General features: G+C 39.4%; 47 protein-coding genes (2 of these 47 cut by a window edge). 30 read left to right on the plus strand and 17 right to left on the minus strand.

The features are described from left to right. The 4 genes from BW986_RS22695 to BW986_RS22710 all read left to right on the plus strand — a co-directional run. Positions 1-2,297, plus strand: partial view of a non-ribosomal peptide synthetase gene (locus BW986_RS22695; RefSeq protein ID WP_076371033.1) — the final stretch only. It extends 2,422 nt beyond the left edge of the window; only the last 2,297 of its 4,719 coding nucleotides appear in the window; the start codon falls outside the window, past its left edge; it ends in the stop codon at positions 2,295-2,297. Between the two features lie 78 nt (positions 2,298-2,375). Further along, complete coding sequence (locus tag BW986_RS22700; RefSeq protein ID WP_179086140.1) at positions 2,376-10,061, plus strand: non-ribosomal peptide synthetase; 7,686 nt, start codon at positions 2,376-2,378, stop codon at positions 10,059-10,061. Then, positions 10,058-12,961: a non-ribosomal peptide synthetase gene (locus tag BW986_RS22705; RefSeq protein ID WP_076371037.1), complete on the plus strand. Its 2,904-nt coding sequence runs from the start codon at positions 10,058-10,060 to the stop codon at positions 12,959-12,961. Before BW986_RS22700 ends, BW986_RS22705 begins: the two co-directional genes overlap by 4 nt. Positions 12,962-12,980: 19 nt before the next feature. Then, positions 12,981-13,712 carry a thioesterase II family protein gene (locus tag BW986_RS22710; protein ID WP_076371039.1) on the plus strand — a complete coding sequence of 244 codons (732 nt, stop codon included), beginning with the start codon at positions 12,981-12,983 and terminating at the stop codon, positions 13,710-13,712. 388 nt (positions 13,713-14,100) lie between these two features. Here the strand turns inward: BW986_RS22710 and BW986_RS22715 are convergent, their stop codons facing one another. Then, positions 14,101-15,492, minus strand: coding sequence for a hypothetical protein (locus BW986_RS22715; protein WP_076371041.1), 1,392 nt, complete (start codon positions 15,490-15,492; stop codon positions 14,101-14,103). A gap of 56 nt (positions 15,493-15,548) precedes the next feature. On the opposite strand from BW986_RS22715, the gene BW986_RS30390 reads away from it, so the two are divergent. The 7 genes from BW986_RS30390 to BW986_RS22750 all read left to right on the plus strand — a co-directional run bounded on the left by BW986_RS30390 (position 15,549) and on the right by BW986_RS22750 (position 21,651). Then, positions 15,549-15,698, plus strand: coding sequence for a hypothetical protein (locus BW986_RS30390; RefSeq protein ID WP_179086141.1), 150 nt, complete (start codon positions 15,549-15,551; stop codon positions 15,696-15,698). 594 nt (positions 15,699-16,292) lie between these two features. After that, complete coding sequence (locus BW986_RS22725; protein WP_076371045.1) at positions 16,293-16,685, plus strand: DUF2283 domain-containing protein; 393 nt, start codon at positions 16,293-16,295, stop codon at positions 16,683-16,685. A 198-nt stretch (positions 16,686-16,883) separates the two neighbouring features. Further along, positions 16,884-17,945, plus strand: a complete 1,062-nt coding sequence (locus BW986_RS22730; RefSeq protein ID WP_076371047.1) for a C45 family autoproteolytic acyltransferase/hydrolase — start codon at positions 16,884-16,886, stop codon at positions 17,943-17,945. A 204-nt stretch (positions 17,946-18,149) separates the two neighbouring features. Next, the gene (locus BW986_RS22735; RefSeq protein ID WP_076371049.1) at positions 18,150-18,440 is read left to right on the plus strand and encodes a DUF3817 domain-containing protein; all 291 of its coding nucleotides are present in this window, start codon (positions 18,150-18,152) and stop codon (positions 18,438-18,440) included. Positions 18,441-18,618: 178 nt separating this feature from the next. Next, complete coding sequence (locus BW986_RS22740; protein ID WP_076371051.1) at positions 18,619-19,386, plus strand: ABC transporter ATP-binding protein; 768 nt, start codon at positions 18,619-18,621, stop codon at positions 19,384-19,386. Then, entirely contained in the window at positions 19,373-21,292 is a 1,920-nt protein-coding gene (locus BW986_RS22745) for an ABC transporter permease (protein WP_076371053.1), read from the plus strand. The genes BW986_RS22740 and BW986_RS22745 overlap by 14 nt, the downstream gene beginning before the upstream one ends. A 5-nt stretch (positions 21,293-21,297) precedes the next feature. Further along, positions 21,298-21,651, plus strand: a complete 354-nt coding sequence (locus BW986_RS22750; RefSeq protein WP_076371055.1) for a YxeA family protein — start codon at positions 21,298-21,300, stop codon at positions 21,649-21,651. A 62-nt stretch (positions 21,652-21,713) separates the two neighbouring features. Here the strand turns inward: BW986_RS22750 and BW986_RS22755 are convergent, their stop codons facing one another. Both BW986_RS22755 and BW986_RS22760 read right to left on the minus strand, forming a co-directional pair. Beyond that, a complete protein-coding gene (locus tag BW986_RS22755; protein WP_076371057.1) occupies positions 21,714-23,114 on the minus strand; it encodes a sensor histidine kinase in 1,401 nt (466 codons plus the stop codon). Continuing rightward, positions 23,111-23,821 (minus strand): response regulator transcription factor, encoded by a 711-nt coding sequence (locus tag BW986_RS22760; RefSeq protein ID WP_076371059.1) that lies wholly within the window; start codon positions 23,819-23,821, stop codon positions 23,111-23,113. The genes BW986_RS22755 and BW986_RS22760 overlap by 4 nt, the downstream gene beginning before the upstream one ends. Before the next feature lie 349 nt (positions 23,822-24,170). On the opposite strand from BW986_RS22760, the gene BW986_RS22765 reads away from it, so the two are divergent. Next, complete coding sequence (locus BW986_RS22765) at positions 24,171-25,346, plus strand: MFS transporter (RefSeq protein WP_076371061.1); 1,176 nt, start codon at positions 24,171-24,173, stop codon at positions 25,344-25,346. Between the two features lie 75 nt (positions 25,347-25,421). Here BW986_RS22765 and BW986_RS22770 read toward each other — a convergent pair whose 3' ends face one another. The 8 genes from BW986_RS22770 to BW986_RS30395 all read right to left on the minus strand — a co-directional run bounded on the left by BW986_RS22770 (position 25,422) and on the right by BW986_RS30395 (position 32,585). After that, positions 25,422-26,159 (minus strand): amino acid ABC transporter ATP-binding protein, encoded by a 738-nt coding sequence (locus BW986_RS22770; RefSeq protein ID WP_076371063.1) that lies wholly within the window; start codon positions 26,157-26,159, stop codon positions 25,422-25,424. 29 nt (positions 26,160-26,188) lie between these two features. Further along, complete coding sequence (locus tag BW986_RS22775) at positions 26,189-26,893, minus strand: amino acid ABC transporter permease (protein WP_076371065.1); 705 nt, start codon at positions 26,891-26,893, stop codon at positions 26,189-26,191. Continuing rightward, entirely contained in the window at positions 26,877-27,701 is an 825-nt protein-coding gene (locus tag BW986_RS22780) for an amino acid ABC transporter substrate-binding protein (RefSeq protein WP_076371067.1), read from the minus strand. Before BW986_RS22780 ends, BW986_RS22775 begins: the two co-directional genes overlap by 17 nt. Positions 27,702-28,014: 313 nt before the next feature. After that, the gene (locus BW986_RS22785; RefSeq protein ID WP_076371069.1) at positions 28,015-29,604 is read right to left on the minus strand and encodes a CehA/McbA family metallohydrolase domain-containing protein; all 1,590 of its coding nucleotides are present in this window, start codon (positions 29,602-29,604) and stop codon (positions 28,015-28,017) included. 223 nt (positions 29,605-29,827) lie between these two features. Beyond that, a complete protein-coding gene (locus BW986_RS22790) occupies positions 29,828-30,415 on the minus strand; it encodes a YjgB family protein (RefSeq protein ID WP_260320937.1) in 588 nt (195 codons plus the stop codon). A gap of 443 nt (positions 30,416-30,858) precedes the next feature. After that, positions 30,859-31,329 carry a DinB family protein gene (locus BW986_RS22800; protein ID WP_076371073.1) on the minus strand — a complete coding sequence of 157 codons (471 nt, stop codon included), beginning with the start codon at positions 31,327-31,329 and terminating at the stop codon, positions 30,859-30,861. 501 nt (positions 31,330-31,830) lie between these two features. Beyond that, entirely contained in the window at positions 31,831-32,244 is a 414-nt protein-coding gene (locus BW986_RS22805) for a GNAT family N-acetyltransferase (protein WP_179086142.1), read from the minus strand. A gap of 170 nt (positions 32,245-32,414) precedes the next feature. Beyond that, positions 32,415-32,585, minus strand: coding sequence for a hypothetical protein (locus BW986_RS30395; protein ID WP_179086143.1), 171 nt, complete (start codon positions 32,583-32,585; stop codon positions 32,415-32,417). A 217-nt stretch (positions 32,586-32,802) separates the two neighbouring features. On the opposite strand from BW986_RS30395, the gene BW986_RS22810 reads away from it, so the two are divergent. From BW986_RS22810 to BW986_RS22825, 4 genes are all read left to right on the plus strand, one after another. Beyond that, a complete protein-coding gene (locus BW986_RS22810) occupies positions 32,803-33,693 on the plus strand; it encodes a TIGR01777 family oxidoreductase (RefSeq protein WP_076371077.1) in 891 nt (296 codons plus the stop codon). 62 nt (positions 33,694-33,755) lie between these two features. Next, complete coding sequence (locus BW986_RS22815; protein WP_076371079.1) at positions 33,756-34,934, plus strand: LL-diaminopimelate aminotransferase; 1,179 nt, start codon at positions 33,756-33,758, stop codon at positions 34,932-34,934. Between the two features lie 410 nt (positions 34,935-35,344). Next, positions 35,345-35,617: a phage holin gene (locus tag BW986_RS22820; RefSeq protein WP_076371081.1), complete on the plus strand. Its 273-nt coding sequence runs from the start codon at positions 35,345-35,347 to the stop codon at positions 35,615-35,617. Between the two features lie 192 nt (positions 35,618-35,809). Next, a complete protein-coding gene (locus BW986_RS22825; protein WP_076371083.1) occupies positions 35,810-36,289 on the plus strand; it encodes a C40 family peptidase in 480 nt (159 codons plus the stop codon). A gap of 84 nt (positions 36,290-36,373) precedes the next feature. Here the strand turns inward: BW986_RS22825 and BW986_RS22830 are convergent, their stop codons facing one another. Together BW986_RS22830 and BW986_RS22835 are read right to left on the minus strand one after the other, a co-directional pair. Then, positions 36,374-36,910: a GDYXXLXY domain-containing protein gene (locus BW986_RS22830; protein ID WP_076371085.1), complete on the minus strand. Its 537-nt coding sequence runs from the start codon at positions 36,908-36,910 to the stop codon at positions 36,374-36,376. Beyond that, complete coding sequence (locus tag BW986_RS22835) at positions 36,903-37,961, minus strand: DUF2157 domain-containing protein (protein ID WP_076371087.1); 1,059 nt, start codon at positions 37,959-37,961, stop codon at positions 36,903-36,905. The genes BW986_RS22830 and BW986_RS22835 overlap by 8 nt, the downstream gene beginning before the upstream one ends. 231 nt (positions 37,962-38,192) lie before the next feature. On the opposite strand from BW986_RS22835, the gene BW986_RS22840 reads away from it, so the two are divergent. From BW986_RS22840 to BW986_RS22870, 6 genes are all read left to right on the plus strand, one after another. Then, complete coding sequence (locus tag BW986_RS22840) at positions 38,193-38,513, plus strand: PadR family transcriptional regulator (RefSeq protein WP_076371089.1); 321 nt, start codon at positions 38,193-38,195, stop codon at positions 38,511-38,513. After that, the gene (locus tag BW986_RS22845) at positions 38,510-39,064 is read left to right on the plus strand and encodes a DUF1700 domain-containing protein (RefSeq protein ID WP_076371091.1); all 555 of its coding nucleotides are present in this window, start codon (positions 38,510-38,512) and stop codon (positions 39,062-39,064) included. Before BW986_RS22840 ends, BW986_RS22845 begins: the two co-directional genes overlap by 4 nt. After that, positions 39,057-39,851 (plus strand): DUF4097 family beta strand repeat-containing protein, encoded by a 795-nt coding sequence (locus BW986_RS22850; protein WP_076371093.1) that lies wholly within the window; start codon positions 39,057-39,059, stop codon positions 39,849-39,851. Before BW986_RS22845 ends, BW986_RS22850 begins: the two co-directional genes overlap by 8 nt. A 578-nt stretch (positions 39,852-40,429) precedes the next feature. After that, on the plus strand, positions 40,430-41,392 hold the full coding sequence (locus tag BW986_RS22855) for a sensor domain-containing diguanylate cyclase (RefSeq protein ID WP_076371095.1): 963 nt from the start codon (positions 40,430-40,432) through the stop codon (positions 41,390-41,392). A gap of 311 nt (positions 41,393-41,703) precedes the next feature. Continuing rightward, positions 41,704-42,909 carry an MFS transporter gene (locus BW986_RS22865; RefSeq protein ID WP_076371099.1) on the plus strand — a complete coding sequence of 402 codons (1,206 nt, stop codon included), beginning with the start codon at positions 41,704-41,706 and terminating at the stop codon, positions 42,907-42,909. A gap of 163 nt (positions 42,910-43,072) precedes the next feature. Next, entirely contained in the window at positions 43,073-47,743 is a 4,671-nt protein-coding gene (locus BW986_RS22870; protein WP_076371101.1) for a hypothetical protein, read from the plus strand. A gap of 61 nt (positions 47,744-47,804) precedes the next feature. Here the strand turns inward: BW986_RS22870 and BW986_RS22875 are convergent, their stop codons facing one another. Then, positions 47,805-48,731: a glycine-rich domain-containing protein gene (locus BW986_RS22875; RefSeq protein WP_076371103.1), complete on the minus strand. Its 927-nt coding sequence runs from the start codon at positions 48,729-48,731 to the stop codon at positions 47,805-47,807. Between the two features lie 249 nt (positions 48,732-48,980). On the opposite strand from BW986_RS22875, the gene BW986_RS22880 reads away from it, so the two are divergent. From BW986_RS22880 to BW986_RS22900, 5 genes are all read left to right on the plus strand, one after another. Further along, on the plus strand, positions 48,981-49,211 hold the full coding sequence (locus BW986_RS22880; protein ID WP_076371105.1) for an excisionase family DNA-binding protein: 231 nt from the start codon (positions 48,981-48,983) through the stop codon (positions 49,209-49,211). Positions 49,212-49,431: 220 nt separating this feature from the next. Then, positions 49,432-50,451: an AI-2E family transporter gene (locus BW986_RS22885; protein WP_076371107.1), complete on the plus strand. Its 1,020-nt coding sequence runs from the start codon at positions 49,432-49,434 to the stop codon at positions 50,449-50,451. 341 nt (positions 50,452-50,792) lie between these two features. Beyond that, on the plus strand, positions 50,793-51,614 hold the full coding sequence (locus tag BW986_RS22890) for a basic amino acid ABC transporter substrate-binding protein (protein WP_076371109.1): 822 nt from the start codon (positions 50,793-50,795) through the stop codon (positions 51,612-51,614). 78 nt (positions 51,615-51,692) lie between these two features. Further along, positions 51,693-52,349, plus strand: a complete 657-nt coding sequence (locus tag BW986_RS22895; RefSeq protein WP_076371111.1) for an amino acid ABC transporter permease — start codon at positions 51,693-51,695, stop codon at positions 52,347-52,349. Further along, positions 52,346-53,068 (plus strand): amino acid ABC transporter ATP-binding protein, encoded by a 723-nt coding sequence (locus BW986_RS22900; protein WP_076371113.1) that lies wholly within the window; start codon positions 52,346-52,348, stop codon positions 53,066-53,068. Before BW986_RS22895 ends, BW986_RS22900 begins: the two co-directional genes overlap by 4 nt. Positions 53,069-53,130: 62 nt before the next feature. Here the strand turns inward: BW986_RS22900 and BW986_RS22905 are convergent, their stop codons facing one another. From BW986_RS22905 to BW986_RS22915, 3 genes are all read right to left on the minus strand, one after another. Next, entirely contained in the window at positions 53,131-53,502 is a 372-nt protein-coding gene (locus BW986_RS22905; protein ID WP_076371115.1) for a hypothetical protein, read from the minus strand. Positions 53,503-53,664: 162 nt separating this feature from the next. Further along, positions 53,665-54,546, minus strand: coding sequence for a cidABC operon transcriptional activator CidR (gene cidR / locus BW986_RS22910; RefSeq protein ID WP_076371117.1), 882 nt, complete (start codon positions 54,544-54,546; stop codon positions 53,665-53,667). Positions 54,547-54,713: 167 nt separating this feature from the next. Next, positions 54,714-55,139: a universal stress protein gene (locus BW986_RS22915; RefSeq protein WP_076371119.1), complete on the minus strand. Its 426-nt coding sequence runs from the start codon at positions 55,137-55,139 to the stop codon at positions 54,714-54,716. A 164-nt stretch (positions 55,140-55,303) separates the two neighbouring features. Here BW986_RS22915 and BW986_RS22920 point away from each other — a divergent pair, with 164 nt between their 5' ends. The 3 genes from BW986_RS22920 to BW986_RS22930 form a co-directional block, all read left to right on the plus strand. Continuing rightward, positions 55,304-55,699 (plus strand): MerR family transcriptional regulator, encoded by a 396-nt coding sequence (locus BW986_RS22920; RefSeq protein ID WP_063234808.1) that lies wholly within the window; start codon positions 55,304-55,306, stop codon positions 55,697-55,699. 74 nt (positions 55,700-55,773) lie between these two features. Then, the gene (locus tag BW986_RS22925; protein ID WP_076371121.1) at positions 55,774-56,541 is read left to right on the plus strand and encodes a 3-hydroxyacyl-CoA dehydrogenase; all 768 of its coding nucleotides are present in this window, start codon (positions 55,774-55,776) and stop codon (positions 56,539-56,541) included. A 79-nt stretch (positions 56,542-56,620) separates the two neighbouring features. Next, positions 56,621-57,671, plus strand: partial view of an acyl-CoA dehydrogenase family protein gene (locus tag BW986_RS22930; protein WP_076371123.1) — the 5' portion only. It continues 95 nt past the right edge of the window; the window shows 1,051 of its 1,146 coding nt (coding positions 1-1,051); the start codon lies at positions 56,621-56,623; the stop codon falls past the right edge of the window.

The following is a 57,671-nucleotide window of genomic DNA, read 5'->3' on the forward strand; positions in this document are numbered from 1 at the left end:
CAGCCGGATCTGAATGTCCAATAGCTTTGCTGGACCGCTATCGAAATATAAACTTTTATAATGCCTACGGTCCAACGGAATATTCAGTATGGACCACGGCTGAAATGTTTAAAGCGTTCGAAAACAATGAGACTGCTAATAATAAAGTATCGATAGGCAAACCTATCCTGAATACTGACGTCTATTTATTAAGTCCGGAGCAAAGGCTTGTCCCGATAGGTGCCGCAGGGGAAATATATATTGGTGGTGAAGGGTTAGCCGTTGGCTATGTGAATAATGATGATTTAACAAAAGAAAAGTTCATTGAACATCCTTTTAAAGCTGGAAAGCGTTTATATCGCAGCGGTGACCTTGCAAAATTCACGAGCGATGGTGAGTTGATTTTTCTGGGGCGTAAAGATAATCAAGTGAAAATAAGAGGTTTCCGAGTGGAAGTTGATGAGATTTCGGTCAATCTCAATGCGTATCCGCAAGTGAGTGACTCATACATTAAGGTTCAGGATCAGCCAAACTTAAATAAACAAATAATTGCTTATTTCACATCCAATCAACAAGTTGATCAGGACCACTTAAAAGCATTTTTAAAAGAGAGATTACCAAGTTACATGATTCCTTCATTCTTTATGCAAGTGGACAAATTTCCGTTAAATGCAAATGGGAAAATTGATTCAGGACTTCTTCCGGTCCCCCTAACTAGAAGCGATTCATTGGAAGAACCTGAGACGGTCAATGAGAAAGTGCTTCTTCAGATTTTTAAGACTGTCTTAGGTTTGGATGACATAAGTATCCGGGATAACTTTTTTGAACTTGGCGGCGATTCCATCCAAAGCATTCAAATATGTTCTCTAGCAAGGCAGGAAAATATAATCATCAGTCCAAAATCCATTTTTGAAAATCAAACGGTAGCAGAGCTGGCAGCGATCGCGAAAACCGAAAATAAGATCATGATTCAACCTATAGCCACTAGGGGGAATGTGGAACTGACCCCCATCCAAGAATGGTTCTTTGCAGAACACACGACTTCCATCAATCATTGGAACCAGTCCATTGTTTTTAGTAAAGATTCCTGTGCCCAAATGGAGAATATTGAAAAAATTCTATCTCATATCGTGGAACATCATGATGGATTGTTAACCCTATTTAAAAAACATGAAAATAAATATATCGGGAATATAGATTCAGAACATAAAACATGGGAGTTAGTCTATAAGGATTTACATCATTTAGATGAGGATACGAGAATAAGAATGAGAGATGAATGGGAAAGCAAGGCTCAACGTTCATTGGACATAAGTAATGGACCGATCATGAAAATGCTTGTTTTAAAAGAACAATCAAACAAGTATCGCTTCTTTTGGGTAATCCATCATTTATTGATTGATGCAGTTTCCTGGAGAATTTTACTTGAGGATTTCAATACTCTCCATGATCAAGCATTAACCAATCAAACAGGGACGCTTGGTTATAGAACTTCATCATTCAAAGACTGGTCAAACTTCTTGAAAAAATACAATGAATCGTTGATGGACCCTGAAACACTCCGTTATTGGGAACAAAAAACTAAAAGTGAGGTAACGGATTTTAAGATAGCGGAAGACTTTATAGCTAAAGAAGAAAGAACGTTTGAGAAATCATTCAGTGAAGAAGAAACTGAATTGTTGATCCAGGAATTATCAAGGCAATCAAAAGCGACTGTAGAAGAAGTATTGTTGTCATTAATTGCAAAGAGTTTGAAAAAAACTTTTGAGGTGAAGAACTTCTGGATGGAAGTAGAAGGGCATGGCAGGGAAATGGCGGATGAAACAATGGATGTTACTCGGACGGTTGGCTGGTTTACTGCGATGTATCCGATATTGCTGCATTCAGGAGAGACGTTTGATGACACTTTAAAAAATACGAAGAATGCTATAAGGGAAATTCCAAATAAAGGTTTTGATTATGGCGTTATCAAATATTTACGCCCTGGGGTCATTAAGGAGCCGGATATCCACGTTACTTTTAATTATTTAGGAAGATTGGACTCCCAATTTGAATCATCCAATAGCAGGGACTTTGGTGAGTTTGAAAATAAACCGAAACTCCATTTCCTGGCATTGATCCAGGACGGAAAGCTATTCATAAAAATAATTTCAAAATTAGCTGAAGAAAAGATGAACTTAATAATAGAAGCTATTGGTAATGTCGTCATGGAAATCAGAGGAACTGAATTTGACCAAGCTTCTTTAATAGAAAGTGATTTTCCAGATGCGATGCTTACTGAGGAAGATTTGTTTCATATATTGAATTCCAATAAATAAGGTTTTTAAGGGTTAATAGAATGATTGCAGTCAGCATGTATGGATGAAACGAAGATAATGGAACCGGGAGGCGCAAAATTGGAGAAAACTATTCAGAATATTTACTCATTAACTCCACTTCAAGAAGGAATCCTTTATGAACTGGAAATGAACAATACAGCAGAGAACCTTTACATTTCTCAAATGCGAATCAGGATAACGGGCGCTCTTGAAGTACATGCATTATTCCAGGCGTGGAGTCAGGTTGTAGAACGGCATGAAGCATTAAGAATGAAGATCATCTCTAAAAATATCGAAAACAATGTTCAGGTTGTATTCAATGCAATGGATTATCAACCAGAAATAATCGATATGACAGAGTTGAATAAACATGATCAATTAAATGAAATTCAGAGAGTGACATTCAAATCCCAGGAGATGGATGTGAATAACTCCAATTTGATGAAACTCCAGTTAGTGAAAATCGAAGAAAATCAGTATATCTTGATTTGGACTCATCACCATATAATTTTGGATGGCTGGAGTACCAGCATCGTCATCGATGAACTCTTTGTTATTTACAGCCGAATTATAGGAAGGGACTCCAAGCGGCTTATTGAAAAGCCAAAGCAATATGGAGATTTTATCCGGTATATGAATAAAATCGATGCGGAAGATCTAAACCGTTTTTGGAAAGAGCTGGCAAAGAATATTGAGCAGCCGACAATCACTTTCCCCGTTCTGAAACATGTGAAGGAAAATCAGCAGGAAAATGATCTGTTTTGGGAGATGGATAAAAAACAGAGTGAACTTTTAAGAGAATTTGCCGCTAAAAACCATGTAACGATTAATGTATTATTGCAGTTAATTTGGTCAATCGTCCTAAAGGAAATGTCCAATCAAAATCGAATAGTCTTTGGAATTGTAAGCTCTGGAAGGTCGAATAACTTATTCAAATCCGAAGAAATTGTTGGGCTGCTCATTAATACGATTCCGATGATAGCTGAAATGAACGATACAGATAGCATTACTGATTTACTGAAACGGTTCCAGGAAACATTAAACAATATGCTGGATTACTCTCAAATTTCTTTAGTGGATATCAAAAGGCATACGAAATTAAAGAAGGAAGATCCGATTTTCGAAACTTTATTCGTTTATGAAAATTATCCGGAAGCGAAAAATGAAACGTTTGATATTAACTGGGAAATAGAAGGTGGAAAAGAGACACATAGCTTTCCATTATCATTACAAGCCCAGGATAATAAAGAAACGATTAAATGCAAATTGTATTTTAATCGCTGTTTCATTGAGCGTTCACTAGTAAATGATATCCAATCAGCCTTCATGCAGATTGCCCATCAAATTACAAAAGTACAACAAATTGACGAAATATATGTCGATGTTGATTTTTCAAAACTAAAAAATAATGGGAGTAAGAACCATCAAGAAAAAAGTAACAATAAGATCATATCCACATCCATTAATCAAGAACTTAAAGAAATATGGCAAGAGTTTTTCTTGAACAGTGAGATTGATGAGGATTCTGATTTCTTTCAATTGGGCGGGCATTCGATAACAGCCATGAAATTGGTGTCTAAAATAAATAAAAGACTTGATGCGAATATGAAATTAGCCGATTTGTTTGAAAATCCTACATTGAAATTGCTGAGCCATAAGGTCTTTCCGGAAGTGAATACGACTCCTGAAGATGACACACAAGTAGTTTCATCTTTTGTGGAAAAGACATTTTTGGAAGTCTTATCAACAAGTCAAATCGATAAAGATGCCGATTTTTTTGAAGTGGGCGGACACTCGATTTTAGCCATGAAGTTATTGACAAAACTAAACAAAGAATACAATCAAATTCTAACTTTGAAAAATATTTTTCAAAATTCAACAGTCGAATCGTTGACGGCCTTCATCATTAATGAACTTTCAGATCATGACATAGAGCAAAGTGAAGCACGACAAAAAAATCATGTTTTATCCAGTAACCAAGAGGCTTTGTGGTTCAACGAAAAACTCAATGGCAAGACAACCAATTATAATATCCCTCAGAAATATAAAATTACTGGTAAAGTAGATACTTTTATATTGGAAAAATCCGTAAATCATGTCGTTAATAGACATGAGATTTTAAGGACCACCGTCCGTGAAAAAGCCGGGAAAGGCTACCAGGAAATCAGGGAAGATTTGTACATTAAAATAGATGAAATTGACCTATCTGCGTTAAAGCCCGAACAGCAAGCGACTCGTATGCTGCAAATCGAAGACGATGTCCAAGTGGAAATCTTTGAAATTGAAAAAGGTCCTCTCATGACAGTGAAACTGGTTAAATTGAGAGAAGAAGAGTCTGTTTTATTTGTGAATCTCCACCATTTCATTTTTGACGGATGGTCAGTGAGTATATTTTTAGATGAATGGTTATCTTTTTATGACAGTGAAGTGAATGAAAAGGAACTTATCCTTGGAAACGACTTTAAACAATATAAGGATTTTGCCTTTGAACAGAAAAGCTGGTTAGAACATAACATTAAAGAAGAATCGCTATTTTGGGAAACAAACTTATCTGGGGAATTACCCAAATTGGAGCTTCCTTTAGATACGATACGTACAAAAGAAAATCGCGCAGATGGCAGTAGTTTTATAGTGGAACTAACAAGGGAAGAGCTCCATGGTTTAAAGCGGATGTCCCTTGAAAAAAACTCGACATTATTCATGACACTGCTAACGATGTACCAGTCTTTTCTAGCAAAATATACAGGTCAAAACGATATCATCGTTGGAAGTCCTTTGGCAAATAGAATGATTGAAGGAACAGAAAAATCGATAGGTTATTTTGTCAATACACTGCCCTTTAGATTAAAGCTGGGACATGAGGAAACATTTGAAGAGATTCTGCAAAGAAATACAAACCATATCATCGACATCTATGATCATCAGCAAATGACATTGGAGAAAATCGTTGAAGTCATTAACCCTGAAAGAAATTTAGCAAGCACTTCATTATTTCAAACTGTCTTCATTTTACAAAATAATGCCAAAGCTGCCTTTGAAAGTGAATACATAAAGATAACGCCTGAAGTAATAAAATCAAAGGCAGCAAAATTCGATTTGAGTTTAGCTGCAGAAGAATATGAAGATAAGCTTTTATTCGCTTTTGAGTATAATTCAGGGATCTTCAATGAACAAACGATTCAAATATTAGCTGAAAATTTCTTAGAGTGGATCAGGAAAATTACTTATCAGCCTGAACGATCGATTGACAAGATATCCGTCGTGAGTAAGAGGCAGGAAAAAGTATTATTGGAAGAATGGCAGGGAGAAACCATTCGGTTTGAGGGGATCAATGACACAATCCCAGAAGCCTTCCATAAAATTGTTGAGCGGTTTCCTGATAAGGTAGCCATTGTTGATGGTCCGAGAACCATTACATATCGCGAACTGAATAATAAGAGCAATCGACTTTCACACTATTTACTAAGCAAAGGGATTTCTAAAGAAGAAAGAATCGGAATTTATGTGAATCGATCAATTGATATGGTGACAGGGATGTTGGCAGTAATTAAAGCTGGTGCTGCGTATGTTCCATTAGATCCTCATTATCCTGATGAACGGTTAAGCTATATGGTTGAAGATTCGTCCATTTCTTATTGCTTGAGTCACAAAGAACTCGGAAAGAATGGTTTGATTGACTCATCCAAAATAATATATTTTGAAGATATTGAAAAGGAATCGGATTTGTTAATGGAAACGAATCTTCACATTGCGGATCAGAGAGACTTGGCATATGTCATTTATACCTCTGGAACGACAGGCAGGCCAAAAGGAGTCATGTTAGAGCATAGAGGAATCATTAACTTAGTTTATAACCAAAATGAAATGATGTGTTTGGATACATCAGCTAAAGTGCTGCAATTCGCTACGTTTAATTTTGATTCATCCGTCATAGAAATTTTCAGCACACTATTATTCGGTGCCGAGCTGCATATAAGTGTAGATAAAGAAAATCAATTTGACATGAGTAAACTTGTTGAACAAATTAAGCGGGAAGGAATTTCTCATATCATTTTACCGCCTGCTGTGTTGAAAGAACTGCCAATCATTGAATTGAGTACGATTAAAGTGTTGGGATCTGCAGGTTCTGAATGTCCAGTTGAGCTCGTTTCAAAGTTTAAACATATATCGTTTTTCAATGGCTATGGGCCTACGGAATATTCGGTATGTACTAGCTTTAAAATGTTTCCACCGAATGAGGATGTTACAGATGAATTCGTTGTTTCAATCGGGAAGCCTTTGACTAACACGGTTGCACTTGTGTTGGATGAAAACCGGAAACTAGTGCCGGCAGGGTCAGTTGGTGAACTTTACGTTGGAGGAATTGGGTTAGCAAGGGGATATTTGAATAATGAGAGCCTGACAAATGAAAGATTCATATCCAATCCATTCAACCCTGCAGAAAAAGTATACAGAACTGGGGATTTAGTTAAGCATAACAAAGCTGGGGAATTAGTTTATATAGGCAGGGCGGACGATCAAGTGAAAATAAGGGGATACCGTGTTGAACTATCGGAGGTTAATGCTTCATTACGAAAAATGGCAGAAATCAAGGATAGTTATGTAACGGTAATGGAAGCTGGATTTGAGAATAAAAGGCTAATTGCTTATTATACGGTGAATGATGAGGTTTCGATAGATTCAATCAGAAGACGATTGAAAGAAACACTGCCTGCTTTCATGATTCCTGCCCATTTTCTGCAATTGGATAAATTTCCTTTGACGCCGAATGGAAAAGTTGATCGGAAATCCCTGCCGAAATGGACGGATCAGTTTGATGAGAGGAAGGAAAAAGTACTTGATGTGCAAGAATTGTCCAAATCTGAAACAGAGCTTCTGACTATTTGGAGAAATGTTTTAAACGATCCCACTATAGGACCAGAAGATAACTTTTTTGAATGTGGCGGTGATTCAATCATCAGTATTCAAATATGCTCTGCCGCAAAAGAAAAAGATTTATTTATAACTCCTAAAGATTTATTTGAATGCCAAACGGTCCGTGAGCTAGGGAATATTGTAAATGAGCTGGAGCAAAAACAAGTGGTTCAAGAAACAGTATCAGGTTATGTCCCGTTGACGCCTATTCAATCTTGGTTTTTTAATGAAAATCATGAGAATATCCATCATTGGAATCAATCAGTCGTTTTGATGAAGGATAATACGTTGACGACTGAACAATATAAAAAGATCATCATGAAATTAATAGATCAGCACGACGTTTTAAGGACATTATTTGAAAAACATGGTGATTCATATATCGGCAATATTTCAAATGCTGATACGGCATGTTGTTTTCATGAGTACGATGTTTCAAGTTTTAAAGATGAAAAAAGCTTGAAGGAAATTAATGAGCTAGAAGAAAACGCCCAACAAAGTTTAAATATACACAATGGCCCTTTGATGAAGTTCCTTCTATTCAGGGATCGAAGGGAGGTAAGGGTTTTTTGGGTGATTCATCACCTTGTGGTTGATGGTGTTTCGTGGAGGATACTTCTTGAACAATTTGAAAGATGCTATCAACAGATAAAGAATGAACAAGAACCATCATTGCCTTTAAAAACGACTTCTTATAAACAATGGTCCGAGAAACTAAACGAATACCAGAACGTTGACCTACCGGAAGAGGCCGTTCAATATTGGGAAAAGGAAATGAATGTTCCAGTTTCTCCGCTGAAAGAAGACTTAGGAGAAACATGTGATTTTGAAAACATGTATCAAATACAAGTGGATGAGGCCCAAACACAAAACCTCATTAAAAACACTCTAAGAAAACATAAAACGACGATTGATGAAGTTTTATTATCCGTTATCGCACATGCACTTTCCAATCGAATGGGAATCAATGAATTTTGGCTCGATTTAGAAGGACATGGCAGAGAGGATATTGAGGATGATATGGATTTATCAAGGACGGTAGGGTGGTTCACCTCGATTTATCCAGTAAGGATTAAAGGAATGGCGACTTTGGGCTCAACCTTGAGAAATACAAAAAGCATATTAAGAAATGTGCCAAACAAAGGGTTTGACTTTGGAATCCTAAAGTATATTTCCAATCGGAATCATAACTATCCAGATAGCCTCGTGAGTTACAACTATCTAGGTCAGTTTAATAACACTGGTGATATGGAACAAACCAATAGCAGCAATATAGATTCGAACTATAAATTTCCATATAAACTCAATTTTGTTGCCAGCATCGTAAACAATAAACTCATGCTGAATATTATTGGCGATAGCAGCAATGAAAACTTCCGAATGATATGTAAAGAAGTTGAAATACATTTAAACAAAATATTAAGTGGAAGTGCAGATTTGAATGACTCGATTGTCGAAACGGATTTTGAAGCTGAGAAAATAGTCGATGGAAGCACGATCTCCCATTTCATTAATAAGTTTAATAACATTGAAGAGATATACCCAGTGACATCACTTCAAGAAGGGATGTTATTCCATAGCGAAGTAACCCAAAGTCCTGAATATATTTCACAGCTATCCATTGATTTAGTAGGTGATCTGGACTTGGATAAATTAGAAGAAGCCTGGAATGAAACCTGTAGAAAATACGATGTTCTAAGATCCGTTTTCAGGCGCAATCAATTGGGGGACCGTTATCAAATCATACTTAATGACATTTATTATGTGTTTAATCATGTGGATCTAACGATGTTTAGTGAAGACGAGTCAGAATCCAAGATAGAAAATCTTTTAGAGCATAGCAAAAATAGACAAACGGATTTAGAGAATGGTCCGCTCATGAACATCACTTTGATCCAGCTATCGGATCATCGCTATAAATTCATATGGACACATCATCATGCTTTAATAGATGGCTGGAGCCTGCAAATTGTCATTAATCATTTTTTGGATAATTACCGAAACCCTTTCAATATTACAAGAGACAGTGATGAACATAAGAATGCTTATAAACAAGTCATGGATCATGTCAGGAATATTAATAAACAGGAAGAAGAAGCTTTTTGGAATGAAGAATTGAGGGATTTCGAACAAGTAAAAGCACTTTCGGGTAATAAAACGGATAAGGTAGCTTTTACATCGGATAAAGTTATTGAATATAGCTTACCTGAAGAGCTTACCGAAAGATTAATAGAATTATCCAAGCGGCATAGAAAGACAATTAATACCGTTGTTCAAGGAGTTTGGAGCATCGTTCTATCCTACCTCAGTGAAAGCGACTCAGTATGCTATGGGGTGACAAGCTCAGGAAGGAACCTCAGCATTCCGCATATTGAATCAGCTGTAGGCTTATTGATCAATACTCTGCCATTCTCTTTGAAAATCGATTGGGATGATGATTTACACTCCTATCTAACTGCTATTCAAAACAAGCAGTTACAAATGAGAGAGTATGAGTTCAGTTCACTTACGGATATAAAGCGATACGCTGAAATTCCATGGGATAAGGAATTATTCCAACATATATTTGTATTCGAAAATTATCCGAGCACAGAAGTTGCGGATGATTCGCAAATCATGATCGAAAATTCAGTTGGAAGTGAATCGACCAATTTTGATCTTACGTTCTCTGCGGCTGTAATGCAATCCAAGCTGCATTATAAAATCATTTATAAAGACAGTAAATTCGATGAAAATGAAATTTTACGTTTTATGGATTCCATGCAGGAAATATTCGTAAAACTAACAGAAGAAGAAACACTTCTATCCATTGGTAAATTAATAAATCACTTGAAAGTTGGGGCCCGATGATAAGTAAATCGATGACGACGAATAAATTGATGTCAATAACTGAAGCTTTTATAAAAATCGTGGAAGATAATCAGTCAAAAACGGCACTTTGTGAAAATGAACGGCAAATTACTTATAAAGAATTGGATATACTTTCAGATAATCTTGCCAAAAGGATCATTGATTTGGGGATTCAAGAAGAAACAATGATCGGGATTCCAAGCAAAAGGTCCATTGAACTGATCATCGGGATGCTTGCCATAATAAAGTCAGGCTGTTGCTATGTTCCAATAGACGAAAAGTACCCATTAAAAAGATTGGAATATATGCTTGCAGATACGGATATGAAGTTCTTCTTATCGTTTAATGGGCAAGAAGGGAAGCTTCGTGAATTGGATATTGAACCAATTACATTTGAGATTAATGAACTAAGCAGGGAAGGGCATATTCCCGTTAACCGTTCTTCGGAGAATGGTCTCGCATATGTTATCTATACATCGGGAACGACTGGAAAGCCTAAAGGTGTGATGATTGAGCAAAAGAGTGTAGTCAATTTAGTATTGAACTCTGAAATTCTTGAAATAAACGAAAATAATAGAGTGGCTCAATTTTCCAACCCATGCTTTGACGCCGCAACTTTTGAGATATGGGGAGCTTTATTGAATGGCGCAACTTTATTCTTGATGTCGAATGAGTTCACTTCCTTTGATGATTGGAAAGCAGCGATATCCATTGGAAAGGTGGATGTAGCTTTTTTTACGACAGGTCTTTTCAATGCAATGGTTGATGAGGATCCATTAATTTTTGAAGGATTAAAGAAAATTGTGGTTGGCGGAGATAAAATCTCGGTTTCCCATGTGAGAAGATTGAAGCAAACAATCGGACATTTTTCCTTGATTAATGGGTATGGACCAACTGAATGCACGACTTTTGCACTTTGCCATGAGGTCGAAGACAAAGATGCAGATGTTATTCCCATTGGAAAGCCGTTGAGCAATGTAGAAATCATGATTCTATCTGAAGAACAAGTAGAGGTAGCGGATGGGGAAATAGGCGAGATCTACATTGGCGGTCAAGGGGTCATGAGAGGCTATTTAAATCAGCCGCAATTAACGGAACAAGCTTTGATCATGGATGTTTTGAATCAGGCGAAGTGGTACAAAACAGGTGATCATGGCGTCCGGTTACACAATGGGGAAATCCTGTACAAAGGCCGAAAAGACAGTCAAGTGAAAATTCGCGGCTTTAGAATTGAACTGAATGAAATTCAGGAAAAGCTTGATAAATACATGAAGATTGAAAGTTCAGTAATTGCTGTTAAAAACATCAATGGTGAGAATTATGTTATCGCTTATTACAAACATAAAGATGAGAAAGCGGAAAACGCTGAAAAGGATATTAAAGATTATCTGAGCAATGAATTGCCGAATTATATGATTCCCCATTTTTTTGTCAGAGTGGATGATTTCCCGCTTAATGCCAACGGTAAAGTGGATAAAGACAAATTATTGGAAATGGATATCATGCAAAATAAAACTTCCTTGGCCAATCAAGAAACTGGAAAGAAAAAAGAAGTATTGGAGATTTGGAGAAATATATTAGGAAATCCAAGTCTAGGATTGGACGACAACTTCTTTGAAAATGGAGGCCATTCCATTTTAGCTACAAAACTGGTCTATGTAATGAAGGAAACCGTACTTCCTGAGGCCACTTTACAAATATTATTGGAAAATAACACAGTCAATAAATTTGTTGAGGCACTTGAAGTCGATTCAGCTGGCAGCATGGAAGCGGTGATGGAGAAAGATTCCATGCTCGCTCCAGCGTTGATGGAGAAAATAAGGGGAATATCCACTAAATCAGTTGAAATTGAAAAAAATATGATGATTACAGGTGGAACAGGGTTTTTAGGAGCACATCTATTAAATAAATTGTTACTGGAATTGGAAGATGTCAAAATCTATTGTTTGGTTAGATTTCCTTCAAGAAATAGATTGAAAGATACCTTAATGAAATATGGTCTTTGGCAGGATGATTTCGTAAGTAGAATCGTTGTAATTGAAGGGGATCTTAGTAAACATCAATTCGGTCTGGATGATATGACATATGAGAAATTAAGCAATGATGTTTCTCATGTGTATCATGTCGGTGCCGAAACGAATTTCTTCGAGCCATATAGCAAATCAAAGATTTCGAATGTGGATGGTGTAGTGGAGATCATTAAGTTTGCTTCATCACACACTCGGAAAAACATTCATTATGCCTCAACACTTTCTGTCTTGACCGGTGAAAGGAAATGGGACGAGGAGGACGAGTTGGTTTACTCCCCCGATTTAATGATTGGGTACAGCCAGTCCAAATGGGTTGCCGAGAAATTGCTTCTTCAAGCAAGGGAACATGGACTGACAATCGATATTTTCCGATTAGGCAGGATTTCATCTAATTCAAACGGGGTTTGGAACGAGAAGGATATGTTGTACAAGGTTTTTGAATCATTTATTGAACAAAGGATATTGCCATTTAAAGAGGAAATTCATTTTGAATTGATGCCAGTCGACTTTGTAAGTGAGTTCATTTACAAAATATCAAAATTGAATGCGAATCAGAAGCTCGGAATCTATCATATGTTCAATGATCAGAGGGTTTCAAGTGAATTCGTGACCTCCTTCTTCGAAAAAAATGAAATACCATACTCCAACATGGATTTGGAAGAATGGTTACAATCATTAAAAGAAATGACACAATCCAACGAGATTCATTCATTAAGTGCTTTGTCCCAGTTAATTGATGAATCGACAAAATTAAAAGAGTCGGAAATCCTGCAATCCAAAACCAAGAAGGAAATGGAATTGCTATCAATGAAAATGCCGGAAATCGATTCAGGGTATGTTGAAAGCTTTATGAATTTCATGCTGAAATAATCGATCATGGAGAAGGGGGATGGAAGGGCTGAAGAAGACACTTTTTTGTTTCCCTTATGCCGGGGGAAGTGCATCTTTTTATAGAGAATGGAAATTTGAAGATGATGTGATAGAGGTAGTCCCGCTGGAATACCCAGGACATGGCAGTAAATATAGTGAACCATTGTGTGACCATATGGGGGATTTGACGGATATATTAATAAATGAAATGGAAACGAAGCATCGAATGGATGCACTGGGAAGCATCTCTTTGTTTGGACATAGCATGGGTGCGATCGTAGCCTATGAAATTGCGGCAAAATTAGAAGAGAGATATGGTAATAAAGTAGAGCATTTATTCATTTCAAGTAAATCGTCTCCAAATTATAAAGTAGATCAAATCGATTGCTCTAATGCAAAACATTTAAAGCTATCGCTTGAAAAAATCGGGGGAACAAACAAGGAACTCCTGGAAACCGAGGATTTCATGAATATATTCCTGCCGATAATCCAGTCGGACTTGAATGTTTTAGCCAACTATCACCATGAAAAAAAGCACAATGAAAAGGTGGGAAATAAAGCCGTTTTGCTATTGGGCTCGGATGATACCGTGACGAAGGAAAGTATCGAAAACTGGAATGAATACATTGAGCATATTGAAGGATTGCATATATTAAAGGGTGATCATTTCTATATAAAGCAAAACCAGGCTATCGTTTTAAAAATCATTCAAGAGTATTTACTTTATAGTCGTTGTGAAGTTCTGATTTAAGGTTGCGGACTGTCTTGAATACAACTGCAATTTGTTCCGTCAATTAGTTTCAGAAGCCAAAATAATTTAATATACGTGAGTTTGGCATTATCCGCTTGGATAAGCATGAAACCTGATTTTTAAAAAAGGACTGATTTATTCAGTCCTTTTTAGATTGTAGACAAATTAAATATCCAGTTGATTTCAGAAATCCACTCCAAGTAAGCGTCTGTGGGGACTCGGCTAGCCAGTTATTCGGCAGGAGTGTCGTAAATTTCTTCAATCACTCCATATAAAAATTAAATTTCAGGGTTTGGGGTAAGGCTAACCGAACCCCCTTTTAGATGTGGGAATGGAGATTGAGGTGCCGTTCCGTGCTTTAGAGTCGACAAACCTCGATGCAGATCGATTAAATGAGAAACATCGCAACTATTGTAGTGACTGCCAAACCAATGGTGACCGGCAGCAGGTTCCGGCGGGCAAGTTCAAAGGGACTGACGTTACATATTGCAGCGGCAGGTATCAATGCCCATGGAATCAGGGTACCTCCGCCAACCCAAATCGCGGTTATTTGCCCGAGTGCAGTCAAGGTGGCGGTTCCGCTTCCGATGGCCGTTCCGAATAGTTTGGCGACAGATCCTGCTAAAGAAATGCCTGAGAAGCCCGATCCATCCAAGCCAGTGATGGCACCGATGCCCGTTAATGTGACGGCGGCTATTTCTTTCGTTAAAGGAACGGAGGCTGCTAAGGCGGCACCGAGGTCATTGACGATGCCAAGTGATGTTTTTGGTAAGTAGTCACCGATGATTTGATTGAATCCAGAATCACCTAAATAGAAGAATGCGGCGATTGGGATCACAGGTCCGAATACTTTGAAGCCAAATTGAAAACCCTGAATCAAATAGGCCGTTGATTTTTCCAGTCCTTGCTGTTTATGTGCGACAAGGGATAAAATCAGCAAAATGAAAACGGCTGTACCGCCAACCAACGCCGTGGCATCTCCGCCTTGCAACTTCAAAACCGACAATGCCACAACATCCAACAGAAAGGCAATCGGAATGAAAACGGCAAAAAACTTTTTTTGTCCCAGTGTGAGCAAATCTTCACTTATTGTTTGATCTTGGACGATTCCCTCATGATCCGCCGCCTTGATTCTTCCAAGCTTCATATCCCGCTTTAAAAGGATAAAGGCGGAGATGGTGGTGACGACCCCCATTGTAATGACAAGGGGAATGCTCGCAGTGATGACATCGCCGACTGGTATGGAAGCGGCATCCCCCGTTAGTTTAGGTGCAGCCTGAATGATGAAATCCCCTGATAATGCGATTCCATGACCAAAAAGGTTCATCGCCATCGCCACGCCGAGTGCAGGTAAACCAGCCCGTAAGGCAACGGGGAGCAGGACCGCCCCAAGTAAGGCAACGGCAGGTGATGGCCAGAAAAACCAAGATATTATCATCATGACGATTCCAATTACCCAAAAGGCAAGTGTAGGATTCTTAATGAATTTCGCAAACGGTGCAATCATGACATCATTAATGCCGGACCTCGTTAAAACCGTGCTCATGGCAACGATGATTGAAATGATTAAAATCGTGGACATTAATTCCGTGATTGCGAAAATGAAGCTGTTGAATATCCCGCTTATGGAGGAGGCTAAACTGCCTGTAGCCACTAAAGCCAAAAGGAATATTCCAACTATGCAGATGAGGGTAGTATCACGACGTTTTACCATAAACCCGATTATCAATGCAATAAATACAACATAAATCCAATGGAGTGCCGTTAATTCCATCTCCATGATCCGTCCCCCTCATATATGTGCCTAGTTACAGATTATGAGGGAGGTATGGGGTGGTGAGTTGTTTCAAAAATTTTAAAGGCTTATCTTATTTTCATGAAGTAAATATCAAGATCAAGAAGACTGCATTATCAGAAAGAGTGATTCGAAATGAAGAAGGTACGGAACAAGCTTATAAACGAAATGATAAAAAAGGGGATTTTTGAAATGGATAAAACTAAAGTCATTTAGCTTTAATACTTTCTAGAGTTTTTTGTATTCATTATATTTTTTTAGGTAAATTTCCATTTAATTAAACTAAAATATTGTCTTTTTTTTAGGCTGTTTTCGCATACTTTGTTGCTATTTACCAAGTAAAGCGGTGTGGTTGATTTCCCCTCCAGATGCTCGCTTTCCGCGGGGCGGGCGGTGAGCCTCCTCGGCGTAAACGCCTGTGGGGTCTCACCTGTCCCACTGCTCCAGCAGGAGTCTCGCACTTCCGCTCCAATCAACCTTAAATCGTTTCGTTTTAAAAACAACAATCTTTACGAAAAGAGCCTTTTTTTATTGTCCAAGAAAAGAGTATTGCACTTTCCTTACCCATTTCATCATAATAGGCTTTTGTTTGTTGTCTCTTCATTATCAAAAGAAAATATCCTGCCTCCGCAGTTCTCACACACAGAAGGTAATAAAACAATTTTGGCGCCTTGTATTATAGTCCATGTTAATTTCTCTTTCACAGAGTTAAGAGACCAGCAGTAACAAATGGTAGCTATCTATAAAAACAGGAAAACCTAAATCAATGTGGAAGTAGGGATAAAATGAAATCTAGGGTTACATATGATGAAGAAGCAGAGTTAGCATATTTATATACTTTACCCTCATCAGTAAAGTATAAGATAGAGTCTACTATTGAATTAGAAGTAAATGAATATTTAGAGTTAGATATTGATGAAGGTAGTAGAATAGTAGGGATCGAGTTTTTTGGCCCAATAACATCAAAGTTGTCTAAAATAGCTGGAAGCAGGAAAATTTATAAGAAAAATGGAGAGAAATTTTCATTCCGCTTAACTGAAAAGGATATAAAAAGTAAGTTTAACTTTAAAGGAATTGACTTTTGTTTTGCGGACAATGATTTTCAAGAATTTGTGGGCTTTGATGTAGTTGATATAAAGAAGTACAACGGGGAATCTTTGAAATTCATTACAGAATGATTCTAAAAGACAATAGATATTGAAGCTTAATTCTGATAGAAAAAGTCCTTTTCTTAATTGAAAGGGGCTATTTTCATTTTTAAAGGTAAATTAAATTATAGACAAACCATGGGGAATTTTAAGGTTTATCTTCTTTATTTTCAACAATACTTCAAGTATCCTTAATGAATAGCAACTACTGTAAATGAGGGATCAGCCGTGAAGCAAATATATAGTGATGTCATACAATTTCGGGGTACACATTATGAGTTTGGATACATGCAAGGGGAGGAATTAAAAGGTTCACTAACGGTAAAAAATCGTGTAGATCAGTGGAAGATCAGGCAGCCGCGGTTTACGGTTGAGGAAGAAGAGGTCAAGAAAGCAATTACACAATTCGCCCCTGGAGTTTGGGAGGAATTACTGGGGTTGCAAGAAGCGCTGAAATGGCCAATGGACCGCGTGCTGCAAGAGTTCGGTGGATACCGATTGGATTATGTCCGGTCGGGCTGTTCCATAATGACTGGCGATGATTATCTCATTCGCAATTATGATTATCACCCAAAGACATATGAAGGACGCTATGTCTTATTCCAGCCAACCGATCAAGGGTATTCAAGCATCGGCCCGAGTCAGCGAGGAACTGGCCGGATGGATGGAATGAATGAAAAAGGTTTGGTGATAGGCTATAATTTCATGAATCGCAAGAACCCTGGTGATGGTTTCATTTGCTGCATGATTGGCAGACTGATTGTTGAATCTTGTGCGAACGTACAGGAAGCGGTCGCGATGTTGAAGGAAATCCCGCATCGTCATTCCTTCACTTACGTCGTCTATGATAAAAGCGGAAGTACCTATATCGTTGAAACCTCTCCGAGAAATGTAGAGGTGCGCACGTCAAATGCCTGTACCAATCACTTTGAAATCATGAAAAATGAAAACCGTAACCATCTCATCGATTCGAAACGCCGATTGGAGATCATCCAAGAACATGAAGGGAGACTTTCATCTGCCTACGATGCTTATCGATTGTTTAATGATACCAATCAAGGTGTCTTCTCGGATTTATATAGCAGCTGGGCAGGAACGATTCATACATCCGCTTATTTACCTAAGGAGATGAAAGCTTGGATTGCTTTGGGAGGGAACCAGGAGCCGACTTCAATAGATTTTGCAAAATGGCTCGAAGGGGAAGATGTTGAGTTAGAACGAATCAGAGGTGTGGTTGATACGGATATACCCTTCGTGCATATGGATGAGGGGGCGAATTGGTTTCGCTGAAGTAAATTTAAACCTTACTTTGTTAACTGGCCCAATCCTTGGATTGGGCTTCTTTTATTGTTCTATTTTTAGGAAAACCTGGTACTATTTATTAGGGGGTGTCACAGTAATATAATAAGATAGAGTAACAGATTTTGGATTATAAAAAAGAAGTTGAGGTCTGTTTATTTGCCGTACTTGTACAATGAATAAGGGGATGTGCGAATGTTTTCTACAGCTATTGGATGGTTTCGGTTCATTACAATAATCGAGGGAATCTCATATGTTTTATTGCTTGGCATTGGTATGCCCATTAAGTACATATTGGATATTGGGGAAGCAACACTCATTTTAGGCAGCATCCATGGTTTCTTATTTGTCGTGTTTGGGCTTTTATTACTTTATGTGAGCATCATATCAAAATGGTCCTTTTTAAAAATGGCGATGATTTTCATCGTTTCATTCATCCCATTTGGGAATTTTGTAATCGACCACAGGCTATTGAAGCAAAGTTAAATGATAAAGAATCATGCCCTAATACTTTTATTTTTGAAAAATCCATAAAAAAACGCCTTTCCATTTAAATGAAAGGCGTTTTTTTATGGATTTAAGCTTGCTGTAAGGTTGGCACAAAGATGCTGTAAGAATGAGCATGTAAAGTATAATTATCAACAATACTGAAGAGGTGAAACAAATGGAACCATTATTAAAAGTGGAAAATATAAAAAAAACATATGGTAAATCAAGTGCTGCCTACACAGCGTTGGAAAATATATCTTTTGACATTCATGAAGGGGAGTTTGTAGGAATCATGGGACCTTCAGGAGCGGGGAAATCGACGTTGCTCAATATGTTGGCAACCATTGATTCGCCGACTGAAGGGGAAATTTTCATGAATGATACGAGCATTCACGATATGAAAGGGGCAGATTTAACGGATTTCAGACGTGATAATCTTGGTTTCATCTTCCAGGATTACAATTTGCTCGACTCATTGACTGTGAAGGAAAATATATTATTACCACTGGCTATTGCGAAAGTTCCAGCGAAAGAAATTACTAACTTGGTGAATCGTATTGCTAAAGTATTTGGGATTGAAGATTTATTAGCTAAATACCCTTACCAAATCTCCGGTGGGCAAAAGCAAAGAACAGCTGCAGCCAGAGCGCTTGTGACGGAGCCTGCATTGATCCTTGCTGATGAGCCAACAGGTGCACTTGATTCAAAATCGGCAACAGGTCTGCTGGAAAGCTTAAGTGAACTAAATGAAAAAAATAATTCGACCATCATGTTGGTGACACATGATGCATATGCCGCAAGCTTCTGCAGGCGGATCATTTTCATCAAGGATGGTACGCTTTCAACAGAACTTTATCGTCGTGGTCAATCACGCAAAGCTTTCTTCCAAGAAATTATGGATGTCCTTGCAACAATTGGAGGTGAGGTAGATGACGTTATTTAGTCTGGCGAGGAAAAATATTGCTCGGAACCTATCCCAATATTTTTTATATATCGCATCCATGGTATTTAGCATTATCATCTACTTCACATTTGTAACATTAAAATATAGCGATACAGTTGCAGAACAAACGGCTTCATCACAGAAATTAGATTCATTGATGAGTGGTGCGGCAGTCATCCTGATTTTCTTCGTTGCCATTTTTATTGCCTATTCCAATTCATTCTTTATGAAAAAACGTAAAAAAGAAGTGGCATTATATGCATTGCTTGGCGTACGTAATCGTCAGATTGGTTTTATGCTCTTCTTTGAAAATCTATTGCTAGGTTTGGTTTCATTAGTTGTGGGGATTTTACTTGGATTTCTTTGTTCAAAAGGATTCATGACGATTTTGATCTATTTAATGGGCTATGATGTCATGGCACCATTTACATTTTCGGGATCTGCAGCTTTGAACACCTCTATCGTATTTCTTATGATTTTCTTGGTGACATCATTCCAGGGCTATCGTTTGATCTATCAATTTAAACTAATTGATCTTTTCCATGCATCGAAAAAGGGGGAAGCTGCACCGAAGCCATCGATGATTGTAGCTTTTCTGGGGATTTTCCTGATTATCATGGGTTATTGGTTGGCGATGCAAGATCTTTTTACTTCTAAAGTATGGGAAAAGGTCGGCTTTTTAATGACGGCACTCATTATTTTGACATCGGTCATCGCCGGTACGTTTTTATTGTTTCATAGCGTGACAGGCTTTGTGTTGGCCGTGATTAAGAAAAATGAAAGATGGCTATGGAAAGGCCTGCACCTGATGACGATCTCGCAATTGCTATATCGCATTCGGGGAAATGCACGTACATTGACCGTAATTGCTATGTTAAGTGCTACAACGGTAACGGCTGGCGGTGCGGTTTATGGTCTTTATTACAACGCGAATGACCAAGTTATGACCGTTGATCCGAATACCTTCATGTATCAGCAAACGGATGCAAAAAGCGATCATCAAGTCAGCGCTGTATTGCCAAATACAAAGTATGATGAAAATGTCGAAGCACTATCTGTCACATTTAATACAAAAGAATTGAATAAGGGTTCGGCATTCGATAGCTCGGATAAACGGATTTACACGATAATCGATGAAAGAACATATAACAAATTAGCAGAAGTGCAAGGCAAGGAGGCACTGTATGTGAATAATGACAAAGCAGTCATTTTAGATATTGGATATGACAAAAGATTCTCACCTGAATACAAGGACAAGACCATCAGGACAGAAAACAACACGGCAATCACATTTCAAAGCTTTAAAACACAAACAGTACTAAATGCCGGAACAGCAGGCATTGCAGTGGTCGTATCGAATAAGCAATTTAAATCATTGCAAAAAGAAGGGGAAGCGCTAAAATATCGTGTCATCGGTGTTGATCAAGCTTCCACGGATTTATCTGAAAAAATTGCAAAACAAGTGCCTGAAGAAGCTCTATTTTCCAGTGCCCCTCAAGATTTCCAAACAAGCATCGAAAGTGTAGGATCATTACTCTTTATCGGAAGTTTTCTGGGCCTGGTTTTTTTAGCGGCAACAGGCAGCATCATTTACTTTAAAGTTCTAACGGAAGCAGAGGAAGATAAATCACAATACAATATGCTTCATAAGATGGGCGTTAACGCAAAAGAAATGCGGAAATCCATTGCATCACAAGTGCTTGTAATCTTTTTCGTTCCACTGGCAGTGGGGTTATTACACAGTGCGGTTGCTTTAAAAGCCTTCTCGGGCTTATTGATGATGGATCTTGCAAAACCTGTGTTGATCTGGATGGCCGCTTATACGGTTATTTACGGTCTGTATTATATCTTAACGGTAGCTTCCTATAATCGTATTATCTTACAAAATAATAAAACAGAAGGATGATCAAGATGAAGAAATTTCTTATGGTAGTCGGCATTTTGTTTATACTGGGAGCGGCAGGAGTCATCGCGCTTACTAAAATCGACTTTAACCGCATGAATGCCGATAATTATTATTTGCAAATTACAGAGGACGGGGTACAACATGAAACCAAACTGGACGATGGTTCAGTGATGACTTATTATTCTTATAAACTTGACGCCAAAAATGCAGATGGTGAAACGATACCGCTTGAATTCACGGCACAAAAAAACCTTCGAAAAGATGCTTACTTAAAGATGTACGTGAAAAATGGTGATGAAGTTTCGTCATATGATGAAGTGAAATTCGAGGATATTCCAAAAAAGGCACAAACAAAATAAATAAATAGGAAAGAAGGGCTGTCTGTAAGTTATGGACAGCCTTTTCTCTGCAAGAAAAAAACTTATAAAAGTATCGTGATCGTGGTTCCCTTATTTTCAATGCTAGTCAAATCTAGTTTACCTTGATGAGCCAGAATGATGTCCCTTGCAATGGCCATTCCTAAACCGGTCCCATGTGTACTGGCAGTATTCGTACCTCGATAATAGCGTTCAAAAACCTGTTCTAAATCTTTGGCGGGAATACCGCGGCCATTATCGGCAATGGTAATTTGGGTATGCAGTTCAGATTGTGGACCAAGATCATCAATTTGTATTTTCACAACGACATTTTCCTCGTTATGTACTAGCGCGTTATAGATAAGGTTAAAAATCGCCCGTTTCAGTAATTTTTTATCCACCTTATGTGTTGCTTTGTCCACATTTGCCACAAACTCAACCTGTTGATCACCAAATTGTGAATCATTTAAAAGCTCGATCGTCATTTCTCTTATAAACCCGACGATATCAATATCTTCAAATTGCAAAGGAAGTCGTTGGTTGCGCAAGCGCATCGTTAAATTCAGGTCATCCAACAAATCTTTCATATAAACGGACTGTCTATTGATAACGGATGTAAACTCATACAATTCCTGTGGTGTTAATTCAGTGGCGTTATCTTTCATCAATTCTGTATAACCATGGATGGAAGCAAGTGGTGTCTTCATGTCATGAGAAATATTGCTAATCCATTCCTCACGCATTTGGTCGAGTTGATCACGTTCTTTTTCATACTGATCCAACTTCACCGATAGTTCATTCATATTGCGAAATACATCTTCATAAACGCCTTTTGGTATGCTCATTTTTTTAAAGCGCCGCTCCCGAAGCTGCTGAATTCCTTCTATTAATATGTTCAGCGGACTCGTTAATTTCTTTCCAAATAAGAATCCAATGACTAATGCAATGAGGATATCCACGATTAAAAATATTACTAGTAAGATGTTAAAGTTCTTAAAAACTTTTTCATAATCATAGGTTATTACATAGCGGCCAATTTTCTGTTCCTTAACTCCTACAAAATAGCTGAAATTATGGGCTTCGCCGACAAAAACAGTCGTTTCTGCATCAATTTCCTTATACTTATACATTTGGACGATTTCAACAGGAGAATATACGGTTTGCAATTTTTGCGGTGTATAAAAGGCTGCAACTTGCTCACCCTCATCATTCAAAAATTGAATCCAGGCGTTATTGTTCCGCAGTTTTTCCAGCCCTTCTTCATTTACGATCGGTTTGTTATCGATTAGTTCCACATATTGTGAAAATGTTCTGCTGAAGTTTTCAGCAGAAACTTCTTCTGCCTCGAAATTATGCATGGCTCGATAAAAGAGTAGGGATAAAAGTAAAATTGTATTTACGACCCCTACGATTACAACAATTGTCACAACGGATCCTAAAAAGCGCCGTGTCAATTTCCACTTCATCTTGTTTCACCCTTGGTTTGCAGTTTATAACCAAGCCCTTTGACGGTTAGTAAAAAAGAGGGCTTTGAAGGATCTGCCTCGATTTTTTCGCGTAAACGGCGAATATGCACCATTACTGTATTATCAGAGCCAAAGAAATCATCGCCCCACACATGTTCAAATAAAGTTTCCTTGCTCAAGATCTGATTCGGGTGATGCATAAAGCAGCTCATCAGTCCGATTTCTTTAGCTGTGAGCTCGAGCGTTTTGCCATCCTTTTTCACCTCATTTTCATTTGCGCTAAGCTCAAAAGGACCAACATGAAATTTTTTCGGAGCCGCCTTTTCCTCTGAAAAGCCCGCACGCCTCAGCTGCGCCTTTACCCGATATGCCACTTCTTTCGGACTGAATGGTTTGGTAATATAATCATCCCCGCCAATCGCCAACCCTAGAAGCTTATCAATTTCCTCATCCTTTGCCGACAAAAATAAAATGGGCACATTCGACACTTCACGAATTTGCTTACATAAATCATAGCCTTCACCATCAGGCAGCATTATATCAAGCAAGACCAGTGATGGATCGAACTCCTGAAACCTTGCCCACCCATCCGCAATCGTCCCCGCCGTAACAATATTCGGGATACCTTCTTTATGTAAAACTGTCTCCATGAGACGTGCCAAATCTTCTTCATCGTCAATAATTAAAATCCACTGATCATTAGACATTCTGCTACCTCCCAAACATCAATCATACCCTCCAGTATAGAGCACCCCTTAAGAAAAAATAAGGGGAGGAAAGATATTTAACGAACTCATTCCATTATTTTCACGAAACAGAGTCGAAAAAACGAAAGTACCATAACATGAAAAGTTACTGTAGAGATCAGGATTCTGAGCCTGGTTCTTATTTTGTTAAGGGAGTTTCCGAAAGAAGATCATGCTTCATACTGATTTGGTAAAGGTTGTATGATAAACTGTTTAAAGTATTGTTAGGAAGATTATGCTAAGTGATAGGATTCAGAAATTCGTTCCAAAGTACGTAGCGATTGTGGAAGAATAAAAGGAGAAAAAAATAATGGAAACAAAAAAGGTGTTACCCGTTCTTTTTTTAGTGATGTTTTTAGTCATGGTCGGATTTGGGATCATCATTCCCGTCATTCCGTTCCTTGCCGAAAAGGTTGGTGGCAGTCCTACAGAGCTTGGTCTTTTAATGGCTGTTTATTCATTAATGCAATTATTTTTTGCCCCGATGTGGGGACGTATATCTGACAGGATTGGACGTAAGCCTGTCATGATTATCGGGATTGCTGGACTGGCCCTTTCGTTTTTCATCATGGCTTCGGCAGATTCCTTATGGGTATTATTTGTAGCCAGGATCATTGGGGGGATTTTGTCATCGGCAAACATGCCAACCGCAATGGCGTATGTGGCTGATATCACGACGCCGGAAGATCGGGGAAAAGGGATGGGAATCATCGGGGCCGCTACAGGGCTTGGATTCATCTTCGGACCTGCGATTGGCGGGGTATTCTCCAAATCAAGTTTGAACTTACCGTTTTACATTGCTGGAATATCCTCTTTGATTACTTTATTCTTAGTGATCGCGATACTAAAGGAATCACATACGGTTGAAAAGAGGGCACAACAGTCAATAAATAAAGAGTCCATGTGGAAAGCCTTTAAAGGGCCACTTAAAACCATGTTCTTTCTGCAAATGATCGTTACCCTTTCAATGGCAGGACTCGAAACGACTTTTGCCTATTTTGCAGCCAAAAAGGCTGATATAAGTCTTGTACAATTAGGCTATATCTTTATGATCATGGGGTTTGGCAGTGCGATCGTTCAAGGTGGATTAGTGGGTAGGATGACAAAGAAATATGGGGAAGGCGCGGTTATCCGAATGGGAATCATCGTGTCGGCAGTTGGTTTCATTCTCATCCTGTTCTCTTCCGGTTTTTGGACATCGGCGATCTTCCTGACCATCTTCGGATTGGGTAATGGGTTCATCCGGCCGGCAATTTCGGCACTGCTGACCAAAAGTTCCATGACGGGCCATGGCAGTGTCACTGGCCTGCTATCTTCATTCGACTCGTTCGGCAGGATTGCTGGTCCCCCGATAGGCGGTTGGTTATTTTCGATTTCGATTGATTTACCATTTATATCGGGCGCAATCCTTTCCGTTTTTGCTTTGATTCTTTTTCAGTTATACCATGCACGGACACAGAGTGAACAGGTCCAAGCATCTCATTAATTTAATGATATGCAAATACCCCCCATTTCTAAAAATGGGGGGTGGCCGCGAGCGGTGCTTGAATAGCACCGTGTTTTATTGAATCATATTGAGGAATTTACGTGTACGCGCTTCTTTAGGATTTGTGAAAATTTGCTCGGGTGTTCCCCGCTCCATTATTTTTCCTTCATCCATGAAAATGACTTCGTCGGCGACTTCACGGGCGAAACGCATTTCATGGGTCACCACGATCATTGTCATGCCTTCTTCTTTCGCCAGGTTTTTCATGACCTGTAGCACGTCTCCGACTAGTTCGGGATCTAAAGCGGACGTAGGTTCATCGAATAGCATGACCTTAGGCTCCATGGCCAGGGCCCTTGCAATTCCGACTCGCTGCTGCTGTCCGCCGGACAATTGAAATGGATAAAAATCGATTTTTTCACCTAAGCCCACTTTTGTAAGCAGGGAGGCAGCCCTTTCTTTCGCTTGATGTTTGGCTATGTTTTTTACAATGATGGGGCCTTCCATTACATTTTCCAATGCCGTTTTGTGGGGGAAGAGGTTATAGCTTTGGAAAACCATCCCTGTCAAACTGCGAAAAGATGTAATCGATTTTTTTCTAACGGGCTTCTTGAAGTCCATTACTGTTTCATCGATTTCAATCGTCCCGTCCGTTGGCACCTCAAGGAGATTCAAACACCGAAGAAAGGTTGTTTTACCTGAACCCGAAGGACCGATCAATACAATGACTTTACCTTGCTCCACTTCCAAATCGATGCCCTTTAATACTTCAAGGTCACCAAATGATTTATGAAGATTCTTAATGTTAATCATTTTAAAATCTCCTTTAACTACTGCGGTTCTTATTTTGCTACATAACGATTAAGTCTGTCCTCTAAACTTCCTTGAATGAAAGATAGAATCGTGCAAAAAATCCAATATAAAGCAGCTGCTTCCATGTATAGTAGTAGAAATTCATAGTTTTTTGCAGCGATCTCCTGGGCTTTGCGGAATAATTCCGTTACAAGAATGAGTGATGCAAGCGATGTATCTTTTAAAAGGCTAATGAACGTATTGGATAATGGGGGAATGGATACCCGCGCTGCTTGCGGCAAGACAATCCGCTTTAAGGCTTGGGTATATGTCATCCCGATTGAATAGCCTGCTTCCCATTGCCCTTTTGGTATCGATAAAATGGCTGCTCGGATAATTTCCGAAGCATATGCTCCTACATTTAAAGAGAATCCTATAATGGCCGATATGAAAGGATCAATGGTTACACCTAAGTTTGGAAGTCCATAGAAAATGATAAATAATTGCACAAGTAAAGGTGTCCCGCGGATGATCGACACATATACACGCGCAATTATTTGAAGAATCCTAATGGAAGATAATCTAGCCAATGCTGTGAGTACAGCGAGAATAAGGCCGAGAACGAATGTGATCAATGTTAGTGGAATCGTATGTTGAATAGCTCCCTCTATCATAGGATAGAGGGAGGTTTGAGCGATGGAAACAAGCTGGTCCATACGCTCGGGGTCGGTGAAAATATTACTTAGGAGAAACATCTTCACCAAACCATTTATCCGAGATTTTCGCGTACGTGCCGTCGTCTTCCATTGCTTTAAGTGCTTTGTTTACTTCTTCCACTAATTTGCCGCTGTCTTTTCTGAACATTAAACCACTCGGGACTCCGCTTTTTTCTTCATCAGCGACTTTGATAGGTGCATCCGGGTGTTGCTTTTTATAATCAAGGTACGATAATTTGTCATTGACCGTGGCATCTACACGTTTAGAACCAATAAGCTGTACGGATTGAGAAAACCCTTCAATGCCTGTAACTTCAGCACCATGTGATTTGGCTATCTCATTGTAATTACTCGTTAAAGATTGTGCAGAGGTCTTGCCTTTCAAATCATCGAAGGATTTAATATCCTTATTATCTTTGTGTACAAGCAATACGGCCCCTGATTGAATATATGGGTCAGAGAAATCATATTTCTTTTGACGGTCTTCATCGATGCCCACTTGGTTTGCGATCATATCAAAACGTTTAGCATCCAAGCCTGCAAACATGCCGTCCCATTGTGTTTCCTTGAATTCAGCTTTCACTCCAAGGCGTTTTGCCACTTCTTTAGCAATTTCAACATCAAATCCCGTTAGTTTATCTGAATCATCGTGGAATGTGAAAGGAGGATATGTACCTTCAGTTCCAACAGTTAATACGCCATCTTTTTTAACTTTGTCATATAGACTTTCTTGTGATGAAGATTTATTGTCGGTATCGTTTGCCTCATTTTTGTTATTGGTACCACAAGCGGTAAGTACAACCGTGAAAGCTAACAATAGCGATAAAAGTGCAACCATTTTTTTCATTTGGGTAAACCTCCTAGTAATCTGATAGGGATTGATACTCTGTGATACTATACAAGAAAAGGAAAAAAGTCAACGAAAATAACTTACATCATTAGTGTTAATGAAACTTGGTGAATTATACGGATTTTCACGCATTGAAGTGAAATAATACTAAAAGAAAGATGTATCGTTATCCGAGGAAGGATTTTAAAGGAAGGGAAGGGATCATTAAGAATCCAAGGGGACAAAAAGGCCCTCTTCCACGTCGATTATTAGCTAAGTGGAGAGGGGGCTTCTTTAGAGCGTCCAGAACTATTGCAGGATACTTTTCAACTTAGTGTTTATCATGATTCCTATCCTCCACACTGACGAAAATAGGGTTCGAATAGAACCAAAGGTCTTTATAGTTACGTTTGTTTATTTCTGAAAAACGCGTTTCGTTATCCTCGATTTCAGTTTTTGTATCGATCAGCGGTTCACCGTCCATCGTTTCTCCAGAGACATTTTCCCCTAGGTTCGTGCCTCGCAAACGGAAATATTGATCCTTATTTGCTTTGACTTTGTAAGTGATGGTATGAAAACCATCGCGATCGGTTTTCCAGTCTTTACTTGTAAAGCGTTTAACCACTTTTGACGTATCATTGGTGGCTTTATTATAAGCAGGTGTTCCAGGAACCGCTTTCCCTGTTACTTCCCCCGAAATTAGGTCCACGTGGTCCACTTTGACGGAGTCCCCGTTGTTGTTCTTTTTAGGGCTCTTAAATCGGATAGTGACCTTGACCATCTGTCCTTCCTTCACCTTAAGGTCCCCGCCCATCTCAACCTTGTTGTTTCCGTTTTTAGCTTGGAAATCAAGGGCATCGATCAAGTCACCGAAAACGGAGAAGGATTTCCCAGATCGCATGCCGTCAAGGACGGATTTTATTGATGAGCCATTTACCCATGTATAATTCTTGGAATATTCTCCTGGCCAGTAGCCGCTGGAGTATAGGCGATTTTCACTGATTTCGAAATGGGAGTCCGAATTGGAAAAATTCCAGAACTTACGGCCTTCCCCAAGAAGCGCATCCCATGCACCTCCCACCTTAGCAAGCATGTAATCGGATCCGCCATAGGTCCGGTTTTCCGGTGTTGCCAGATTTAAACCGCCTCGATCTGGCTCCATCTGGTTACCTGGCATACCTTCAAATCCGAACATGACATCCGGGGCGATATTGTTGAAGTCACGAAAATCAGATATGTTGTAAACCCTCTTTCTTGATGGGTGGTTCAATATGGCATAACTTGTATGCTTATAATTTTTCTCAAGCCATGCCAATGCTGTTCGAGCATCCTCGGATGTCTTATTGGCTCTTTGATCCTGTGCTTTCCAGACGGCTACATCCTTAGAATCAAACAACTTTTCATCCTGGTTGGTGAACAGATATTCGAACTGATTGCCAGCTTTCAGGCTTTTAGGTGAGCCCGGCTGATCTCCCAAAATGCCTATGCCGACATGCTCGTATGTAGGCATGTCCCATTCGAAGCCTGAAAAGATGACTTTATTTTTAAATTTGCCCTCTTTTTGCAGTTGTTCCATTTTCGGGGCTTGATATTGAATGATTCCCTGAGACAGCGGTATCGGACCGCCTGGAATCAAATGTCCCTCATCATCCCTTGAAGACATCCTCAAGTGGTCGGAAATTCCCATCCAATCCAAGCCATATTTATTAAATGCGTTATTTAGCAAGCTCTCAAGGATCTGTGATCCCGCGGCATCATCGGACTGAGTGGTATGGGCATGATATTCCCCTTTCATCCATCTGCCTCCCGGATTTGTCTGATTGTCTTCTGCATCTTTTGCAGCAACCGCGACCGGGAGACCCTGGAAAAGGATGGCTATGCTTAGAACCGAAACTGTGAAAGCCCTGAACTTATTAATCATTTTACCGACACCCTCCATATATTGAAATAATATTGAACAAGCTAATTTTATTGTAAAAGTATTAAGAATCCGTTTGGGGTGAGTATGGTTTTTGTAAAAGGAAAGACCGATTTCGGTAACAGTGGTTTAGAAATTGAAAGGAGGGGGAAGGGCTTGTAACAAAAAAGGTTATAGAGAAAAAATTTTTTCTCTACAACCTTTAACGACTATTTTGCCGTAAATATTATTTAGCTTCGAGTAGATTGATATGATCTACAGTTTGATCTTCACCAACAATGAATTGAAGTTCATAATTTCCTGTCTTGTAAATGTAGTTGATTTCATTCGTACTGGAAATATGGCGTATTTCGTCAGCACTGCCGAGTTGTTTTCCTAAAACTTTAGGTGTGATGCTTCCTAGATTATGGTCCCGTTCTATATTTGTCCCAAAATATCGGATTTGTGAAATGGTCTTGTCATCGTTATAGGCAAATGCAAATCCTGGATGCCCCATTTCTGCATGGTAATAGTCAAAAGTATCATCTGTGTTACTTGGCTCAGGGGGGGAACCGAATGTCTCATATACATCTTTTTGGGTATTTTCATTGATTTTTAAACCCAAGGCAGTATAAGGCATTTCTCCTGAAAAGGCTTTATTGTAGATCTCATGTAAGGTGGTAAGAGCGTGTTCCTTAGCTATGGCAGAAGCGGAATCCATTGTGGATGCAGCCTCAACCGGTTCTGTTGAAAACGATGTACCTGCCCCTAAAAGAGAACCGGTTAGAATAACCGCGCTAACCATTCTGGCAGCTGGTTTTTTAGATAACATCATTTCTTATCCCTCCTATATCATTACTTTTCCACAATTTCCTAGCATGAAACATTTTTTGGATGAGCAATTGGAATGTTTGATAATGGTGGCGCATCAGGTACATTTTACAATCTTTCATTCTGTAAAAATGATTGAACCGCTTGGTTATAGGGCAATAAGGGATGTTTCATGCAGTCGAAAAATAAAGGCTCTTTTCGTAAAGATTGTTGTTTTTAAAACGAAACTATTTAAGGTTGATTGGAGCGCAAGTGCGAGACTCCTGCGGGAGCAGCGGGACAGGCGTTTACACCGAGGAGGCTCACCGCCCGCCCCGCGGAAAGCGAGCATCTGGAGGGGAAGTCAACCACAACGCTTTACTTGGTAAATAGCAACAAAGTATGCGAAAACAGCCAAAATAAAAAAGGTGCTTCACCATGATGAAACACCTTTTGAAAATGATGTGATTAATCCCAAACGTTAATTCTAGGAACTCCAGCAGTTCTTAAGTAGTCCAATAATTGACCAGTATGTACAGACTCGTGATAAGCGATTCTTAACAACATGTCACCTAAATCCCTGATATATCCGATATTAGAGCGATCAATTTTAATATTGGATAAGTCGTCCTCGCTGAAGGATCTGATCGTTTCCAAAAAATCACGCCTATAAGGTTCGGCAAAGTTCAATTCCGCTTCAACAGAGGTAAGTGGCTGTTTTTCAAATGGTGATTCATAAACTTGTAGACTACCTTGATTTTTAATGGATAAATGATAGTAATGCTCACTATCAAGGACATGTCTAACCATTTCCAAACAGCTCATCGCCTTGTCGTCCGGTTTCCAATGGAGTGTGCTTTTAGGTATTGATGTCCAAAGTTTAATGTTTCTTCTTCTAACCTCTTCCAGATTTAGGATGATTAGTTCTATCGATTTCATAATTATCTCCCCTTTTTAGCAGGTATATTTTAACTATACACGAATGGACGCTGAAGATATGGGGTTATTTTGAAAATATAGAAAATTTAATAATCTGTTCAGCTTTGTGTATTCCTTCTATTATGTAAAGTATCGCCTCTGTTTAAATAAGGACCTGTTTATTTTTCTGGTTGCTTTTTATATGGGAGTCCTAAGATAGAAGCGGCCTGGAGAGGAATTAAATTAAGGATTAGGGTTTTAAGAGACTACAGAGAAATGCCTATGAATCCGTGTGAATTTACAGGCGATTTCATTCCCTAGTTGTTCCATTGCGTGGGGGATACATGATTCATATATCCGTATAACCCCAGTATCCCTTATCGGGATTAGTATGAGACAGAGAAGTCCAGTTAATGAAGGGGAAAACAGATGAATGATTCGTATTAGTTGTGCACTGTATTACAAGATAAAGAAGGGATTTTAATCAATCTTTCTTTGTTAATAGGTGGCAGGAGGACCTTTTTAAATTAAGGATTGAATTAGAATGTCATTATGATAAATTAAAACCGGTTTAAATCCAAGGGCTTTAAACTTTTGTAATGCTTCTGGGTTGTTTTTGTTCACAAAACCGGACACTACAAGGATCCCTTTTTTTCTCACATAAGTTACTAATTCGGGTAAAAGGGATTGCAAAATTCCTTTTCCTCTATATTTCTTGTCAAGTACTACATAATTAATATGAGCCACTTTATATAAGTAAAGATTATAACAAAGAAATCCCACTACTTTACCCTTATCATTACAAACTACGAGTACCTTATGTGACTTTTGCAATATTTCATTCACTTTATTAGGCGAAACCCGAAAATTACTTACCGTAATATCCGTTAATTTCTTGATATCCTTTTTAGGTTTCCATTCTCGAAAATACATCATAATTTCTCCTTTAGCTCTATTAGATATAACAGTTTTTAACCAGAAATATATAGCTTGTACATGTGGAAAAATAACAAAAACTCTGAAATCAGTCATAATGTTTTATTAAGATGAAATTCCTTTAGAATAATTCCAAAGGAATTCCATCTTAATCTCAAAAAAGCAATCTCTTAATCCCTTTTAAATTTCTTGATAGAAGTGGGTTGCTTGATTGATGTACCTCTATTATTGTTTAATAAATTATTTAAGATTCTTCTCAAGGCTGACCTACGGCTGTTATTTTCACTTCCAGAATTGCCATTACTGGAACCGCCAGTTCTTCTTAGCTTTTTGTTTGACACTGAAATCATCCCCTTTGTTATATAAATTTCCACATTACTAATTTATGTGTAATATTCCTTTTTGCTTGGACAAGTTCACCAATTGTTGCACGCGTATGTTATGTATTCGTAATACCAATTAATGTAATAAGATGGTATACTTGTGAAGTAATTCACAAAAAAGTGGAAGTGTTTATGATTCGACCTATTCACTCTTAAAAGAAAGCGGGTTGGTTATATGCTGAAGAAAGTGGTTTTAGCTGGCGGGACTGGTTTTGTCGGTCAATACTTTGAAAAGCATTTCAGGAATTTGGGATATGAGATAAGGATCATCTCCAGGCAAACCCCGCATACTGGCTGGGAAGATAAAGAAGGAATAAGGGAAACGATCGATCATTCGGATATGTTAATCAACCTAGCAGGAAAAACGGTCAATTGCCGCTACAATGCCAAGAATAAGAAAGAAATATTGGATTCACGAACTGATACGACTGAAGTGCTAGGTAAGGCGATTGAACAATGTGAAAATCCTCCTTCAATATGGATAAACTCAAGTACGGCAACGATATACAGGCATGCTGAAGATAAACCAATGACGGAGGAAGATGGTGTAATCGGTTCAGGCTTTTCCGTAGATGTAGCGAAAGCGTGGGAGCGCTCATTTTTCGATTTCCAGCTACCCAAGACGAGACAAATTGCTTTACGAATCGCCATTGTATTGGGCGATGGGGGAGTGATGACCCCATATAGGAATTTGGTTAAATTCGGATTGGGAGGCCATCAAGGATCAGGAAATCAGAAATTCAGTTGGATACATATAGAAGATTTATTTAACATTGTCCTTTTTCTGAGAAAGAATCAGGAGTTGAGCGGGGTGTTCAATTGTTCATCGCCTCATCCAGTTACAAATCGTGAACTGATGGCTCATTTGAGAAAGCTCATGAATATTAGGATAGGACTTCCCTGTCCAACACCCATGCTTGAAATGGGAGCTTTCTTTATGGGGACCGAAACGGAATTGATATTAAAAAGCCGGTGGGTCATTCCAGAGAGGTTGGAAAAGGCGGGGTATGCATTTAAATTCCATCATCTTGATGAGGCTCTGGAACAGATACTGATGAATTCTTAAAATACTCGAGATTGATTGCTATAATGATAGATAGAAAATCATTAAGAGAGGGGAATCGTAAAATGAATATGACTCCATCTGAAAAAGTCGGAAGATTCACAACAGGAATATTTTCAGAGTTGGCGACCCGCAAGCAGGATGCAATGGAACGAGGGGTGGATGTTATCGATTTGAGTGTAGGAAGTCCGGATTTACCACCGCCTGATTTTGTAGTGGATACGCTTGTGAAATATGCGCAGGATCCCAATTCTTACGGGTATACGTTAAAAGGTACGCCTGAATTCAATGAGGCAGTCCGTTATTTTTATCGGATGCGTTATGGAGTGGAGCTGGATGCAGAAAGGGAAGTCCTCCAGCTGATGGGATCGCAGGATGGCCTTGCACACTTGGCAACGGCGATGATAAACCCTGGAGATTATGTGCTGGTGCCGGATCCGGGATATCCAATTTATGAAGCAAGTGTAGAGCTTGCCGGCGGAATCATTCATCCGATGCCGCTTACTGCCGAAAATGGATTCCTGCCGCAGCTCAACGGTATTCCGGATGAAATAGTGAAAAAGACCAAAATGATGATTATCAGTTATCCGGGAAATCCTGTCACCGCCCTTGCTGATGAAACTTTCTTTTCGGAAGTCATATCTTTCGCGAAAAAGAACGAGATCATGGTGGTGCACGATTTTGCTTATTCAGAGTTGATTTTTGATGATCATCCGCAAATTAGTTTTATGTCCATTCCTGGTGCCAAGGAAGTGGGGATTGAATTTAACTCACTTTCCAAAACTTTTAATATGGCCGGCTGCCGTATTGGATATGCGGTGGGCAATCGAGAGGCGCTGAACATCCTGGGAACGTTGAAATCACACATCGATTATGGGGTTTTTTATCCAATCCAAAAAGCTGCCGAGATGGCGCTAACTTCCAATCTTTCGCTGCTATCAGAACAGGTTAAGGAATACCAGGCCCGACGTGATGCCTTGATATCAGGTCTTGCGGAAGGGGGATGGCATGTGCCGAAAACCTCAGCTACCATGTTTATTTGGGCCCAAATTCCTGCAGGCTGGAAATCACGGGATTTTTCCTATGCATTGATTGAAAAAGCAGGGGTAACGGTCGTACCAGGCGATGCTTTTGGGAAGCAGGGTGAAGGGTATGTCCGGATGGCCTTGGTCCAGCCGGCCGAGAGATTGAAAGAAGCTGCTGAACGAATCAAATTGTTTTTGGAGAAAAAAAATGGAGTGTAAAAAATCTAGCATTTAATATATTCAGGTTTTAAGAACGCTTGATTGCCGCCGCTATCCATTCCGAGGGGATTGATAGAAATGGTTTGCGGACGGTGACTATCATTTTACCTATAGAGGCAGTAGCTTATTTTTAAAAGGAAGGAATCAACTGGCACGGTGAGGAGTATATAGAGCTTGAGGAAGTTGTTATTTACTTGTTAAAGTGAGGCGCTCTCTAGTGTTTTTAACACTACTATGAAGTTTAAGAGAAGGTCCATCCTCGGATGGGCTTTTTTATGTTTATGGGAAACTAGCGTGATAGATTATGAATGGAATTTCCGAACGTAAGATGGACAAGCCGCATAATATATAGCAAGTCCGCAACTCTCTTAAATGAAGCGGGCTTAATATGATAGAGAGGGGGAAAAGCAATGATCAACTGGAAAGTGCGTCTTAAGAATCCTACGTTTATATTCACGGTACTCCTTCCCGGGCTTTTAATATTGGCGCAGATGGTTGCCGCGTTCATAAACAATTTCATTACACCTATAGGCTTTACCATCACTGATGATGCATTGAACGGGGCTTTAGGCATCATTAACTTCATAGCGCTTACATTCTTTGGGGTCGGCGGTGTGGTCGATCATACCACTAAAGGTCTAAGTGACAGTGAAAATGCCCGACAATACGATGAGCCTAAATAATGGACACTATTCTTTCATCTATTGAAGAGTAGAGTATACCAGATAACACCGTTACTTGCTACACAACGGCGTTACCTGGTTATTTGTTTTTTGGGCAGAGATGAAAATTGCAGAAAATGATTTTGGTCTAAAAACCGAAATGCAACATACATTTAAAATTGTGGTTCATTTTCAGTTTGGGGAGGAAAAAGAATGAGTTATAGTTTACCAGTTTCAAAATGGCTTGCAGCCATAGTTTTAATCGGAGCATTATTAATGGCCTTCATATTCAGTCCGGCTAATGCTTCAGCCTCTATTAATTATGGTGAGGAAGTTGCCACTTTGGCAAAGAAGCAGGTGGGAAGCAAATATAAATATGGGGGGACGACTCCAAAAGGATTTGATGCCAGCGGTCTTACCCAGTATGTATATAAAAATGCCGCAACGGAAATGAAGATTCCAAGAACGAGCACGGAACAGTATAAAACCGGAAAGGCCGTGAACCAAAAAGATTTAAAAGCGGGCGATTTGGTCTTCTATGCGACAGGTAAGAAAGGGCAGGTCTCTTTTGTGGGAATCTATTATGGAAATGGTACATTTGTCGGGACCACCACCAAAGGGGTCAAGGTGGTCAAAATGAGTGATAAGTATTGGAAAGAAAAATATATTGGGGCAAAACGGGTCATTAAGTAACAATCTGATGTTCAAGATGAAAAAAGTCCAGCAAAAAGAGCATCGAAAAACCGATGCTCTTTTTGCTGGTCATATCCGGGGTTTTCATTCAATGATGATATCGGTTAAAACAACATTGCCATTACGAACCTTCACCACGGCCACTGAAGGATTGGCCAATGCATCCTTCTCCATTTCCTTTGCCTTTTCTTCAGATGCGAAATAATTGTCCAGACCGTATCTGATCTGAATGGTTGCCGCATTTTGCAGTTCATATGGGATTTCCAATTCGCCTTTTAGGTAAACGCCTTTGGTGGGTTTTTCTTTCGTTACGTAATCAACCACGTAAAGTCCATCAGTGTTTTGTTTTAAACGTACATATACCTTTTTATAATCGCCCATATTTCTTTCATTGAACCCGGTTTTAATCGAGTCATCGACTTGTGATGGCTTAACGGATTCAATTTCGTATTTCAAAGCTACATAGCTGCCCCTAAACAAGTCAGTCGGATCGACCGGGGCTGTTTTGATCTTGATTACGTCTCCTGTCATTGTTGTCCAGACCGGAGGAAACGCCAAGACTAACAGAATCAAGACTGGAATGGAAAATACGATGAGTGGCCGGAATGATGGATTACTCATTGAGTTCCCCTCCTTTTTTTCGTTGATTTTCAAAGAAGAAGCCAAAACCGATAAGCATGATTCCACCAATGATGAATGTAAGCGATTTTGGCAGGAAGTCAAAGGAGTAGATGTAATATCTGAAAATCAGTGCACATAATATCACGATGCTGGTCAAACTGCCTTTTAGAATGAGATAAAGCAGAAAAACGAAGTAAGCTAAAGGAAACCAGATAGAAAACTCAAAGGTAAGGAAGAGTGCGGTAATACCGTGTAAGATATGCCCTTGTATGTGTGTGATGTTTTGTAATTTGGCTCTTACCGGAATATAGGCAAGCACGATTCCCAATACAAACAGAATGGATAGGACAATCGTATTCGAATTTTCGAAACCCAGCTTTGGCACGAATTCCATAAGAAATAAGGCAATTGTATTGATGGCTAAAGCGTTAATGAAAAAGGTCAGATATTTAGGGTAATCGAATTTCTTTAACAGGATGTATAAAGCCGGTAGAAATATAAGAATGGCAAGCGGGTAAGACGTTTCATCAACGAATATACTTCCGTTAATATAAATGAAAAGCAGGAAAGATGTAAAAAGGAGAACAAAGACATCCTTCAAATAGTATCCAATGAATACCGTACCGATCGCCCATAATAAAAAGGAACTGTTGAAATTGATGCTGATGTTAAACATCTGCTCGACTAGAAAAATCCCTGCACCAAAGATCAGGATACCTGCATAATGCAGACTTCGTGACGTTTTGGGCAAGCGTGCCTGCACCTTAACGCCAGCAAAGTTCACTCCGATGAGGCATGCAATGATAAGCAGGAATTTAACCGCTTTACTTAAATAGATCCAGTTGCTGGCTACGAAGGTCAATACGCCTAAACCTAAAAGAAGTGCCCCAATGGATAATAGAATCGTGATGAAGTTCAAATTGCCTTTTACATTATAGGAACCTAACATCCTCACTTTCTCTTGCTGGGAGATGACTCCTTCCTTTTCAAGGTAATTAAATTCATGTTCAAGAAAATCGAATTGCTTTTTTGTTATTTCTTTGTTAGCCAAAGTAACTCCTCCTTCCACATTTTACTATTATACATCGTATTCTCTTGCAGCTTTGAATATAATGCTAATTTTCTGCTACCCTTATTGGAATGCATGTAAGACTAAAAAAAAATATAGTACCTTGCAATGAACAGTACCATGTGGTAAATTATTTACATAAGATGTATTATTCGTTGTTCAGTACTGTTTATTGAACTATACTGAAAAACTTTTGGAAGGAGTGATGGTGCTATGAATGTACAATTTAAGAAAGGTGTCCTGGAACTGTGTGTCCTGGTCTTACTGGATAAGCAGGATCGCTATGGATATGAACTTGTACAGAAGATATCGGATCAAATTGAAATATCGGAAGGGTCGGTATATCCACTTTTACGTCGCTTGACGAAGGAGGAGTATTTTACGACATATTTACAAGAATCAACAGAAGGGCCTCCTCGCAAGTATTATAAATTAACGGAAAAAGGCCGGAGATACCTTCAAGAGCTGCTGACGGAATGGTATGAATTTTCCAATGGGGTCAATCAATTAATCAAGGAAGGTGTGAACCAATGAATAAAGAACAATTTTTAAAACAATTGAATGCTTCATTAACCAGACTTTCCTTAGAGGAACGGGAGGATATCCTTCAAGATTACGAAGAGTATTTCGTAATTGGAATGGAAGAAGGAAAGTCAGAGCAGGAAATCTCAAAATCCCTTGGGAATCCTAAACAGATTTCCAAGGAACTGATGGCATCCTATCATCTTGGTCAGGTCGAACAAACGACTTCTGCAGGTAATGTAATGCGGGCGGTTTGGGCAGTCATTGGTTTGGGATTCTTTAATTTAGTGATCGTTTTGGGACCATTTATAGCATTGATCGGAGTTGTCATTGCAGGATGGGCTTCGGCGATCGCGTTCATTTTTGCTCCGTTTGGCGTTCTTTTTAACCTTGCGATAGGCACTTTTCAATTATTCGATCTTTTCTTCGCATTGGGACTATGCGGGATTGGCATTTTCATTGCCATGGGAATGTTTGTCGCTACGAATGCCTTAACTAAAGGATTCGTTCGCTATTTAAAATTTAACGCTTCCCTTGTGAAAGGCGGTTTGAAAAATGATTAATGTAAAAAAATTATCGATCATTGCACTTATATTGTTACTGGTCGGAGTAATAGGAAGTCTGTTTACGTTTTCCCAAGTGACGAATAAGGAAACGACTACAGAGGAAAAAACGATTTCGGAGATCGTGACGGACATTCAGATCGACACGGACAATGCAGCTGTTGAAATCGTTCCAACGAAGGATAAGGAGACTAGGATAGAATTGGTTTCAAAAGGGATGGATGTTTCCAAGTTGGACTTCACTGCCGATGTGGAAGGAAAGAAGCTTTCGGTACAATTAAAAGATCGACGTACCTTTAGCTTTGGTTTTCATATTCAATCCATACATCTAAAGGTTTATGTGCCTGATGAATCTTATAAATCCTTTGTCATCGAATCCGATAATGGAAAATTGCAATTATCAGGATTGAAAAGTGAAAATCTGAATGTGAAATCTCAAAATGGCCGGGTAGAATTAAATGATATTATAACGGAAAAAGTTGAAGTGAGATCTGCAAATGGAAAAGTAGATCTTAATAATGTGGAGGGAAAACTGGTAGGGTCATCGAATAATGGTAAAATTACTTTGGTCACGAAAGACTTGGATAGGGAGATCGACTTCGAAAGTAATAATGGTAAAATCATGATCAAAACGGAGAATGAACCGACAAACACAACTTTCGATGTTCATGTTGACAATGGGAGAGTGGATATCCTTAGTAAGTATGAGGGCGATACTGTCATTGGCAAAGGTGAAAACTTAGTTAAATTGGAAGCGAATAATGGGAAAATCGAGATAACGAAATAGTCGTGAAGCATGAAAAAGCCGATCCAATTGGAATCGGCTTTTTTCAATAATGTGGCCATTTCATCTTCATGAACAGCAGGTGTTTTATAATAAGGCTCTTTTCGTAAAGATTGTTGTTTTTAAAACGAAACTATTTCAGGTTGATTGGAGCGCAAGTGCGAGACTCCAGCAGGAGCAGCGGGATAGGTGAGACCCGTGGAAAGCGAGCATCTGGAGGGGAAATCAACCACACCGCTTTATTTGGTAAATAGCAACAAAGTATGCGAAAGCAGCCTATAATAATGTCAATTTAGAAATGAACTATAAACAGAAGCCAATATTTGTTGGAACAAAGTACAGACCGTCCGATAATAGAGAAGATGCAGTGGTTCTTCCGTTTTTTATTTTATCACAGATTTGGTGATTCTCTGGAAGCGGTCCCCTTTCTAAGAAAAAACATTTATAGTTTTTCCTTTTAGATGTTTAGAATTATAATTATGGAAAGGATAATTATGTTAAAAGTAATGAGTGTAAGTCCGCCATCAAATCTAAGGAAAAGATTTTAATGAAAATGACTTCAAAAGTATGGGGGCTGTAGTATGAAATTCAATAAGTTGTCATTGGATATATTTAAATATATGATCTTCACTCGCAAGAAAAGGGAAAAGGACTATCTGAAGAAAGGGCTCGAAGAGCAAAAAAAGATTTTTAATATAGTGGAAAGTTCTAAGGATATTATCTACTGCTACGAATCAATCCCAAGTTCCAAGTTCAGGTATCTAAGTCCATCCATCAATACACTTTTAGGTCAAGGCGTCTTGGAAGAAGCATACAATGACCCTTTTTCGCCTTTTGAAAGGATACATCCTGATGACTTTGATATCCTAAATGAAAAGATATACGTTGGGATTGTTTATACTAAGCCTGTCATTCAACGCTGGAGAGATATAGAGGGGAATTATTGGTGGTTCGAGGAATATGCTACACCTATATATGAAAAAGAGCAATTGGTAGCCGTTCAAGGAATCATCCGGAATATTGATGAAAGAGTGAGATTCATACAGGATATTGAGTATCAAATGTCCCATGACCCATTAACGAATATCCATAATCGACAGTTTTTCGATAAAATATCTGCCAAATCCAATCTTGATTTTGACACTCCGGTTGCCATGATATTATGTGATCTAGATGAGCTGAAATTTATGAATGATACATATGGTCATAAGAAAGGGGATGAATTGATTAAAGAAGCGGCCAATCTATTGAAACGGATTTTCTCGGACATCGCTGTTGTAGCGAGAGTGGGTGGAGATGAGTTTGCCATTCTGCTGATTGATAGAAGCAAGCGAGAAGTAGAATCTCTTTGTGAATTATTAAAGGAAGAAATACTTCTGCAAAACTCCCTAAATAAAGGCCCTCACATCAGTATGTCATTCGGGCATGCTTACCGTTCGCATTCCAAAGGGAATATGGATAGCTTATTCATGGAAGCGGATCAAAAAATGTTTCAAGATAAACGGCGAAGAAAAGAACAGAAACTCGTTCGGGCGGGTAGATGAAAGATAGGGGATACAATAAGCTAGGGCAATACCACCATTCCTCAATAGTAGAATGGTTGATACCTGGGCGGTTTAATAGAATCAATGTTATGGATGCATTACTGCCTGGCGAACCTAAATCGTTAGTTTACATAAGGAAGGTAAGTGGAGGGAAACGGACATATAGGCATTTCGTTATGAAGGGGGAGCCCAGTGTCATACTGGGCTTTTATTTATATATATATATTTAGGTATACGAAATAAAACATTCGCTTATTTTAACCAATTTTAGTAAACTGGCAATGACTATTTTATTTAGAAGGTGAAGGGATATGAGGGAAACCTTAGTGGATGAACGGGTAAGAGGCACTGATAAAATCTGGACACGTGATTTCATCATGATCTGTTTGGCAAATATGTGCATCTTCATGGGGTTTCAAATGACGATGCCGACCCTCCCGCTGTTTGTTGAGCAGCTTGGCGGTGACGACCGCCTGGTGGGGGCTGTCCTTGGAATCTTCACTTTTTCGGCCTTGATTGTTCGGCCAATTGCCGGCAGATTATTGGAGACGAAGGGAAGACGCATCGTTTTTTCTGCCGGATTAGCCATTTTTGCATTGTCCGTGGGTTCCTTCGGGTTTATGGGGAGCATCGGCCTGTTATTCATGATGCGGATTGTACAGGGCGTCGGATGGGGCTTTTCTTCAACGGCATCAGGAACGATTGCTTCCGATATAATCCCTGCGAAACGGCGTGGCGAGGGGATGGGGTATTATGGATTATCGGGTAACTTAGCACTTGCATTCGGGCCATCATTGGGTCTTTTTCTAGCTACCGTCATACCGTTTCAAGAGCTGTTTTTGATCTGCTCTTTATTAGGTTTGTTTGCCATCATTGCGGCATCACTTATTCGGTATCAAAAAGTGGAAAGTGATCCTTCGGCGGCTGTCAGAGCCAAAAGGTTTGATATATATGAAAAAAGTGCCCTTCAGCCATCTTTGCTCATTTTCTTCATCTCCGTTACATTCGGTGGAATTGCAACCTTCCTTCCGCTATATACAGCGGAAAAAGGTGTAGATGGCATTCAGTGGTACTTTTTAGTATATGCAATGGCCCTCATGGTCACGAGGTTATTCGCGGGTCGATTATATGACCGAAGGGGACATCGAGCCATATTCGTGCCTTCAACATTACTCATCATGGCAGGGATGCTGCTGCTTGCGTGGATGCCGAGTGAGTCGGTCCTTTACATGGCAGCAGTGCTTTATGGATTTGGATTCGGTTCTGTCCAGCCGGCGCTGCAGGCATGGTCGATTGAAAAGACGCCACCAACTCGGAAAGCGATGGCGAATGCAACATACTTTTCATTTTTCGATCTTGGAGTGGGCATAGGTGCCATCGTGTTCGGGCAAATAGGCTTCCTATTCGGCTATAGGAGCATCTATATCACGGCAGCGGCCTCGATTTTCATTTCAATGATCGTTTATTTATGCATCATCAGGAGCGAGGATAAAATAAAATCAATGGAAAGACGTTGAATGGCTTCAATAGAAGTCATTCTTTTTTTTTGAGTCAGGAGGAACACCACTGGCTTCATTGTTTCATCCTTAATATATAAAAAAATAGGAAATATTTGTTATTATCGAAAAGAGAATATACATAAGATGATAAAGGTCTATTTGAAGGAAGGGGAATCTTGGGATGAATGATTCTTCAAACGAAGAAATGACATTAGAAAGAAGGAAGCTTATTTTCCAAGAAGAGCTGGAGGTTTTATGGGAAAGGCGACTCATCCCTAAATCAGATTATATCCGGATTAGCAGGGCATATAATCGGCATTTCCAATTAGCCCTCCATAAACAAAAGCGCTTAGAGCATGGAAAGAAGAAATCCATCCAAGGACATGAAACGATTGTCGGTGAAAGTGCCGAGATGAAGGTTCAAGATAGCCTGATTGAAGAATCTTCATTGAAATTACGTGAATTTAGTGGAGTGAACGAAACGATAACGAAAGATGAGAAGACCTTGTATGAAACTAATGAATCAGCTTTCGAGGAAAGTCTTGAACCTGTCAAGGAGATCACTGGTAGGAAACCTGTTATTCAAAAGCAGGCCATCAAGCGGGAGAAATCGGTAAAACCGGCAAAGCCGAAGAAAACACCTGAGCAAATCAGGGAACGGAATATCTCCGTCATCCTGCTCACCGGGGTCATATTGCTTCTGTTCGGCGGGTTGATTTTAGCAACTTCCTCATGGGGGGATCTGAATGCGGTCCTGAAAGTTTTCTTCATTGGGATGGTTTCCGTCATTTTTGCAGGAATGGCCTTCATCGCTTCGAAGCTGAAAATTGAACAGACGGCTTTTGCATTCCTGACGCTAGCGGGTTTATTCATTCCGATTACGATTTTATCAGCTTCATATTATCGGATTTTTGGAGAGTACCTTTCACTTAATGGTGGGGGGAGGGGGCTGCTGGGGTTTCTTGGGGGATTACTCTGCTTAGCGACTTATTGTAAGATTGCTGACTATTTTAAGTCGAAAATATTCATTTTCATTTCGATATTCACGTTTGGCATTACCTGCTATTTCGGATTGGCCTTTGTGACTCCTACTATCGAGTGGATGTTTTTAGCGATTGGCATTTTTAATTTAATCCTGTTATGGAATATTGAGCAATTGAAAAATCAAAAAGCATTAACGTTATTCAAACCATTCATTTTTCAATTCATCCAGTTTAAGATCATCGTGGAAGCCTTTGTGATCCTTACATTATTTTCAAGTAACTTGGTGTACTCACTAACGCTGATGGTCTTTTCTATTTTGTTATTAATTTTTTCGGTCAAGTTCCAAAAAAAATATTATGAAATGGCTTTTAGCGCCGTTTTTACGTATGGATATATCCATTTTGTTTTTAACTCATTTTTAAGTGAATACATGGTTATTGCCTTTGCGCTTGTACCAATCATTTTTACTATGCTATCGAAATATCTGGCTAAATCCAAAATGATTAAGCTTTCCAAGAACTTCATGTTCACCGGTTTGATTGAGAGCGGGATCGTTGTCTTATATAGTAACGCGATGGTGTACCAGGAGAACTATGCGCAAATATTCATCGCGCTCATGATAGTATCCGCTCAACTTGTACATGTTTCCCTTCAATCGAGAAATTCAAGCTTCACGTACCCGGCTGTTGTTGTATTCGACTTAGCGTTCCTGTATCTTTTCTTTGCCATGCCAGTCTCTTTTTCTACCATTTTAAATCTTGTTTTCGTTCTTCAGGTCATTCAATATGTTGGAGTATATTTATATAACCGTCACCCAAGGTACAGCCTTTTTAAAAAGAGTATCTTACTTATCTCCCCAATGATCATGTTAGTGATACTCACCAGTAAATTGAGCGAAATGGATTGGCTTGCAGTTAGTGCCGCGCTCGCCATGATCTCTGGGCTTTTCTTCATCACATATATAAAAGACGAATCAAAGCATATGAAGGAAAACACCATATACGGATTTCCAATCACATTAGTACTGGCTTTGGTTGCTTTCTATCCATATTTGTTGGAGAGTTTAGAGTGGGTCCGGTCAAATATAACGCTCAGTGTCTATTTAATGGGGGTTTCACTGATTTCCATCGGTGCAGCTTACACATTTAGAAGGGGTTATCATAAATTCTTTCCTGTTTTTGCTTATAGCTCACAAATTCTTTCCTTCCTTTCCTTGGTATCGATTCCACTCGATTCACTGAAGCCTTTGGAGGAAAGCGGAGTCATTGCCATAGCTACGGCAATAGCCGGTTGGTCCGTCCATATACATCGGAAGCACATATTCTGGGTGCCTGTCGTGATTACAAGTGCCAGCCTATATGCTTCACTCTACGATGTTTTTGATTTGAGTTCAATGGTATTGAAGATTGCGTTTGTGCTGCTAGGCCCTATTATCTTTTTCCTTTTAGGAGAATGGCTTGGGAAATATTCGGGAAAAGGGAAATTGTACTTCCAATATACTAGTCACCTTGCCAATTTACTGGCGATTCCCGTTGGATATTTGCTCATTGTTAATACGGAAAGTTCACCATCCCTATTTGCTGCACAACTGTTGATTTATATGTTGAGTGCTTTAAGAGCACATGTGAAATGGGAAAAATACGTCTTTACGTACCTAGGGTTTTCGACCCTTTTCCTGCAGGTCCATTTATTTTTTGCAAACATGGTACAAATGGCATTCATTACATCAATATCCATGATGATTACAGCAGGACTCATAACCATTCTGTGGTCGGTTTCCAATCAGAATTGGAAAGGCATCATGGAGTATTATCTTATTCCATTCATTCATTTAGGAATAAGCATATCGATATTGGAAACGGCAATCCGTGATTTTCCGCTTAACAGGGAATTGGTATGGGTAGGAGTGATAACTGTACAGTTCTTGTTTGCCTGGTATCTGCTCATGAAAAGGAATTGGCGGAACTATGTTATCGTTCCTCTAAGCCTGGCGTTCATTTTTTATAATATGTATGTAAATACATTACCTTTGGTTATGGCGATAATTGCATTGCTTGTATGCATGACTTTGATGGTGATGGCTAGCAGACGCCATTTCAAAGGATTGGTCAACCAAGAGGAAACGAAGAGAGTCATTGATTATTATCGGATTTTTGGCTTGTTATATCTTTGCACTCTAAATCTGGAAGTGTTTATGAGCGATACAGGTTCTGCAATTTTGGGGATTTTTGTCTCCCTGCTGTTGCCTGGCTACTTCATCCTTATGGGAAGATTCACGATCCATACGAAAGAAAAAGGCATTTATTCGGGAATAGCGGCCATCATCGGACTTTTTCCGTTCCTCAATATCATGGACTTTGCCCATGCACTCCCAATCATCACGAGTTTGGCAGTTCTATTTGGCTGTATGGCAGGAATGCTGTTGTTAAGCAGGCTGTATTCCAGCTGGTTACTCAAGAAAAACGGATCAGGCATCATCAGCTTTGAGCCTTTCAGGATCTATGGTTTATTCTTTTTGATCGATATGAATGTAGAGGTTTTTAATGATACTAAACATCAGTTACTCCAAGTCTTTGTATCGCTTCTGTTAACCGCCTATTTCATTTTCCTGAGAAACTTGACAGCGGAAAAGCCAGAAAGGAAAATCTATTCCAATATTGCTGCACTAGTCAGTCTGTATCCCTTCCTAAACATCGTCGGCTATGCCGACAGCCTATCGGTTGAAATGGGATTGATGTTCCTTTTCGGATGTATGTCAGGGATGCTGCTTTTAAGCCGGCGTTATTTCGATGGTTTGATCAAAAGGGAAGAAACAGGCATTTCCATCGATTCATACAGGATATATGGCCTGCTGTTTTTACTTGCCATGAATAGGGGAATTCCAGTAACTGAAACATCAAGCCAGTTACTCCAGGTTGTCGTATCGCTCTTGATCACGGTTTACTTCATCTTGATTGGAAGTTTCACAAAGGATGTAAAAGAAAAGGGGATCTACGTTTGGCTGACGGGAATTTTCAGTTTGTATCCGTATTGGACCATCATCATGTACGCGGACACATTACAGCCTTTCGTTGGAGCGGCAGTCCTTTTTGGGTGTACGGCCTTGATGGTACTGCTAAGCAGGAAATTCTTTAAAGGCTTTCTTGATAAAGGCGAGGCAGGACTTCAATTGGATTTTTACAGAGTCTATGGTCTGCTCTTTCTTCTTGCCATGAACATGGATGTTTTGACGGGGGGACCAGCACATTTCATTTTGGAATTCCTCGCGGCACTTCTGATTCCGGCCTATTTCATTTTGATGAGAAGCACGACTATAGGAATGTTGGAAAGAAAAACCCAGATGGCTGCAGCGATATTGTTCAGTCTATATCCGTATTGGGTCATTGTCGATTGGCTCACGATACCTCCTGTACTTGAGAAGGAGGTGAATATTCTGCCGCTGTTCATTGTCAGCACCACTCTGCTGAGGAAAATCTTTGTTAAAGGCAAAATCACACAATATATCGAGAGTGGTATTGTTTTCCTCTTGTTTTCAGCCTTGATCATTGATGCAATGGCAGGCAACACCTTATATGATGCGCTCATTATCGGCACGGTGTCATTGTCAGCAATGCTCTTTGGATTCATGATGAAATACAAATCCTATTTCATCGCTGGAACCGGGACCATATTATTCAATGTCTATATGAATACCAATTCGATGTGGGGCGAGATGCCATGGTGGCTGTATTTAATCATCGGCGGAGGGCTGCTTATCGGAATTGCATCTTTCTTTGAATGGAAAAAACAAAAAGACAACCGGACATCGAAGGAGGTTCTTGAGAAAAATAAACAAAGGATAAAGAATTGGTTCAATCGGTGGAATTAATGAAAAAGGAAATTTGGGCAAAATAAAAACGCTTGGGCATACCAAGCGTTTCTTGTGGAGCTCAAGACGAGCAAGAGCTGCATGAAGAACAGCTTGAAGAAGAATCAGAACTGCTGTCATGGGAACCGTTATGCCCCCCATGATCGGCATGGCCGGATCCGGAGGGAACTGTGTTCGATTCATTCCCGAAAATATCTTTAAATTCACTGTCAAAATCATCGGTGCTTGCATAAGTGAAATAGGCAGGAGCGGCGTAGTCCGTCTGGTCGTATGTTTTCCGCCAATTCAAATCTGTCATGGGGCGATTTTCTTTAAATTGGGAAGTGAAAGATTCAAAGGTCTGTTCCGCTTGTATACTTGTCGGATTCCGCATATATTTCTCTTTTAACTGCTCCAGCTCCAACGTTTCAAAATCGCGGAGAAGCGTTTGCCCTTTATCATGTTTGAAAAATTTGCCCCATTTTTGAATGGAATGGGAATCCACCGTAAATAGCTGTACATAGTAAAAATCAAAAAGAGTGCGTTCTTCGGGTTTGAAAACAGATTCTGAATGAGGATGGTGCTGAATGGTACTACCGATGAATGCCTGGCAAAACTCATCATATTCTTTTCTATATTTCAGCATGATATGCCACAACTCATCGATGACTGAATTAAACATTTCAACTTTTCCAAACACTGCAGCCATAATCAAGTAGCGTTTCAATTCCCGCCATGCCTGATTGACCTTTATCTGTGAGTCCCGTGGATGCTTCAAGCGGAATTCAGCATTGACCTTTTCCATATAATTAAAATCCAGTGCTTTATTAAGCTTTTCTATCAATGCTTCTGAAACGATTTCCGTTACATGCAGATTTAAAGTTTCAGCATGGTATTTACGGAATTCATTTTGATAGCGTTCTAATTTAGCCGGTTCACTTAGCCCTTTAACGAAATTGACCAGGAATACAGCAAAAATTGCCGCAAGAATGACATAAAAGAAGGTCATTTTTGTTCACTCCTCTTAATCTATGGATATATTACTTTAATTTTATCTTACATGTTATTGGAAGGGAATGTAAGTTTTTTTGTATGTAATGTTCCATTTACGGAAATCGATTAAGCTGTTGAGGTTGCATGCAAAAACCCTGAAACGGTTTCGTCATTTGCTTGTCATGTAAGGGATTTTCAATCAAAATCAAGCACTTCTAATAATGCCTCATATCTAGTATAGTTAGAGAGGAAAAGGGGTGAAGGCATGTACTTGACAGTAAAAGAGACTGCGGAATATCTATCGATGCCGGAATCTTATATAGAAAGTTTGATCGTTCAAAATAAAATTCGTACCGTTCATGATGGTGAACAGCATTTGATTTTTAAAGATCAGTTTAAAATGCATCTCGAACAGATGGAGAAGTATAAGAAGGAATTGGCGGATTATTATAACGAACCCATCCCCGAAGATATCGATGTGAAGGATGAAGATTAGCATTTGCCAATTTGGCAGATGTTTTTTCATGCAGAAATGGCTTAGGATAAAAGATCGAATTTTCCAGAAGAATATTAATGACGTCTCCTTCATGGGTTTTACTGATCATTCAAATAATTTTGTTGTCAATGGAAGGTAATTGTAGTAGAATTCCTCAATTCCGTGTAAAATAAAAGGTAAAGGAATTATTACGGCAGAACGGTAGTTAGGAGATAGGTAAGTGGTAAAAGAGTATTTGCAAAGCGAAGGTTTTTCAAGGTTAATTACATTAATTGTGTTAGTCCTCTTTTTAATTAGCATCGGTAGTATGGTTAATATCGTGTTATTCACATTTGTTTTCACTTTCCTGATGGGAAGGCTGGAGCAAATTATCATGATTCGGCTGAATAAAGTGATGCATATCAATTCCAAGGTTGTTATAAGCTTTTTATATGTAGTCGTCATTTCTTGTTTAGCCATCGTTCTTTATAAATATCTACCGGTCATTACACTGCAATTCACGGAATTAGTGACACAGATCGTTTTCTTCTTTCAACATCCACCAGATAGCAGGGTCATTCAATACGCCATTAATATAATGAACGAGCTGAAATCTCCGCTCGATCTTCAAACACAGATGAATACACTCTATCTTTATATATCCGATTTCGGTAAACTGGCATTTCAAATTTTCATTTCCATGTTGCTTAGTCTATTTTTCTTATTGGAAAAAGATAAAATCATTCGTTTCACTTCTAAATTCAAGCGGGCCAAATTTAAATCTTTCTTTATAAACTTAAGCCATTTTGGCGTCAAATTCATCAATTCATTCGGAAAGGTGATTGAGGTCCAGTTCTTGATAGCCATCACGAATGCCGTACTATCTGTAACTTTCTTATGGATTCTTGGCTTCCCGCAGTTGCTCGGTCTTGGGATCATGATTTTCTTCCTGGGTTTGATTCCTGTTGCAGGGGTCATCATTTCCCTCATTCCACTTAGCATGATTGCCTATAGTATCGGCGGCATGCCCAAAGTGATTGCTGTATTAATCATGATTGTTGTGATCCATGCAATTGAAAGCTATATTTTAAATCCGAAATTCATGTCGGCAAAAACAAATCTTCCAACATTTTTCACCTTCATCATCCTATTGTTTTCCGAGCATTTCCTTGGGATATGGGGATTGATCATCGGAATACCGATCTTCATCTTCCTGTTGGATATGTTGGATATTGAAGAGGGGAATATGGAAGTTCCATAATTATCATTTGAGCAGCGGCCACGCTAATATGGCTGCTGCTTATTTTTGTTCTATTAAACCTTTTGAAAAATGGCGCTAACTGTTTTCAATATAATATCCATCAATTCGAGTAAAGGGGAAAATGGTCCATCTTTCCCTATTAGAGCATAGTTACGTTTTTGATTTACCGAGTTAATTGATTAAAATTTTATTTTACTAAAGTTATTTATCGACTTTTTATTGCATAAAAAAACAAATAAACGTATAATATTCTTAAAAGAATATACTGAAAGTTCTCTAAAGTTAGATTTATCTGTTTTTTTAAAAAAAAGAGAGTTTACGAGAGAGAAGAGGGGATTATTTTGAAAAAGGTTTCATTTTTAGTGTTTGCCATGGTTGCTTCTTTGTTACTAGTCTTGACAGGATGCGGGAAGGGTAAGGAAGTCTCGACAACAGGTAAAGAAGAAGAGTCCAATGGGAAAACACTCAGGATCGTGACGGACGCCAACTATGCTCCATTTGAATATCTTGAAGGAGATAAAATCGTAGGATTCGATGTTGATTTCATAAATGCCGTGGCAAAAGAAGCGGGTTATGAAGTTAAATTGGAAAGTGTCGGTTGGGATCCGATTTTTGTTGAAATCGAAGGTAAGAGAGCGGATGTCGCCATATCTGCGATTACAGTGAATGACGAAAGAAAACAATCTTATGACTTCTCTGTTCCGTATTTCTTATCCACAAACAAGATTCTCGTTCCTGAGAATAGTGATATAAAATCAGGGGATGAATTGAAAGGAAACGTCATTGCCGTTCAGACTGGTACTACTGGACAGGAAGCGACAGAGAAACTCCTTGGAAAGAATCACAAGGATATCAAAAAATTCGAAAATAATAACCTGGCCATTCAGGAATTACTAAAAGGCGGAGCTTCGGCTGTCGTAGCTGATAATACGGTCGTTGAAGAATATGTGAAAAATAACCCCGATCAAAAACTGAAAGTCGTTGAAGATAGCAAAAGCTTCAATGAGGAGTTTTATGGTCTTATGTTCCCAAAAGGCAGTGAATTGAAATCTGAGTTCGATAAAGCCGTGAATGCCATTTATGAAAATGGGAAATATGCAGAAATCTATAAAAAGTGGTTTGGTACTGATCCAGATATTGAAACCTTGAAAGCACAACAATAAAAACAAATGGATAGGAAAAGATTGCGTAACTTTACGTGTGAAGTTACGCAGTTTTTTTGGTCTTAGGAGGGAAACAAAATGAGTTTTCGCTGGGATATTATTTTTGAATATGCTCCTTTCTTATTAAAAGGAACGTTGCTTACAATTGGGCTGTCGGTTTCCTCCATCCTCATCGGAACTTTTTTGGGGTTATTGATCGGTTTAGGGAAAATCATGAGAAACAAAGTGCTTGCCTTTCCATTTTACTGTTATGTCACGGTTTTTCGCGGAACACCGCTTTTAGTTCAAATCTTTTTAATCCATTTTGGAATTGTGCCCTTTTTTACTGGTGAAACGAATGCAGTAACTGCCGGTGTTATTGCTTTATCTTTAAATGCAGCTGCATATATTGCCGAAATTTTCCGGGCGGGCATTCAATCCATCGATAAAGGGCAAATGGAAGGGGCGCGTTCATTGGGAATGACCCATATCCAAACAATGATACATGTTGTATTGCCCCAAGCTTTCAAACGAATGATTCCTCCGTTAGGAAATGAATTCATCGTATTATTGAAGGATTCATCCCTGCTTTGTGTCATTGCTGCCCCGGAATTGATGTATTGGGGGAAAGCGATGGGGAGTCAGTACTTTAAAGTGTGGGAGCCATACTTGGCGTGTGCCTTCATCTATTTATTCCTGACCCTCATTTTAAGTTTCGTATTAAATAGACTCGAAAGAAGGTTGAAAACAGAATGATCAAGGTGGAGAATCTAAAGAAGTCATTTGGCGATAATGATGTATTGAAAAATATCAATGCAATCGTTTCCCCTCGGGAAGTAGTCGTGGTGATTGGTCCTTCTGGGTCGGGTAAATCCACTTTCCTCAGGTGTATCAATCAACTTGAAACGATAACGGGAGGCCATATTTTCATTGAAGGGCTTGATACGACAGACAAGAAGGTCAATATCAATAAAGTCCGGACAGAAGTTGGCATGGTATTTCAGCATTTTAACTTATTTCCACATAAGACTGTTCTTGAGAATATAATGCTTGCGCCTATAAAGGTCCGCAAAATATCCAAAGAACAGGCTTCCCAAAGAGGGATGGAACTGCTTAAGAAAGTGGGACTTGCCGAGAAAGCAAACGCATATCCGGATTCATTATCGGGTGGGCAAAAGCAACGTGTTGCAATTGCCAGGGCGTTGGCGATGGAGCCCAAAATCATGCTATTCGACGAGCCGACTTCCGCTCTAGATCCGGAAATGGTCGGTGAAGTTCTTGAGGTCATGAAGCAACTTGCTAAAGAAGGCATGACCATGGTAGTTGTGACCCATGAGATGGGGTTTGCAAAAGAAGTTGGAGATCGCGTGATTTTCATGGACGAAGGTTATATTATTGAAGAAAATATTCCAAGTGAGATTTTTAATAATCCCCAGCAGGAAAGAACTAAAGCCTTTTTGAGTAAAGTGCTTTAATTACACGTAAAGAAAAAACCTTCCTTTAAGGGAGGTTTTTTTTCGGAGCATATCAGGGGGCTTCATTTAATATATGAAGCGCCTAAAAGCGATTCAGGGCTTTTACCGAGCACGAGCATACTGATTTTGGCATATCCAATATTTTTAATTTGGGAGAAGGTCTGAAGTAATACCTGGATATTCGGATCATCCTTTAACTTTTGAACTTCCTCTATATATAATCCGATAACGGAGGGCATAACGAATTCAGGGGTGTATTCGTTAGGGTTTTCATCCATGATTAATGTGCCCATAAATTGATATTTAAATTGAAGAGCCCGTGTTAAGGCAACGACATGGAGCAGTTTATTAAATAGTTCGGGGTATGAATATTTAATTTTCTCTAGAGCTGCTTCTGTTGCCTGTAACTCATCGACACTAGATAAAGTGATCATGAATATCTCCTTTTTAGAATATATTGAATCCATCAGCATTTACCGTGCTTTTTACTTATACTAGTCTACCTCCGCCGTAACGCCATGTAAAATGGTTAGATGTTATCATGTGCATAACCCAAATCTATGATAGTGCTTACATCAATCATGATAGATAATTCACTACTCATGAGACAACGCTTCCCTCGTATATTTCAGCCATTCTTTTGCAGCGTATGAAAGGTAATGGTCCTTACTCCATATAAATCCCAAATTCCAACTGATGGAGGGGTTTTTAACCTTGATGGTCTTTACGCGATCATCATGACGGCATAAACTTTCCGGTAATAGAGCAACGCCAAGTTTACAGTAGACCATTTCCTCAATAAAATCCCAGCGTGAGCTTTCCGTGACGATATAAGGAGAAAAACCAGCTTCATTACATGATGAAATGATGAGATCACGAAGGACGTAATCTTTATTGAATAAGATGAATGATTCGTTTTCCAGGTCGGCCAAATCGATTTCTTCCTTACAAGCATGCGGATGGGTGGGATGAACAATCAAGTTGATGTCTTCTTCCAAAAAAGCAAAATGATGAAAATGTGCGGTGTTGGTTGGCAGGACTATTACTCCTATATCAATTAAGTCATTTTGGACGGATTCTTCTATTTTCTTTGAACCATCCTCTATTAATTGAAAGGTAATATTGGGATAGTCTTCGTGAAAACGGCTAAGAATTCGGGGGAAGAAAGAAGCGTCGATGATCGGCGGCAGCCCGATGCGTATATGTCCCTTTTTTAAACCTAATAAATTGTCCATTTCCGTTTCTAAATTGTGAAAGGCCTTATCAATCAATTTTGCCTGCTCTAAGACAACCCTGCCTGCATCGGTCAAGATCAGTTGCTTACGTGAACGATCAAAAAGCTCAACACCTAGCTCGGTTTCCAGGTTTTTAATCATCTTGCTTATGGTCGGCTGGGTAATGAATAAATGGTCGGCAGCACGAGTGAAGCTATTGAAATTGGTTACCTCTATAAAGTATTGCAAATGTTTAATATCCATTGCGTCACCTGTTATCCTCGTTTAAAATTAGTTTCATTTTACCTGTAAAAGGAAGTGTTTGTAAAACAAGATAAGCTTTGCTTGGGGTACATGCACGCATAAATAAGCTGGACTCCAAAGGGGAACCCAGCTTATGAAAGGGCTGGCAAGAGTATCTGCCGTATATTTTATTTGACCAACAAGACGGGCACTGGGGAATGTTGAACGATATAGTGGCTCACGCTGCCTAGGAATTCCTTGAAGCCACTCAATCCGCGGCTGCCCATGATGATAAGGTCACAATTCTGGGATTTTGCATGTTCCAATAAAGTCGTGATGGCTGAACCCTCCACGACAAATGTCTGGGATCCATTCGGGATTTCGGATAAAAGCGCTTCCGCTTTTTTAATCACTTCCTTGCCATACTTGAGCATGGATTCTTCGATTTCCTGAAAGGCATTGCCATATATATTTGATTTGATTGGCAGCGTTACAGCGTGAAGCACCTGGATTTCGATAGCGGGATCCAGCTTCGCTATTTCAATCGCTTTTTCTAAAGATTTAAGTGCCAATTCAGATTCATCATAAGCAACTAATATTTTTGAACATAGCATTGATCGATCATTCCCTTCTTTTGAAGAATATACCCCTAGTATATCAATTTAAATCTTTCATGCAGTTTCATAAATTAGAAATTTTGTGAATATTTATTGAAGTTTACGTTAACGTCAATGTTAAAATAAAGGTAAATAATCCCTTTGCAAAGTGTGGTTTTAACATGTACACCATTTCTGAGTTAGCAAAAGAATTCGGATTGACGACAAGGACCCTCCGTTATTATGAGGAACTGGGTATGCTTAGGCCAAAGCGTACCGAAACGGGAAAAAGAGTTTATGGAAAGAAGGAATATGCACAGCTCAAAATCATAATGCGCGGTAAGAAGTATGGTTTTTCGTTAGTCGAAATAAAGGATATAGTCCTTTTATTCGATAAGGATAGGACAGGCATTAAGCAATTGGAAAAAACGATTGAAACTGCAGGACAGAAATTAAACGAAATCAACGAACGCATTAAAGAGCTGGATGGTTTGAAACAGGATTTTGAACAGGTAATCAAAGGCTTTACCGAAACCCTTCATGACTTGAAAGTGAACGATAAAACAGGCAAGCGGTGAAATTAATCTTGAAAATAGGTTTTGATGATAGTGAGAGATGAATATATATTCTAGAAAACAAATGGGGTGGGAATTTGGAAATTAAAGAAACCATTGCAGTTGTAACAGGCGGGGCTTCTGGTCTGGGAGCTGCGACAGTAAGAAACATCATTAAAAAAGGTGGAAAAGCGGTCATATTTGACCTCTCGGAAGTAAACGGGGCTAAAATGGCTCAGGAATTGGGAGATTCAGTGCTGTTCATTAAAACGGATGTAACTAGTGAGGAAAGCGTATCGGTAGCATTGGATGAAGGAATGAAAAAATTCGGGAGCATCAATACGGTCATCAATTGTGCAGGCATTGCGATTGCAGAGAAGGTCATAGGCAGAAAAGGTATCCATGAATTGAAAGCGTTCTCAAATGTCGTGCAGATCAATTTGATCGGTACGTTTAACGTAATCCGGCTTGCGGCGGAAAAAATGGTCGAAAATGAACCGAACCAAGAGGGGGAGCGTGGGGTCGTTATCAATACAGCTTCGGTAGCTGCCTTTGAAGGACAAATCGGACAAGCCGCATATAGTGCCTCTAAGGGGGGGATTGTTGCTATGACTCTCCCGATCGCAAGGGAGCTTGCCACGAAAGGGATACGTGTCGTATCGATTGCACCCGGTCTATTCCATACTCCGATGTTCGATTCATTGCCTGCAGAAGCTAGGACGTCATTAGGTAAAACCGTGCCATTCCCCCCAAGGCTCGGGTATCCCGAAGAGTACGCTAAACTAACGGAAAGCATCATAACGAATCCAATGCTGAATGGGGAAACCATCAGACTTGATGGGGCCATCAGAATGTCACCCAGGTAAGTGTTAATTCCTTAAGGGCAATTCATTGTATATCTGGAAAAAGGGCCTCCGACAAAAAGAAATGGAGAGGAGAAAACAGATGAAGCATCCATACCTAAGTGAAGATCATGAAATTTTCCGTAAGTCATTCCGTAAGTTTTTAGTGAAAGAAGCAGTTCCCAACTATGAACGATGGGAAGAAGAGAGGATCATTCCCCGGTCATTTTGGGTGAAAATGGGGGAACAGGGTTTTTTATGTCCGGACCTTGGAGAAGATTATGGGGGTTCCGGGGTAGATTGGGGCTTTGCTGTCATAATTAATGAAGAATTGGAAAGAGTCGGTTCTGGTTTCATTGGTTTCGGACTTCACAGTGACATCACCGTTCCGTATATTTCCGCATACGGAAATGAGTCGCAGAAACAGCGCTGGCTTCCTAAATGCACGACAGGGGAAATCATTACGGCCATTGCCATGACAGAGCCTGGAACAGGTTCGGATTTGGCCAATATTAAAACGACTGCCATTTTGGATGGAGATCATTACATATTAAATGGCCAAAAGACATTCATCACAAATGGCATTCATGCGGATTTGGTCATCGTTGCCTGTAAAACGGATCCAAGTGCCGTTCCGAAACATAAAGGTGTTAGCTTAGTCGTGGTCGAAAGGCATACACCCGGATTTTCCAGGGGGCGAAAACTGAAGAAACTTGGCCTGCACAGTCAGGATACAGCAGAACTCATCTTCGAGGATTGCCGTGTTCCAAAGGAAAACCTGCTTGGTGAAGAAGGCAGGGGGTTTACTTACTTAATGGAAAAACTGCAGCAGGAACGCCTTGTGGTGGCAATTTGTGCTCAAACCGCATCTGAGGATATGCTGGCCGATACGATTGAGTACGTGAAGGGCAGGGAAGCGTTCGGAAAATCCGTAAGTCAGTTTCAAAATACACAATTCAAAATCGCGGAAATGGCAACGGAAATCACAATGGGGCGTGCCTTCCTAGATCAATTGATCGCCAAACATATGGCTGGTGAACAGGTTGTAACGGAAGTTTCGATGGCAAAATGGCGTTTGACGGAGACTGCCAGAAAAATATCCATTGAATGCATGCAGCTCCATGGCGGCTATGGATTTATGGAGGAATACAAGA

The organism is Peribacillus simplex (assembly GCF_900156045.1).
Lineage (GTDB): Bacteria > Bacillota > Bacilli > Bacillales > DSM-1321 > Peribacillus > Peribacillus simplex_D.

Coding starts and splice junctions, on each gene's coding strand:
- BW986_RS22705 (WP_076371037.1), top strand. CDS start 10,058: ATGATAAGTAAATCGATGACGACGAATAAATTGATGTCAATAACTGAA.
- BW986_RS22710 (WP_076371039.1), top strand. CDS start 12,981: ATGGAAGGGCTGAAGAAGACACTTTTTTGTTTCCCTTATGCCGGGGGA.
- BW986_RS22715 (WP_076371041.1), bottom strand. CDS start 15,492: ATGGAGATGGAATTAACGGCACTCCATTGGATTTATGTTGTATTTATT.
- BW986_RS22725 (WP_076371045.1), top strand. CDS start 16,293: ATGAAATCTAGGGTTACATATGATGAAGAAGCAGAGTTAGCATATTTA.
- BW986_RS22735 (WP_076371049.1), top strand. CDS start 18,150: ATGTTTTCTACAGCTATTGGATGGTTTCGGTTCATTACAATAATCGAG.
- BW986_RS22740 (WP_076371051.1), top strand. CDS start 18,619: ATGGAACCATTATTAAAAGTGGAAAATATAAAAAAAACATATGGTAAA.
- BW986_RS22745 (WP_076371053.1), top strand. CDS start 19,373: ATGACGTTATTTAGTCTGGCGAGGAAAAATATTGCTCGGAACCTATCC.
- BW986_RS22750 (WP_076371055.1), top strand. CDS start 21,298: ATGAAGAAATTTCTTATGGTAGTCGGCATTTTGTTTATACTGGGAGCG.
- BW986_RS22755 (WP_076371057.1), bottom strand. CDS start 23,114: ATGAAGTGGAAATTGACACGGCGCTTTTTAGGATCCGTTGTGACAATT.
- BW986_RS22760 (WP_076371059.1), bottom strand. CDS start 23,821: ATGTCTAATGATCAGTGGATTTTAATTATTGACGATGAAGAAGATTTG.
- BW986_RS22765 (WP_076371061.1), top strand. CDS start 24,171: ATGGAAACAAAAAAGGTGTTACCCGTTCTTTTTTTAGTGATGTTTTTA.
- BW986_RS22770 (WP_076371063.1), bottom strand. CDS start 26,159: ATGATTAACATTAAGAATCTTCATAAATCATTTGGTGACCTTGAAGTA.
- BW986_RS22775 (WP_076371065.1), bottom strand. CDS start 26,893: ATGTTTCTCCTAAGTAATATTTTCACCGACCCCGAGCGTATGGACCAG.
- BW986_RS22780 (WP_076371067.1), bottom strand. CDS start 27,701: ATGAAAAAAATGGTTGCACTTTTATCGCTATTGTTAGCTTTCACGGTT.
- BW986_RS22785 (WP_076371069.1), bottom strand. CDS start 29,604: ATGATTAATAAGTTCAGGGCTTTCACAGTTTCGGTTCTAAGCATAGCC.
- BW986_RS22790 (WP_260320937.1), bottom strand. CDS start 30,415: ATGATGTTATCTAAAAAACCAGCTGCCAGAATGGTTAGCGCGGTTATT.
- BW986_RS22800 (WP_076371073.1), bottom strand. CDS start 31,329: ATGAAATCGATAGAACTAATCATCCTAAATCTGGAAGAGGTTAGAAGA.
- BW986_RS22805 (WP_179086142.1), bottom strand. CDS start 32,244: ATGATGTATTTTCGAGAATGGAAACCTAAAAAGGATATCAAGAAATTA.
- BW986_RS22810 (WP_076371077.1), top strand. CDS start 32,803: ATGCTGAAGAAAGTGGTTTTAGCTGGCGGGACTGGTTTTGTCGGTCAA.
- BW986_RS22815 (WP_076371079.1), top strand. CDS start 33,756: ATGAATATGACTCCATCTGAAAAAGTCGGAAGATTCACAACAGGAATA.
- BW986_RS22820 (WP_076371081.1), top strand. CDS start 35,345: ATGATCAACTGGAAAGTGCGTCTTAAGAATCCTACGTTTATATTCACG.
- BW986_RS22825 (WP_076371083.1), top strand. CDS start 35,810: ATGAGTTATAGTTTACCAGTTTCAAAATGGCTTGCAGCCATAGTTTTA.
- BW986_RS22830 (WP_076371085.1), bottom strand. CDS start 36,910: ATGAGTAATCCATCATTCCGGCCACTCATCGTATTTTCCATTCCAGTC.
- BW986_RS22840 (WP_076371089.1), top strand. CDS start 38,193: ATGAATGTACAATTTAAGAAAGGTGTCCTGGAACTGTGTGTCCTGGTC.
- BW986_RS22845 (WP_076371091.1), top strand. CDS start 38,510: ATGAATAAAGAACAATTTTTAAAACAATTGAATGCTTCATTAACCAGA.
- BW986_RS22850 (WP_076371093.1), top strand. CDS start 39,057: ATGATTAATGTAAAAAAATTATCGATCATTGCACTTATATTGTTACTG.
- BW986_RS22855 (WP_076371095.1), top strand. CDS start 40,430: ATGAAATTCAATAAGTTGTCATTGGATATATTTAAATATATGATCTTC.
- BW986_RS22865 (WP_076371099.1), top strand. CDS start 41,704: ATGAGGGAAACCTTAGTGGATGAACGGGTAAGAGGCACTGATAAAATC.
- BW986_RS22870 (WP_076371101.1), top strand. CDS start 43,073: ATGAATGATTCTTCAAACGAAGAAATGACATTAGAAAGAAGGAAGCTT.
- BW986_RS22875 (WP_076371103.1), bottom strand. CDS start 48,731: ATGACCTTCTTTTATGTCATTCTTGCGGCAATTTTTGCTGTATTCCTG.
- BW986_RS22880 (WP_076371105.1), top strand. CDS start 48,981: ATGTACTTGACAGTAAAAGAGACTGCGGAATATCTATCGATGCCGGAA.
- BW986_RS22895 (WP_076371111.1), top strand. CDS start 51,693: ATGAGTTTTCGCTGGGATATTATTTTTGAATATGCTCCTTTCTTATTA.
- BW986_RS22900 (WP_076371113.1), top strand. CDS start 52,346: ATGATCAAGGTGGAGAATCTAAAGAAGTCATTTGGCGATAATGATGTA.
- BW986_RS22905 (WP_076371115.1), bottom strand. CDS start 53,502: ATGATCACTTTATCTAGTGTCGATGAGTTACAGGCAACAGAAGCAGCT.
- cidR (WP_076371117.1), bottom strand. CDS start 54,546: ATGGATATTAAACATTTGCAATACTTTATAGAGGTAACCAATTTCAAT.
- BW986_RS22915 (WP_076371119.1), bottom strand. CDS start 55,139: ATGCTATGTTCAAAAATATTAGTTGCTTATGATGAATCTGAATTGGCA.
- BW986_RS22920 (WP_063234808.1), top strand. CDS start 55,304: ATGTACACCATTTCTGAGTTAGCAAAAGAATTCGGATTGACGACAAGG.